This window comes from Paraburkholderia sp. Ac-20347 (assembly GCF_017104805.1).
In the GTDB taxonomy this organism is placed as follows: domain Bacteria; phylum Pseudomonadota; class Gammaproteobacteria; order Burkholderiales; family Burkholderiaceae; genus Paraburkholderia; species Paraburkholderia tropica.
Genome location: NZ_JAAGPN010000043.1, coordinates 1 through 45885, shown reverse-complemented (window position 1 = coordinate 45885; position 45885 = coordinate 1). Strand labels below are relative to the sequence as shown.

Genomic DNA, 45885 nt, shown 5'->3' with positions numbered 1-45885 from the left:
GCCGAGGCCCGCGCGCCGTCGTCACCGCGTTGGCCGATCAGGAACGCGGTCAGCACGGCGAGCGCCGCGAGGCTCCCGCACGCCACGAGCGGCACGCGCTTGCGCCGCGCGAAATCGGCTTCGTCGTGTGACTCGTATTCAAACGTTCGCGTCGGCGCTTCGACGCTCGACACGCGAGCGGGCGCAACACGCGCGCCAGGCGCGCCAGGCGGACGCGTGGGCGCGAGCCCGGTCGGCGCGGTCAATCCAACCGATGCAAACGTGTCCGCCGACCCCATCGCCGCCGACGACAACGTTTGCGCGCCGCTTTCGCGCGTCCGCGCGCCCGGCGCGACCAATCTATTCACGCCGCATCGCGGGCAGAAAATCAGTGGTGCATGAAAAGCGGCGCCGCAGTGCTCGCACTGCTCGCCTTGCTGAACGGCGGTGTCGCTTCGACCAGGTTCGTGGAACATGGGAAGTACTAAACGATGGAAGGAGGATCGTCGAAAATCGCCTGAACGCCCGTCGCCAAAAGGGCCGCCTCAATATGGGCCACTTCGTCGGCAAGATCAATCGGAGGATTCCGCCAGCGTGGCGGATCAAGACAGGGCGCTGGCGTCAGAAGCCGGGCGCGTAGCCACAGAGAAGCGCGTGTTGTCGCAATGCCGGACAAACCCAGTCGGGTATTTAGAGGCAAAGTCTCAAAAAACAGACGCTGATACGCCGCAAACCCCACCGCTACGAATGCGCGTCATTTTGCCGCCCGCGACGCATCAGTCCCTGGTGTGACAATGCTCGAAACGAACCAAGGAGTCATCCGATGCTGTCACCCGCCGCGGTATCCGACATCGTTGTACGTCGTATTGGACGTACCCCCACGGCACCCGCTGTTTCGGCATCCGCACGATGCTCGGGATGTGCGATGCGCCACCTTTGCGTGCCGCAAGGCATGGCATCGGACGACATGCCCAAACTCGAAGCGGTCATCTGCAGCGCGCGCCGTGTGCGCCGCGGCGAGTCGCTCTACCGTTCGGGCGAGCGTTTCGACAATCTCTACGCCGTGCGCTCCGGCTCGCTCAAGACCACCATCGTCCATCGCGACGGCCGCGAGCAGATCACCGGCCTGCGCCTCGCGGGCGAAGCGCTCGGTCTCGACGGCATCGCCACCGACGTGCATGCGTTCAGCGCCGTGGCGCTCGAAGACAGCTCCATCTGCATCATTCCCTACGACGCGCTCAAGACGCTGTGCCGCGAAGTCAGCACGATGCAGGATCGCATGAACCGCCTGATGGGCGATCAGTTCAACCGCGAAGCTTCGCAGATGATGGTGCTCGGTTCGCTGTCCGCCGAAGAGCGCGTGGCGGCTTTCCTGCTCGACGTCTCCGATCGCAACGCGCAGCGCGGCTACTCGCACGCCGAGTTCCATCTGCGCATGTCGCGTGAAGATATGGGCAGCTATCTCGGCATCACGCTCGAAACGGTGAGCCGGATTCTGTCGCGATTCCAGAAGCGCGGACTGATCGAAACGCAGGGCAAGTTCATCCGTATCGACGACCTCGAAGGTCTGCGCGCGCTTTAAGCGACCCAGCAGACTTCGAGCGCCAGGTTCACCCGTTGGCGGCGCGCCGCTGCCGGTAGTGAATCTGCGCGGGCACGCGCAGCGACTCGGGCGCGGCCTTGCCTTCGAGCAGCGAGAACACGCAGCGCAGGCTGTGCTCGGCGAGTTGCCCGCTGTCCTGCACGATCGCGTCGATCTGCAGCGGCAGGCAGTCGAGCAACTGATGATCGTCGAAGGTCATCAGGCGGCCCGGCGCCTGCGCGAGCCGGTGCGCTTCGTTAATAAACTCCAGCACGCCTTCCAGCAGCGTAATCGAGCCCGCGAACAGCGCCTCGGGATAGCGGCCGTGCGTCTCGAACCACGCCTTCATCAGCGCATAGCCCGACTCGCGCTGATAATCGCGCTGGAACACCCAGTCGTCCTGTTCGGCCACGCCTTGCGTCGCGAGCGCGTGCCGGTAGCCCGCCAGACGGTCGCGGCTCGCCGACAGTTCGGGCTGGCCGCCGAAATACACCACTTCGCGCGCGCCCTTCGCGAGCGCTTCGCCCACCAGCGTCGCCACGGTTTCGGCCGCGTCGGTCACCACGTAGGGAATCGTGCTGGTTTCCACGCGGCGGTCGGCGAACACCAGCGGCAGACGCTTGACCCATTGCTCGTAGCGCGGCGCATCGGCCGTGCACGGCACCACCACCACGCCGTCCACCTGATGCGAAACCAGATGCGCGATGCCTTCGGTCTCGCGCACGGGGTCTTCGTCGCTCGTCACGATCACGAGCTGATAGCGATACTGCTCGCGGCACTGCGATTCGAGCGCCTGGGCGAGCGCGGCGTGCGCGGAGTTGGTCAGGTCGGGGATCACGAGGCCGAGCGTTTTGCTGCGCCGCGAACGCAGCGCGCGCGCCGACTGCGACGGCGTGAAATGATGATCCCGCGCCACCTGGAGCACGCGCTCGACGGTGGCCGCCGAAATGCGGTAACGCTCGGCGTTGCCGTTCAGCACCATGCTGGCCGTGGTGCGCGAGACTTCCGCAAGGCGGGCGATGTCGTCGATGGTCAGACGCTCGAACTGGGACACGCGGGCTTCCTGCTGGATTGTGGGTGAAATCGATACGGCGGCGCGCTTTGCAATGTCTGCGTCGAAAGCACCGGCGCGGCGCGCGTGAGAGAACAGCGTGAAAGATGCGCCCCGATCGTGTCGGGGCGCATGAGACGCAACGGGCGCGGATCTTCGCGCCCGATGGTACTACGGAAATTTACTGCTTGTAGAGATTCAGCGGCACCGGAATGAACTTGTCGACCGGCTGGCCGTCGACGAGCTTCTTCGCGGTCTGCACGCCGTACTGGCCGATCAGTTCCGGCTGCTGCTGCACGGTCGCGGCCATCTGGCCGGCCTTCACGGCGGCGATCGCGTCGTCGGTGGCGTCGAAGCCCACCACGGCCACGTCCTTCAGGCCCGCTGCCTGCAGCGCCTTGACCGCGCCCAGCGCCATTTCGTCGTTCTGCGCGAACACGCCCTGAATATCCTTGTTGCTCTGGATGATGTTTTCCATCACCGAGAGACCCTTCGCGCGGTCGAAGTCGGCCGGCTGCTTCGTGGCGATCTTCACGCCGCCCTTCGCGGCGATCTCGTCGTCGAAGCCCGCGCCGCGCTCGTTGGCCGCCGAGGAACCCGGAATGCCTTGCAGCTCGACGATATTGCCCTTGCCGCCCAGTTTCTCGACGAGGAAGTCGGCCGCCATCTTGCCGCCGGCCTTGTTGTCCGAGGCGATATGCGAGCTGACTTCGGCGCCGTTCACGCTACGGTCGAGCGAGATCACCTTGATGCCCTTGCTCGTTGCTTCCTTCACCACGTTCGCCACCGCCGACGAATCGGTCGGGTTGATCAGGATGACGTTGACCTTCTTCTCGATCAGGTCTTCGACGCTCGCCTGCTGCTTCGCGGGGTCGTTCTGCGCGTCGACGGTGATGAGGTTCACGCCGTCTTTCTTCGCTTCGTCCTCGGCGCCCTTCTTGAGCGAAACGAAGAACGGATTGTTCAGCGTGGAGATCGACAGACCGATCGTGACCGCGCCGCCCGAAGCGGGCGCCGCCGCCGATGCGCCGCTCGCGCCCGCGTCGGACGAACCCGACGAGCCCGGACCTTCCTTCGAGCAGGCCGCGAGGCCCAGCGCGAGCGAACCGGCGACGAGCGCCGCAAAGAGTTTCGAGAACGTCGGCGATTTCATGGTGGTGTTCGATTGCTGCATAGTCATCCTCCTCGTATTTATGTGTGGAGTTGCATCGATGGTAATTCGGTTAATCAGGATTGCTTTTCAATTACAACGCTGCGCTTACGACTTCTTGTTGCCGCGATCGATCAGCACGGCGAGCAGGATCACGCCGCCCTTGATGACTTGCTGATAGAACGACGACACGTCGAGCAGATTCAGGCCGTTGTTCAGCACGCCGATCAGCAGCGCGCCCACGAGCGTGCCGAAGATCCAGCCGCGCCCGCCCGTGAGGCTCGTGCCGCCCAGCACCACCGCGGCGATCGCGTCGAGCTCGTAGCCCGTGCCCGCCGTCGGTTGCGCCGAGTTCAGGCGCGACGTGAGCACCACGCCCGCGAGCGCCGACATCACGCCCGAGATCGTGTACACCCACAGTTGAATGCGATCGACCTTCACGCCCGAGAGCTTGGCCGATTCCGCGTTGCCGCCGGTCGCGTAGACATGGCGGCCGAACACGGTCTTGCGCAGCAGCACCCAGAACACGCCGAACATCACGAGCATCAGCACGACGGGAATCGGAATCAGACGCGCGACATAACCGCCGCCGAGCAGCGAGAAGAAGTCGCTGTTGAAGCTGCTGATCGGGCTGCCGTTCGAGACCACCAGCGCGAGACCGCGCAACACCGTCATCGAGCCGAGCGTGGCGATGAACGGCGCCACCTTGCCCTTGCTGATGACGATGCCGTTGGCGAGGCCCATCAGGCCGCCCGCCGCGAGGCCCGCGACGGTCGCGACCAGCGCGTTGGTGCCCGAACTGAGCAGCGTCGCGATGATCACCGACGACAGCGCGAGCACCGAGCCCGCCGAAAGATCGATGCCGCCGAGCAGAATCACGAGCGTCATGCCGAACGCAATCAGCGCGTTGATCGACGCCTGCCGCATCACGTTGAGCAGGTTGTCGACCGTGAGGAAGTCGCGGCTCACGATCGACAATGCGACCGCTATGATCAGCAGCGCGATAAAAGGTCCGAGCTTTTGCAGCGTCGCCTTGCTGCTGGGAGTCATCGTCAGTTGCGCCATGTCGAATCTCGCGAATGTGCTGTAGAGGTGCTGTGTTTGAAGTGCGCGGCCTGGATTCAGGCCGCCGCTTGCGGCGCGTCGTGCTGCGCCGCATGGCCGCCTGCCGCGGCCGTCATGATCTGTTCCTGGGTGGCGCTCGCCGCCTCGAAAATGCCGGCCTGACGACCTTGGTGCATCACGAGAATGCGGTCGCTCATCGCCAGCACCTCGGGCAGTTCGGACGACACCATCACGATCGCCACGCCCTGCTCCGCGAGCTGGTTGACGATCGTGTAGATCTCGGCCTTGCCGCCCACGTCCACGCCGCGCGTGGGTTCGTCGAGCAGCAGCACCTTGGGCGGCTTCGCGAGCCACTTGGCGAACACCACCTTCTGCTGGTTGCCGCCGGAGAGCGACTTCACGTCGAGTTCCGCGTCGCGCGTGCGCACGCGCAACTGCTTGATGAGGCCGTCGACCGCGCTGCGTTCGGCCTTGTCGTTGACGAAGCCGAGCTTCGCGTAACGGTCCAGATGCACGAGCGTCGCGTTCTCGCGCACCGACATGCCGAGCACGAGGCCTTGCCGCTTGCGGTCCTCCGTGACGAAGCCGATGCCCGCCGCGATCGCACTCGAAGCGTCGCGCACGTCGAGCGGCTTGCCGTCGAGCTTCACGGTGCCCGCGCGCTTGCGGTTCGCGCCGAACAGCGTGCGCAGGATCTCGCTGCGGCCCGCGCCCATCAGCCCCGCGATGCCGAGCACTTCGCCCGCGCGCACCTCGAAGCTCACGCCTTCGATATGGCCGTCGTCGGCGAGATTCTCGACCTGCATGCGCACGTCGCCCGGCGTGTGACTGCGCTTCGGAAAACGCTCGCCGAGTTCGCGGCCCACCATCAGTCGCACAATCTCGTCGAAGTGAGTGTCGGGAATCGCGCGCTCGCCCACGAAGTGGCCGTCGCGCAGCACGCTGATCTTGTCGCAGATGCGGAAGATTTCTTCCATGCGGTGCGAGACGTAGACAATCGCCACGCCGCGCGCCTTCAGCTGCTGCATGATCTCGAACAGCGTGTCGATTTCGCGGTTCGTGAGCGCGGCAGTGGGCTCGTCCATGATCAGCACCTGCGCGTTCAGCGAGAGCGCCTTGGCGATTTCCACGAGCTGCTGCTGCCCGATCGACAGCGTGCCGGCCTCGGTTTGCGGATCGATGCGCTGCGCGCCGACCATGTCGAGCCACGTGCGCGCCTGCTTGCGCATCGCGGCGGTATCGACCATGCCGAAACGGCTCGGCTCGCGGCCGAGAAACAGGTTCTCCATCACCGTGAGCTGCGGAATCAGATTCAGCTCCTGGTGAATGATGGCGATGCCCGCGCGTTCGGCGTCCACGGTGCTGCGGATCTGCACGGCTCGACCGTCGATCAGCACGGCGCCCGCGTCGGCCTGATACACGCCGCTCAGGATCTTCATGAGCGTCGATTTACCGGCGCCGTTCTCGCCCATCAGCGCGTGAATCTCACCCGCCTCGATGTGGAAATCGACGCCTTCGAGCACCCGCACGGGACCGAACGCCTTGCCGATGCCCTGCATCTTCACTTGCATCATCGACCTCCTAGAAGATCACGCCCGAATGCAGGATCACATTCGCGTAAGGGCTGCATTCGCCGGTGCGGATCACCGCTTTCGCCTCGCGGCAGCGGCGCTTGAATTCTTCGTGCGGCACTTCTTCGATGACGACCTGCGCGCCGGCCAGCTCGCGCTCGCGCGCGACCACGGCGGCGTTATGCGTCTGCGCCTCGCTCGCGAACACCGCGCGCTCGGCCTTGAAGTCGGCGAGCACGCTGTCGAGCACGTCGAAGAAGCCCGGCACGCCGAGCGACATCGACAGGTCGATGCATTCGACGCCCTCGGGAATCGGCAGACCGCAATCGGCGATCACGAGGCTGTCGGTATGGCCCATGCCGGCCAGCACGCGCGCGATGTCGCGATTCAAATGTCCGTGTTTTTTCATCGCGTATTACGCCTGCTGTTTCAGAAGTGCTTCGAGTTCGGCGAGCGTGGGCATGCCGCCCTGCGCGCCCGCGCGCGTGACGGAGAGCGCGCCCGCCGCGTTCGCGCGGCGCACGGCTTCGCGCATGCCCAGATGCCAGAAGGCCGCCAGCGCGCCGTTGAAGGTGTCGCCCGCGCCGGTGCTGTCGACCGCTTCGACGGTGAAACCCGGCTGATGCGCGAGCGTGCCGTCGGCCTGCGTGAAGTACGCGCCTTCCTTGCCGTGCGTCATCGCAATGCGGCCCGGACGGCTCGCCAGCGTGCGCGCCCAGTCGGCTTCGGGCTGCTGCAGCGCGGTCGCGAGTTCGTGTTCGTTGGGCGTGAGCAGCGTGGCCAGTTCGACGAGTTCGTCGCTGAGCGCCACAGCGGGCGCGGGGTTCAGGAAGAACGGCTTGCCGTGCTCGCGCGCGCGGCGCGCGGCGTGGATCACGGTCGCCATCGGCACTTCGAGTTGCGCGAGCACGACGTCCGCCTGTGCGAAGGCGTCGCTCGCCGCGTCGATATGCGCGGGCGTCAGTTCGTGATTCGCGCCCGGCACGACGATGATCGCGTTGTCGCCGCCCGACACCGTGATCGAGGCGATGCCTGTGGCCTCGCGGCCCGTGCTCACGTGCCGGATGTCCACGCCTTCGCGCGCGAGCGTCGCCTTCATCTCGTTGCCGAATGCGTCGTCGCCCACGCAACCGATCATCGTCACGTCGGCGCCCAGACGCGCCGCAGCCACCGCCTGGTTCGCGCCCTTGCCACCCGGATGCGTCGAGAAACGCGTGCCGAACAGCGTCTCGCCCAGGCGGGGAAACGTCTCGGTCGCGACGACCATGTCCATGTTGATACTGCCCACCACTACGACGCGCGCCATGGCACTCCTTTCGACGGCTTTCGGCGCGTCATCCGCGCCTGCGATTTTTCACCGTGCTAAAACGTAATCAGCTTGGGAGCGCATTTATAGCAGAGTTCTGGCGAGCGAGAAATAGCCCTAGGGTAATACCGGATAGGTTGTCCGAAATGAGGGAACGGACGCGCGCAATATGGAGAAAAACTACATGATTTAAGTAGAAAAACTACGCGCGCTCGACATGATCGAACGCGCGCGAATAACGCTTTGATAATCCGGATTGCTGATTATTTTTCGATGCTGGCCGACACCCTTATTGCGGAATCAGGCGACCGAGCGGCGCGAGCGGACCCACCGGCGTGAGATCGAACTTCATCAACCCGTTTTCGACCAGCGGCAGCGTGTCGAGCGAGGCCTTGGCCTCTTCCACGGTCGCGGCGTTCATCAGGAAGATCACGCCGGGCGTGTCGTGACGAAACCAGAACTGGTCGATCTTGCCGTCGAGATAAAGCTGCAGCGTATGCGGCACTTCCTTCGGCATGATGCGTTGCTGCTCTTCATCGGTGAGCGGCTTGATGATCGTTCCGACTGCGAAAACCTTCATGGGAAATCTCCTGTATTCGAGCGTCGTTGCGACGTGCAACGGAGATCACTGTAGCCTTCCGCCCGGAAAAGCAGTATCGTCGCAAATGACAACTTTAGGGTCATTTACGCCATGCGCATCGCCGTGCTCGCCCTCGACGGGCTTTTCGATACCGGACTCGCCGTGGTGCTCGACACGCTGCGGGCCGCCAACAATCTCGGCGCGCGCGTGACAGGCGGCGCGCCGCGTTTCGACGTGAGCGTGGTGGGCGTGCGCAAGCGCGTGCGTTCGGGCCACGGCTTCACGATTCCGGTGCAGCCGATCACGGCCGACCTGAAGCCCGACTGGGTGGTCGTGCCCGCGCTCGCGGCTGTCACGCCCGAGACCCTGCTGCCCGCGCTCGCGCGCGCGGACGTGCGCGACGCTCAGTCGCAACTGCGTGCGTGGCGCGATCAAGGCGTGTTCGTGGCGGCGTCGTGCATCGGCACCTTCGTGCTGGCCGAAGCGGGTCTGCTCGACGATCGCGACGCCACCACCACCTGGTCGCTCGCGCCGCTGTTCCGGCAGCGCTATCCGCGCGTGCGGCTCGACGAAACGCGCATGCTCGTGGCCACCGACGCGGGCGCGACGGCGGGCGCGGCGATGGGCCATCTCGACCTCGCGCTGTGGCTGGTCCGCAAGCAGAGTCCCGAACTGGCGACGGTGGTGTCGCGCTATCTGCTCGCCGATATCCGCAGTTCGCAGGCGCCGTACATCATCCCCAATCATCTGGCGCAGGCCGACCCGCTGATTCAGCGCTTCGAGCAATGGTCGCGCACGCACCTCAAGCACGGCTTCTCGCTGCAGGAAGCCGCCGGCGCGCTGGCCACGAGCCCGCGCTCGCTGCAACGGCGTTGTCAGGAAGTGCTGGGGAAATCGCCGCTGGCGTACTTTCAGGATCTGCGCGTCGAACGCGCGCAATCGCTGTTGCACGGCAGCGGTCTGGACATCGACGCCATTGCCGCCGAAGTGGGATACGAAGATGGGGCGACGCTGCGCACGTTATTGCGTCAGCGTCTTGGGCGCGGCGTGCGCGATCTGCGCGCCGCGCTGCGTTGAATCGACGCGGATAAAGCGGATGCGTCGGTGATATCGCCGATAGCGAATCAGCCTTCGACGGTCGCCGCCGACGAAGCGAGCGGCACGATCGAAGGCAGCGCGCTCGCCATCACCTTGTCGCGGCCCGCGGCTTTCGCGCGATAGAGATTTTCGTCGGCAGCCCTAAGCGGATCGACGGCGAATTCATCGCCGAAATCGCTGGTGAACGCGCCGATCGACACCGTCACGCGCTTCGCCTGCGTGCGCGCGCGAATGTCGAGACTGCGCACGGCCACGCGCATCGCCTCGCCAATTGCAATGGCCGCGTCGCGCGCGCAACCGGGCAACAGCACCACGAATTCTTCGCCGCCGTAACGGCACACGGCGTCGTCCGTGCGTCGCAAACAGGCTTGCAGCGCATCGGCGATCAAACGCAGACAGACGTCGCCCGCGCCGTGTCCGTAGGCGTCGTTGTATTGCTTGAAGTGATCGACGTCGACCATCAGCACCGAAAGCGGACTCGCGCGATGACGCGCGGAAAGATGCTCGCGCGCATACGCGGCGTCGAACCAGCCGCGGTTGTAGAGACCCGTCAAGGCGTCGCGATTCGCCTTCTCTTCGAGATCTTCGTTCATCTTCGCGAGGCGCGAATACAGCATCGCGATCTCGACCAGCAACGCGGCCAGCAACGCCGACGACGCGATCATCGACGCCCCGCGCGCGCCATACCAGCCGAGCGTGTAGCGCGCCGAACCGGCGAGTGTGAGCACGACATCGGCGAAAAAGGCGAGCAGCGCAATCGTCAGCCAGATATCGAGCACCGTGCGCAAACGGCCCGACACGAGTTGCGCGATGAGGGCCGTCACGCTCACGAACACGACCAGCCCCGTGACGGGACTGTGCTGAAGCGCGGCATACGAGCCATCGCGAATCAGCGCGGGCAGCCAGTCGCTCGCGCGCACCGCGATGAGACAACCGAGCGCGCTGGCGCCGAGCGCGAGCCACACGAGCGAACGTGCGTGCGGAAGCCGCAGCGCCGCCTTCCTGCCCGCGAGACGGCGCAGCGTGAAGCCGATCAGCACGATCGAAGGAAAGCCGCCGTGCCAGAGCACCCAGATCCAGACCGCCGTCTGCTTGCCCGCACCGAGCAGGCCGGTGGGCGAGAACACGCCGGGGAAAATCAGCAACTGCACCGCGCAGGTCAGGCTGCTGAACGCGTAGGCCGCCGACAAGGCCGCGTCGAGCGGCGACTTGCCCATGCGATAACGCACCCACATCAGCAGCGCAGTAATCGATTCGGTCACCACGACCGCCGTGCAAAAAACCGGCACGAAAGGCAGACACGCCGGCAAAGGCGTGGCGGCGTGCGGCAGAATCGCCGCGACCAGCAGTCCGATGCACAGCGCGATGCCCACGGCAATCCAGCGATGCAGGCGCGTCGGACGCCGAGAAGTAATCAACTTATTCATTCTTTTTACAAACGGCTTGCGAAAGGAAGCGCGGCGCAGGTCTTGATTCGACACCTGGATAACGACCGCCGCACCGCGCACCTTTAACATGAATACGGCGCATTCGCGATCAGTTTCGCACCGGCTCCACGCTTTCTTCGATGAGCGGCCAGACCAGCGCCTCGAATTGCTCGCGCGGCACCGGTGCCGAATAATAAAAACCCTGCGCGAAATCGCAGCCCACGGCCTTGAGAAAATCGCGCTGCTCGGCGGTTTCCACGCCTTCTGCAATGACCTGCAACCCGAGTTTGTGCGCGAGCACGACCATGGCTTCGCAGAGCGCCTGATTGTCCTCGTTGACGCTGAGATCCTGAACGAACGAACGGTCGATTTTCAGGTAATCGATATCGAAACGCTGCAAATACGCGAGCGACGAATAACCGGTGCCGAAGTCGTCGATCGAAATGCCGATGCCCGCGCGCCGGAAACTCACGAGCTTCTCGTCGATTTTCGATTCGGCCTGCAACAGCAATCCTTCGGTGATCTCCACCACGACGCTCTGTCCCGGCACGCCTTCAATCGCGAGATATTCGGACCAGCGCGAGCACACGAGACTGTCCTGGCGCACCTGAACCGGCGACATGTTCACGCCAATCTGGAAACACGACTGATATTGATCGCGCCATTGGCGAACCTGCTGCACCGCCTGCCGGAATACCCAGTCGCCGATCGGCACGATCAGGCCGGTATCTTCGGCCAGCGGAATGAAATCGAGCGGACTGATCATGCCGCGCTCGGGATGCAGCCAGCGCAACAGCGCTTCCGCCTTGCAAATCTTCCCGGTCGCAAGATCGACAATCGGCTGATAAAACACCTGAAACTGATTGCCCGGCAGCGCGACGCGCAAATCATTGGTGAGCCGCAGACGCTTTTCGGCTTCCACCTGCATGTCGGGCGTGAAATAGCTGAAGCGATTGCGGCCTGCGCTCTTTGCGGCGTACATCGCCTGATCGGCGTTCTTGAACAGCACGTCGAGTTCGCGCGCGTCGTCCGGATAAAACGTGACGCCGATACTCGCGGAAATAAAGACTTCGTCGGCGCCCAGTTTGAACGGCTCGGCAAGCTGCGCAATGATGGCTTTCGCCATGCGCTCGATGCTGTCGGGATCGTCGAAATTCGGCAGAATGACGGTGAATTCGTCGCCGCCCAGACGCGCTACCGTGTCGATGTCGCGCACGCAATCGCCAATGCGCTTGCCCGCTTCGATCAGCAATACGTCGCCCCTGTCGTGGCCGAGCGAATCGTTCACTTCCTTGAAGCGGTCGAGGTCGATCAGCATGAGCGCGATGCGCTGCCCCGAATGGCGCGAATGCATCGCTTCGCGGTCGAGTCGATCGAGAAACATCTGACGATTGGGCAGGCCCGTCAACGCGTCGAAATTCGCCTGTTTCCAGATGGTGGCCTCGAAGGCCATACGGTCGGACAGATCGCGGCCCACGGCCAGCACGGAATTCACCACACCCGCACGATCGATTTCCGGCGTGATGCGAATATGCGTGCATTGCTCCTCGCCGTCCTTGCCGACCCAGCGCAGTTCGAATTGCGTGCTTTTACCGCTCGCAAACACTTCGCCGATTTTCTTTTCGTAGACCAGCGCGTTGGGGCCGCCTGGCAACTCCGAAGGCCGCTTGCCGAGCGAGTCGGTCAGCGTGCATCCGGCCGACGCGCAAAATGCCGGATTAGCGTAAATGCGTCGCGCCTCACGGTCGTAGCGCGTAATCGTATCGGGCGAATTCTCGATCAGCGTGCGCGACTCGCGTTCGCGCGTGACGAGCTCCGCCGTGCGATCCGCCACGGTCTGCTCAAGCGACGCGTTGATTTCGTTGATCTTCTGAATCTTCTGCTGAATCGCGTCGCGCATGCGTTCGAAGCGCAGCGCGAGGCGGCCGAGTTCGTCCTGACCGCTGGCTTCATCGCCCGCGTGCAGCGTATCGTCGACATTCGCGCCCGCGTCGTCGCCAGTGTCGTGCATCTTGCGCACCAGTTGACGCAACGGTGCGGAAATACTGTGCGAAATGAAATACGCCAGAAAAATCGACAGCAGGAAACCCGAAATACCGACGAGCACGATCTGGTTACGCACCGTCTGCGCCTCGACGGTCAGCTTCTTCTCCGCGATCGTGCTGACCACGTACCACGTCGTGCCGGGGACTTTGGAAAACGCCGCCAGATAGCGGCCGCCATGCTTCGTCGCCAGCATCACGACGCTGTTGGTCTCGCCCGATTGCGCGCTGTGCGCGATGGTTTCGGCCAGCGCGGCATCAGGCGCGGCGTCGGCATTCGCGGACGCGTTATCGGCGCGCAAAATGATCTTGTTGTCGCTGGCGTCGAAGATATCGATTTCGGTGCCGCTGCCGGTGGCCACGTCGTTGAAGATCGTCGAGAAATACTCGGGACGCACGATCAACACCAGATTGCCGATCTTCTGGTTATTGGTCTTGTCGAAAATGACGCGTACCATGCCCAGATTCTGCTGCCCGACACCGTTGTCGTAACTACCCCAGTATGTGCGCTCATTCACGCCCTGCGCCTGCACGACGAGATTCGTCACGCCTTGCGTGAGCTGCGCGAACGCCTGCGTATCCAGCACCTGGTTGTTGCGGTCGAGCAGATACTTTTGATTGATGTAGTCGACCGAACCGTAATGGTCCAGCAACAGCCGCGTCATATCCTGGCGCGCCTCGCTCTGCTCCTTGAGGCGGCCGCTCGAGGCGCGCGCCAGCGCACTCTGCACGCGATCGGACAGCACGAGCAGATTGCTTTCCGTTTCGATCTGCTGCATGCGAAGCTGGATATTGCGCGAGACCTGTTTGACCACTTCCTTCGAAAAGATCTCGGCATTCTCCTTGATGGCCGCAATCGATTTCACATAGGAAATGCAGCCCGACACGAAAATGGGCAGCAGCGACAACAGAATGAATGCCGCAATCAAGCGATAGCGAATCTCGACCCGTCGCAGCAAATCCTGAGAGAGATAGTCGAAAGCGCGTCGTAGCGAAACGGGGATGGCGTTCCTTTGTAGTGCATCTTCGCTTCGTTTTTTACCGACGCGTCGAGGCGCTGCGCGGCCTGCCCCGGCGTCATTTTCTTCAGCAGCACGTCCTGCATCAGCTCATGCAGCAATTCGATCGTATTCGACGGCAACGTCGAGTAATACGGGCTCGCCGTCACAGCGTAGCGGCTCACGGCCTGGGTGTAATCGACAACGTCCGGATCGCTCACCACTGTGCCCGCGCCGTGCTGAAACGGCGAAATGTTATGACGCTTCGCCTGCAGAATTGGAAAACCCTTCGTGGCGATGAATTCGAGGAAACGCATGGTGGCCGCCTTATTGCGCGTTTCGCAAACGGCGAAGCCCGTTTCGCTGCCGAGCACCGGCACGACTTCCTTGCCGCGCGCATTCCATGGCGGAATAAACAGGCCCACGGGAAATGCGTTCCCGTGCAGCATGGGACCGGCGGCCCAATTCCCCTGAAATGCCATGGCGACCTTGCCTTCCTTGAAAAGCCGCATGCCTTCGTCGTAACCCGTCGACATGTAATCCGGCTGCACATAACCGCGCGCGGGAATCAGCGCCATTTTCGCGAAGATATCGGCGACTTCAGGCGTATTCAGATCGAGCGAACCGTCGGCCATCTTGTTGCGCCAATCGGGCTCGCGCGCGACGACGTTATTCGCGAAGCCCGAACTGAACGGCCCATTTCCGAGCATGTTGGGAAAGCCGCCATTCCAGACGACAGGCGTCAGTCCCGCGCGCTTGAGTTTCGCACAGTCCTGCAGAAATTCGTCGAAATTCGCGGGCGGTAAAGTGATGCCCGCTTTGGCGAACATATCGCGGTTGTAGTAGATCATCGTTGTCGCGACGCCGCCGGAAATGCCGAAGCCTTTACCGCGATGACTCGTCCAGTCGCGCTTGAGCGGTTCGAGCATGCGCTGCCATGCCGCTGTCTGGCTGACGTCGGCGAGAATGCCCTGATCGGCCAGCTCGGCCGAGTACGCGTTGGGATTGACGCTCACGAGATCGGGCAAGGTGCCGGCCGCGATGCGCGGCTTGATGTTCTCCTCCACCGAATTGCCGACCATGAACTGAACGTCGACATGCACGTCGGGATTCTGTTTGCTGAAATCGGCGGCGATGCGCAGCATCTCTTCGGGCCAGTCCGGCGCCCAGACGAGCGCGGTGATGCTGGTGCGCGTTGGGGCCGACGTGGCGACCGACGCTGCATCGCGCGGATGGCAGGCGCCCAGAAACATCGTGCAGATCAAACCGGACAGCAGGCAGGCAAACTTGATTCGTCGCACGTCATGCTCGCTTTCGAGTTCGAATTGAACCGCCGTGGCGCGGCAAGCGTGTGGACGACACGGCCCGCCCCTCGATCGGCGCGCCAGACAGCGTTGCCTTCAAATGGCATACGGATTCAGCCGGACGCTGGATACCGTATCTGCATATCGGCAGGTTGGGTGAAAGCTTTAGGGAAGGCGGAGAGCGGGTGAGGGTGACCATTGCCGCCGGCTAAACAACGAAGGGCCGCGTTAGCGGCCCTTTTTTCTAAAGCAATCGTAAGTCGTACAGTGTACCGTGGCCCACTCCTGGACTAAGCTCCTCGACATAGATCTGAGCGGTCAGATCACTTCGGCCACGATCCGTCCACAAATCAAAGTCAATACGCCATTTTTTAGCACCACGAGTTTTATCAATTTCTAACTCGCTAAATGCGTCAGGCGGTGGCTCGCATAGAACCTCGCGACCACGGAGATACTGCTGCAACGCGCAAGCGTATTCTTCACGTGTACTTGGTCCCAGCATCTTCATGTGTTCGAGCTTTTCAAGCTCACCGTGGACCAGCATCGATACAATCTGCTTGACCATATTTTCTATCATCTGCCGATCCATAAATCACCTGTTTCCCGGTACACGTAAAGCCGTATTCGCACCAACTCCGAGACCAGAGAAGTAGTTGTCAGCCCTCATCATGTGACAGCGCGCCTCCTCCTGCGACAAACCTGCTCGCCTCATCGCCTTATAACCGATGCGGCGTTCAGCAGCATATGTGCCGCCTCCGGCTTGCCGCTGCACTTGCGTCGCAATGTAGTGCTCCGGCTTCGCCCGATTCCTTATACGTTCCTTCCTACACCACCTCGCCGGCTTCATCCGTCATCATCAACACCGTGCCGACCTGATCGCAGTAATAGAACATCACGCGCGCATCGCCGTTCGCTGCCGCCGCCGCTGTGCCGCCTTAGTTGGGTCCCAAGTCAGAGTACTTGGACGCCACTTCACCTGTGCGTCAAGAATATGCTGGTCAGCTTGCAGATAGCGATCAAACGGAAGGTCGATCTCGCAGTCGCATTGACAAGTTAAACCAAGCGGGTCTGTCCAGCGTATCGGATTCGGCGCGTACTGATAGACATTGATCCCACCCGCAAGCCCAATCGGATCCTTCGACACGCTGGCTTCATACCAAGGCAGCGCGTAAGAATCAACGTTGAACACGGATGGCTGATGATTGCCGCCGAGTAAAAGCATGAAAGGCCGCGCAAGCGGCGCCTCATTCACGCAGCAGGATTGGCACTCATCACAAGTGCATCACGTTTGGTGATTTCCGCATCCGCCTTGATGATCTCCGGTTGCAGGTGTGCATCAATAACGAAGCTGAGTCTGCACCAAGGTTTTTCACCTTTGACACCAAGCTCAAAAATCAACCGGTAGATGCCTGCATCGATTTCAATCTCACGTTCATCGCCAATACTTCCCACTACCAATGTCCCATGCCCTGGAACTGCGAATGGAACAGCGATCACTCTGAATGCAGCAGGATCTAACTCAACAGCGCGAACGACATCGATCACAACAGTAGTCTCATCATTTTCCGTGGCACCAAATGAAACACTTCCCGGTCGCCAAGCGAAGCCCTGATGTACATGGTCATCGGTCCAATCATTGAATGGTTCATCTAACGTCGAATCAAACACGCAAATCTGGTTGCAGGACACCAGAGTCGTCGTATCAGTCATAACTTGCCTCTATTTTTTGACGTTGATTTTTACCTTGCTTCCAGGCGCGAGCTTTCTGCACTTGTTACCGAGGAATGCACCGGCGCCACGATTATCTGATGGATCAATTGCCCGGATAATCGCTCCGGCCCCTCCCTCAGAAAGGGAAGCCGACGGATACTCATCCAAATCCTGATCGGGTCCTTCATCACTGACAAACGACAATCTAAAACGTTATAAAAGCATCGTTCTCAAAGTAGTACAGAAACGCCTCAAACAATTGTTCTATATTCGGGTTCACAATCTGAGCCTTTGCATTAGCAACAACATCCTCTATCGACGCTCCGTCGAGAATTTCTTTCCAACCCTCGCTTTTTGCAATTCCTGAACGAGGATCGGCGTCTGGATCTGCATCCTTATCGTCTTCGGCGAAGACCCCTTGCGTATCCAGACCCCACGTTGTTTCCGGCAAATATAGCCATCCCGAATGATGTTCTGGATTCAGCAATATCTGCTCGATCGTAACCAGTCTATTCACAAGACCTCTCTTTATTTGCACGGACATGGACAGTTAGGATTAGGAGCTTTGAATCCGCCGCCACCGTCTGGGCTCAACGTCCCTTGAACAGCACCAAGGGCCTGATGTTGGGCTCGTGGCATCAATTCAACTACTCTGGATCTTGTGCACTGCGATGCCACGTCAGACCGGGAGGACTTGTCCCATTGTATCCACCTCGCGCCCCGGGCAACACGTGATCCGTGACGGCTGAACCCAATGACTCCCCAAGCCCCGGATTTTCCTGGATCAGACCGCTGAGTTGTTCATTAGCGTAGCGGAAATGATCTCGACGCCCTTTCGATAACTGATCACACGGCAATTTTATTCGTGCCAAAACGTTGTACGCAGCACTAGACGAAGGTCGGCCGGACGCATCTGTCCCAGTTAGTCCGAGCGGGTCGACCCATATAATCGGATTTGGCGCGTGCTGATAGACGTTGATCCTCGCGGGACGGTGAATCGAGCACGCGGCGTTTGAAGCAGGGCAGCGCGTAAGGATCAGCGTTGAACACGGGCGCCTGACCGTTACCGCCGACTAAACTAACGAAGGGCCGCGTTAGCGGCCCTTCGTTCTTACTTCGGTCTATTCATACATCGTTGCGGCAATCAATATATCCGCAAGGACTCGCCAGTTCATCGTATCAAGCCTCACCTCATTGGCTATGCCCATATTCTCGTAGTAGCCATCCATGGCTTCAACCCAAGAGGCCACTGCATCAAGATAGGATTCAACCGTGTTGTTTTCGACCGGCCTTCCACTCTTTATTGATTTCACGAAGGCAGCCATGAATTCAACAAAATCTTCCCTTGTCTTTATCTCTGCAACTCTTCTTTCGTCAATTTTCATATCACTCAACGGTCATCGACTGACCGTCCCCCATCTTCAAGCGAAGAGCTTTTCTACCGTTCTCGGTGCTCATCTTCGACATTTGCTGATCAACCTCGTCTTTCGACGCCATCTGATAAGGCACACATTTGCGTGCCAATTTGAATGCCGCAAGTCGCCTATGATCAAGCGTCCACAGCTTCCCAGCGCTATTTTTCCAAATCTGGGCCTTCAGAGGCCGGCATCAAGTGATCCATTATGCAAAGCTTCTGCGTTTCCGAGAACTGTGTAGTCACCTGTAACGTTCTTTGCACTGCTTTGCATAAAATGCACTCTGGAAGTGTCTATCCTTCCCTCTGGGCAGTCGCATGGACAACGCTTCGATAACCCCAGAGGATCGATCCAGCCCGTGGGGTTTTCGGCATATACATATGGGGTTGAGCCACCCGCCAACCCAATCGGATCCTTGCTAACAAACCGCCCAGTGGCCGGATCATAATACCGATACCGATTGTAATGCAGCCCCGTCTCTTCATCGACGAACTGCCCCTGGAACCTCAGCGGATTCTTCACTGCCTCGCCGCCGCTCACAGCAGACGCACGCTCGATCACTTCCCGCGCTTCGCCCCAGGCCTTATACGTCGCTTCCCACACCACCTCGCCGGCTTCATCCGTCATCATCAACGGCGTGCCAATCTGATCGCAGTGATAGAACATCACGCGCGCTTCGCCATTCGCTACCGGCACACGCTGTAACGGATCATCCTCCGGTGTATACCGGTCGTCCTCACGACGCACCGGCGTCTCGATCCCGGCAACCGGCGCGGCCACATACTGCGCCATCGGCACGAAACTCCGCGCCTCGTACACATAATGCGTGCTTCGCTCGTCCGTTGATTCGTATGCCAGCGCTTCGCCGTCCCAACCGAACACCGTCTCCACACCGTCCACGACTTTCGCAATACGTCGCCCAAACGGATCGTAGAAATAACTCGACACGCTATGCCGCGACGGCGCATCGACACTCGCGCCACTCAAGCGGTCATACGCATCCCACTCGAACCGCTGCGTGCCAGCCGACGAACGCTTCTGCACAAGATTGCCCTGCGCGTCGTAATCGAAGTGCGTGCCCGCATATTCCCTGAGCAGATTGCCCAGCACCCTCGGCACCGAAGCCGGCAGCGTGCTTTCGCTACGCGCGGCAAACGAATAACCGGATGCACGATCGTGCTGTAGTGGGGGGCGAGCGGGTCAGATTGTGTAAGTATTTCTGGGGATGGGTGCGAGCTAATACTTGCCTCCTTTTGCGAGGGCTTCGCGGAGGTATGGCCGACGCGTTTGTCTGCGACGCGTAGCCTTGCGGCATCCCCGAAAAGAGAAGAGCCGCGTATGCGGCCCTGAACTTACTTCACAAACGTAATAATGTCCTCGACGGCACAATACGCCCTTTACGATGGAGCCTCGATCATTGATCTACCGCTCCGATACATGCTTCATCATGTGCAAATTGCGCGACAAGTTCCTCTTGGCCGCGCGCATGTACCGTTCCGACGACAAGTAAAGATTCACTACCGGAAAAATCAGTTCAATTTTCCCGCCACCAATTCAAAAGCGTCTCGTCCGTTGGATCTTCAAAGTTCTTGTAAACGTTCGAGTAATACCATTCGATTCCTGTTCGCCGCTTGAACTCATCGAAGAATTTGTTAATTGACGCGAGTCCATTGATCGACGGGACAGTCAATGCGAGATTACCGTTGTTGATGCCGTCCAGGCTACCACCTGACTCATTAGCAACGTCTCGCTCTAGCCTCGCGACCTCTGTGTCCGGGATCGCATCAGCATAAATTTGAATGCAGAAATTTCCGCCTCTCTTCAGCACAACAGCGGGACGACTCACATCGTCAATACAAACAAGATCACCCTTCGCAAGATTCAGCGCGAGACCTGGCGACGCAAGTAACTCGCAGGAACCGTCATCTAGCTGTACCGCTTGCAGTTCCTCGTAGACGGGTCCGAGCTCATTGTGCCCCGCATAGACCCGGATCACACGATTGTCTTTATCAACGCCCATACGGTGCTCCGCAACATTCACGCTCGACCCACTACAGATCCTTTTTCACATTGCCGCTACCACCGACGCTCAGATCAAACCACAGGACACGCCTTTAAATACGGCATTCTTTCCGATAAATTCACTTTTTTGCGGTGGCCGACGACACACGGCTTGACTTGACCGACTTCCTCCACTGATTCTGCTCGCGACAATCTCTTCATCAGCAGCATACTTGCAAACCACTCAAAAATTGCTCAAATGAATTACAGACGAAAAATTTCTCTCTGGTATCCGCAGTAATTTGAAGCACTGCTCCGTTAGCATTTCCGGTCGTTGTAATATAAAAAATATTGCCCCCTTGATCATATGCAAACGGGATAGCATCCGACAATCCGAAATCTTCGACCAAATCCTTTTTCACCATCTCGATCGTCAATTCGCCATATTTCAGTGGAAAGAAACCGTGAAATGGGAATATATGATCCCGACCTACAATCCTCTCAACATCTACCGGATACCCTCCGTTGTAGTCAAGATAATGACGCTTGAAAGCTTCCGGCAAATGAACCTTGGTGGCGTGTTCGAAAGCATCGAGGTCGCGTTCCGACAAGGTCTGCTCCGTGTCTTCATATCGCATTGCGTTCCTTGCACTGAGGTGACGATTTTGAAAGCGCCTATAGCTACAACGCAACAATCGAATGCACCAGTAGCGATGTTCTCGGCGTGGGCTGAAAAATGAACGTAGACACTTCTTTAGCGCCAGAATTCATTGACAGTCTTAGACATTCGTTTGAATCAAAAGTGTCGACGGCATCAAATATAACCAAATGCTCGTCAACCAAGTTGAGATTCAATCTTTTGATGATCTTCACTGCCTGGAGGTCAATTTTCTCAATGGCAACTCGTACGTCGGCGTCGCTATCCGCCCACTTCCATCGAACGATCAACTGCAATTTGTCCGATGTAGCAACCGAGGTTTGCAACGCCTCATCGCCCAGCACAAGCACGTCTGCGCCACGCGGCACCAGCTTGCTGGCATAGTCATCTGATTGACAGGCGAGGTCGTAATCCGACGGGCTCCCATTCGATCCGCTCCATAACAATGCCGCCGCCTCCTCCATCATTACCAACGGGCCGCCTGAGCTATTAATCCAGTCTGAAATAGCGTATTTGCTCATTGAGCGATCCTCCTTTTTGCTTGCGTGACTTGACCAGCCAGTTTGAGACTACACCGCTTACAGTGAGGATAAACACGTTGGGGCTTTCCGTCCTCGTTCAGCGAGTTTGGATTTTGCTGACAGGAAAGAAGGTTACAGCCCTGGCACCCCGGTCGGTAGAACCACAATCACGATAATCGATCGTGTTATCTACTGCCGCTCCTCCACAGTGAAATGATGTACGGGTCATACGCCAGTATGGAATCTTTCGCAAAACGATCCAACTTCAACGCGTCATCGCTCGCGATATTTCTCAATTAGCTCCAAGCAATGGTATTCGGCGCATACCAATAAACACTAACCTATCCAATCAATTCAATTTGATCTCCCGACAGAAATCATTCGGGGGCAGGAACCAAATTACTAACACCAACTACAGCCCAACCAGTTCACGCAATCAAAGCACCACTCTCGCATGAGCAAAGAGTATCGCAAACAGCAAGCATTTCCTCGAATTACTCAGGAATGATATTATTATTTAAATTTGAAATATGAATCAAAAATATCCAAAGATTTTTTATCATCACCGACCAACTTGTCACAGCACAACATAGCCCACTCGACATGCTCCCCAACATCGACTTTTTCCTGCATCGCTGAAACTGACATGCCTAGCGCCAGCAAAGCAAATCTCGCCTTCAAAGCATTTGGCGACTTAAAGTCCTGCATATAGCCATTTTTTTCCATATAGCTTCGCCACTCATTGGCCGCTCGTCGCGTATCTTCTTCTGAATTATCACCTGCGAGATAGCCTCGCATTACAGGCAAAGGACTCGAAAATAAATTAGAGTAATCAATTGGGATATTCTCCAAAAGCTTGATCATGAATCCAATATAGTGCTTTAGCGCCTGCACATCATTCTCAGGCCAGTGAATATTCGCTATTACATTCATACTATTCGCTCAATTGTGTTTAACGTTGTAGTGTTTCATCGTGAAAGCACAGGTGCAACATGCGGACTTAGGTGTGCCATGGCCGGTTCCTGACCTTCCAATATTTACAGTTTCCATCGACGAACCGTCAAGATGCTCACCTGCATTCAACGCTTTACTCATAGCTGCGATCTCTGCACATCCGCCATGCCATTTAGCCTGCTGGTCCACAGGAGTTCCCATCAATACTCCGAGCATGTCCTTATTAGCCGGAGTAACAGTCTCTCCGCTTACTCCGGTGTATATATTGCCATTCGCAGTCGTAAGTACAGACGCGGCTCCCTTCGATTGGCCATTAGCAAGTGCCTGATCCGCAACATCTGTAGCGCTTTGAACGGGGGAAGTACCGGACAATCCTAACGGATCAATCCACTGCGAAGGATTACGCACATATCCATAAACATTAACCCCACCCGCCAACCCAATCGGATCCTTGCTAACAAACCGCCCAGTGCCCGGATCGTAATACCGATACCGATTGTAATGCAGCCCTGTCTCTTCATCGACGAACTGCCCCTGGAACCTCAGCGGATTCTTCACTGCCTCGCCGCCACTCACAGCAGACGCACGCTCGATCACTTCCCGCGCTTCGCCCCAGGCCTTATACGTCGCTTCCCACACCACCTCGCCGGCTTCATCCGTCATCATCAACGGCGTGCCAATCTGATCGCAGTGATAGAACATCACGCGCGCTTCGCCATTCGCTACCGGCACACGCTGTAACGGATCATCCTCCGGCGTATACCGGTCGTCCTCACGACGCACCGGCGTCTCGATCCCGGCAACCGGCGCGGCCACATACTGCGCCATCGGCACGAAACTCCGCGCCTCGTACACATAATGCGTGCTTCGCTCGTCGGTTGATTCGTATGCCAGCGCTTCGCCGTCCCAACCGAACACCGTCTCCACACCGTCCACGACTTTCGCAATACGTCGCCCAAACGGATCGTAGAAGTAACTCGACACGCTATGCCGCGACGGCGCATCGACACTCGCACCACTCAAGCGGTCATACGCATCCCACTCGAACCGCTGCGTGCCAGCCGACGAACGCTTCTGCACAAGATTGCCCTGCGCGTCGTAATCGAAGTGCGTGCCCGCATATTCCCTGAGCAGATTGCCCAGCACCCTCGGCACCGAAGCCGGCAGCGTGCTTTCGCTACGCGCGGCAAACGAATAACCGGATGCACGATCGGGCTGCACAGGATCGACGATATTGCTCGCAGGATCGAACGCAAAGCGCTCCTTGCCGCCCGGCCCGATCGCTTCCAGCAAACGCCCCACCGGATCGTAACGATAATCCGTCACGCCCTTGCGGCTGTCCTCGATCTGCGTGAGTTGTCCCGCCGTGTCATAGCGATAGCGCCGTGCGCTCAACGGCGCAGGCGCTTTCTCGCGTTGCACCGTTTGCCTTTCGATACGTCCCGCCGGGTCATAAAGCGTGCTCTGACCAATACGGCTCGACAGCGTACGGCGAATCTCGCGATGCAAGTCGTCGCGCTCGATTTCCAGGCGCTCTTCGCCATCCACGAGCAGTCCGTGCACGTGTCCCGAGCCATACATCAGCCAGTCGATCGCATGACCATCCGGGCGCACCGTGCGCGTGCGATTTCCCAGTTCGTCGTAGCTGTGATGCCAGACGTAACTGCGCGACACGCCGAACACGTCGTACGCGTGATGCTCGCGCACGAGATTGCCCACCGGATCGAAGAAACGTTGAATGCGGCTATAACGATTGCTCGCGTCGATCAAGCGGCCATTCGCATCGTAGGCGAAGCGCTCAGTCTGCCCTTGTGCTTCGCGGCTTGCCATACGCCCGCCGCGATCGAACGCGTACTGCGTGACGCGTTCGGCGCTTTCGGTCGAAAGCAATCGTCCGCTCGCTTCGTCGTACGTGTAACGGGTGGCCTTGCCGTCGAATCCCACCTCTTCGAGTTGGCGGCCAACGGAGTCGTATTGAAACGAGTACGTCGCATCGTTTGCGTCGGTAAGGCGCACCAGCCGGCCGAGACGGTCGTAACCATAGCTGAGCCGTTGTCCGAGTGCATCCACGCGCTGCGAAATGCGGCCCGCGCCGTCGTACGCGTAGTGCGTGGCGCGTTCCATCGGATCGATGGCCGCCAGCAGTCGCCCTTCCGCATCGTATTGCACGCGCTCGACGCCGCCCGGCGACACAATCTCGCTCAACTCGCCATTCGCGCCATAGCGATACGTTTTCGTGCCACCCGCCGCGTCCTTCGCGGCAATCAGTCGGCCCGCTGCATCGTAGGTCCACTGCGTCGTTTTCCCCGAGCAATCGCGATACGACAGCAAATGGCCCGCCGCGTCATAGGTCAGTTTTTTCGTGCCGCCTTTGGCATCCGTCACCTCGACGGGCAAGCCTTGTTCGTCATACTGATATTTCGTTTCGTGGCCCAGCGGATCCTTCGCGGATACGACATTGCCTGCGTCGTCGTACGCCTGCTCCCAGACATGCCCTTCGGCATCGGTCGTGCGAACGAGTTGATCCTTTGCGTCGTACGCCATCGTGACGACGCTGCCGTCCACACGCTGGTGGCGCACGAAATTACCGCGCTCGTCGTAGTCGAGATATTCCGCGCCGCCGTCGCGATGAATGTATTGCACGAGTTTGTCGTGCTGATTGCGGTAAAGCCATTCTTCGCTGCCGTCCGGGTGAATCACGCGGAACGTATAGCCCTTGATGTCGTAATAGTGCTGCGTGACGTTGCCGAGCGCATCGGTCACGCTCACCTTGCGAAAATCCGGATGCCACGCGAGCGTCACTTCATCGCTGCCGTCATCGCGATACTCGCGGAAGCAGCGCGCTTTCGCGTGCGTACCTTGCCATTCGAGATTCACGCCGCGTCCCGTGCGATCCGTATAACGCGTCACGAGGTGATAGCGATAGCGATATTCGCGTCGATTACCGTAGCGATCGACCGCGCCCACCAGATCGCCGTGCTCGTCGTATTCATAGGCTGCGAGTCGCGCGACGCGCACGCCATCCGCATCGTGCTCAAATGCTTCGAGTATGCGTCCGCGTGTATCGAGTTTGAACGCCACCTGCACATGCGGTGCAATCAGCCGATAAAGTCGCCCTTGCGCGTCGTAATCGAGCGTGATCTGATTACCCGCGCGATCCTTCAGGAACGCGAGGCGGAAGCGCTCACCCTGCTTTTCGTATGCTTCGAGCGAATCGTGGCCACGCGTGAGCGTGAGCCAGCGATCGTCCACGCGCAGCAGCGTGACGTTCTCGGTCAGATCGTCGTGTGCGGCGCCTGCATCGAGCAGCGGATAATCGACGCTACGGCCTTCCGCATCGTGATAGACGAGTTTCGACGCGTGAATATCGAAACGCGTCGTATAAGGCGTGATCCAGCGCGCGCCGAGTTCGCCCGTCGTATCGTTTGCATCGAAAAACGAACGGTAGGTGCGACCCCACGCAATCGGCAGCGGACCGTCGACAACGAAATCGTCGTGATCGATACGTTCGTCGCCGAGCGCGAAGCCGATGGAGTTCGCCGTCGCGACGGCCGGCGTTTTAGCGGCGCTGCAATTGTTGCAACTCGAGCCGCCCGGATGGTGTGCTTGCGCCGTGTGCGCGAGCGTTTCGTTCGCGCCTTGCGGGCGCTTCTCGACCGCTTTGGCGCGGCCGCGTTGCGGAATGCCAATGCGTTGCGATTGCGGATGCACATGGCGCCAGCGCTTGATGCCGTCTTCACCCACCGTAATCAGCCAGCCGATCTTGCCGAAATCGTTGCCGTCGAGTTCGCGCACGGCTTTCTGCACGGCCGGCACGCGCTGGCGAATATCGTGCGAAACCGCCATCAAATGCGCGCTCGCATGCGAGTCGACCATCTTCGCCACGGCGGTCGTAGTATTCACGCCTTGCTTCGCGACGATCTTGACCGCGTCGTGCAGCAGCAAACCAATACTCGAAAACGTTTCGCCGGGCTTATAAAGCAGATTGTGACCGGCCTGCTTCAAATGCGCATTCGCTGCATCGAGATCCTTGCTCACGCTTAGCGGCTTGCCCGCTGCGTGCGCGAAGAGATCGGCGAGCCCGTTCATCAATTCGCCGATATACGAAGCCGCATGCGCGAGCGCAGCAGTCAAGTCCTTGCGCAATTCCGTGAGGAAAGTTTCGATCTCGCCCGCGTAGCGCGCCTGCACGCCGGAAATCATCGCGGTGATAATGCCGTCGCGCAGCATGTTCGCCGCCGCTTCGCCGACCGCGCGGCCATTCCTCGCGACTTCCTCGCGCAACAGTTTGAGCATCGGCCGCGCGCCCATGCGGATTTGCGCGGTGCCCGCCGGAATCGGAATGATGCCGATGAGGTCGAGCCCGAGATTGAGCCAGTCGAACAGATCGAGCGGCCGGTTGCCGTGCTCGATCATCGCCTTGATATCGACGATCAAATCCACCGCCGCGAAAATATTCGCGATCACCGGCATGTTTTGCGCGACGGTTTCCACGCGCTCGAGCGTGACGACACCGCCGCTCATATCCATCAGCCACTTGTTCAGAAGCGCGACGTTGGCGTTGATGTCGTCGGGATGCAGTTTGGCAAGTGGACCGACGAAAGCATCGGTCGGCTTGGCTTGCGTAGCGGCCGGTGTAGTCATGATCTTGTTTGTGTGCGCAACGCGCTTGCGAAATTTGAATAGCGAGCGTCAGACGACTTTCAGCGCGGCGGCCGCGCTGCGTGCACTCTGCGCGAGTCCGCCGAGCTTTTGCGCGGTGCCCTGCAATGCGCTCGCTTGCGACAACGCGGTTTGCGCGCCCGAGGGCAACGCGCTGGTCAGCGTCTGTTTGGCTGCGCCCAGCGCCTGCGCAGTGAGCGCGCTGCCCGATCCCGAGAGCGCGCTCGACGCCATCGAACTGGCCGAACTGGCGACGCTGCTCACGCTGCCGAGACTGCTTGATCCACTCGCGCTACTCAAGCTAGTCAAGCCACTCAAGCCACTCGTGCTCGCAAGCGTGCTGGTCAGTCCGCCAGCTGCACCACTCGCAGCCGTGCTGGCAGCCGCCGACGCGCCCGGCAGCAACGAACCCAATTGCGATTGCGCGGTGCTCGTCGCGCCTGTGCTCGCCAGATCGTCCGGCGAAGGCCAGGTCGGCACGGTGAACTCGCTCGCGACATCGGACTGCACGCGCGGGTCCTTGCCGAACTTCACTTCGGCGGCGCCGGCGGGCAATCCGCTCACGATCGTGTGGCCGCTCGCGTCGAGCGCGCCCTGGCGCAGCACGCCGCCGTTCGCATCGAGCACGGTGTACTGGCCCGTCTTCACGCCCGCGCCATTTGCATAGGTGTGCAGCAGTTCGAGTTGCCCCGGCTGGTCCGGTCGCGGGCTCGGCAGCGGATACCCCATGCTCGCCGGCCCCGCGAGCACGTGCGAAGCGCCCTTGATATCGACGAGGCCCGGCGCGTGAATTTCGACGTTGCCGCTCGCGATTCGAATGTACGCGCCGCCGCTCGTCAGCAGCATGCCCTGATCGGCGGCAATCTCGATGCGATCGGTCGCGGACACCAGCTTGAGCGTCTTCTGCGCCGTCACCTCGATATTGTCCGACTGCGCCTGAATCTCGAACTTGCCTTTGCCCGCGAACAGTTTCATACCCGCCGTTTGCGCGAAGAGACTCAGCTTTTCGCCGATACTCGCGAGCAACGACTTGCCCGTCGCCACATGCGTGCTTTGCTTGCTGACGAACGTGATCTGCTCTTTGGCCGCAACATGCGCCGAATCCTGCGTCGACAACGCAATCCCCGACGGACTCGCCATCAGCATCACCGGCTCGGTGAACGCATTCGCGCTGCCCGTTCCGCCGCCCGCGGTATTGCCGCCCGACGCGCTGCCGCTCGCGCCTTGTTGCGTCGATTGCGTCGCGCTCGCAAACGTCTTGAGCGCCTGCGTGCCGTCCTGCAGCGATTCGGCCTGATGCTTCTCGCTCGCCTGCGACTGCGCATCGATGGTTTCCTGCGCGCCTTCCAGCTGCGTTTTCGCTTCGCTCACGTCGAGCTGCTGACTCGTTGCGCTCTTCGCGTAGGTGCTCACATAGAGCCCCTGGCCCGCATTCACCGCGCCGAACGCATCCGATTTCAGATCGAAGCCGCTGCCCAGATACGCGCCGCGCGAATTGGCGCTCTGCGCAATCAGATGGCCGAGCTGCAATTGCGAATTCGCGCTCGTGCTGTAAAGCTGCGCGCGATTCTGGCCCGTTGCATCGTCCATCACCATCTGGTTGTAGCCGCTGCCGCCGAATTCCTTCGACTTGTAGCCCGAGAGAATGCCGTTCGAATGCCAGTTCGGATTCGTGTCGCCGTTATAGACGCGCGCCGTCACGATCGGTCGATCGCAATCGCCGTCGAGCCAGCTCACGACCACTTCTTCGCCGATACGCGGCACGTGCACGCTGCCGTAACTGCCGCCCGAATCGGACATCGCCACGCGTATCCAGCACGACGCCGCTTCGTCGCCCGCATTCAGACGATCCCAGTGAAAATGGACCTTGATGCGGTTTTGCGTATCGGTATAGACCTCTTCGTTTTCCGGGCCGACCACCAGCGCCGTCTGCATGTTCATCTTCGGCTTGCGATGCTCGAGCGGGCTGCGATACGGCACGGCCTTGCGCTGCGCCTCGATCTGCACGAGCAGAAAACCTGCGCTGCCGTCCGTGGCTTTCACCGCGAGCGCGTCGCTGCCGCTCGCATTCGCGGCCTTGATCGCCGCCAGCTCGCCTTGCAGGCTGTGCGGGAACGATTGCGTCTGCGTGGCCGAAACGGGCAGATTGTTGTCGATGAACCAGCGCGCCTCGATCACGGCAAATTGCCGGTCCTGCTGGCTGTCCGTGTCGTGCGCCGGATGGCCGTCGAGTTCGAACCAGCGCCCCGCGTCGAGATTACGCACGGCGCCCGCGCCTTCGAATCGCTTCGAGCGCGATTCCCACTCTTCCATGCGCGTTTCGCTGAGCGAGTCGCCGCGCGACTGATCGCCGTACGTGTACGCGCCCGTGTACTCGTACACCTCGGCCTGCTGCGGAAGATCGCCCTGATTCGCGTGCGTGGGCACCGAGGTGCCCTTCGGATTCGCGACCGTGCCCGGCGATTTGTAGTCGAACGTGCGCGTCGTGAGCGTCACGCTTTGCAAAGTGCGCGTGCCGCTCCATTGCACTAGCGCATTGGTTTCGCTATTCACGCCAGATCGGTAAAAATTAACCGATTGCGGATTTAAAGCGGGCAATGCGTCGATATTGTCGGTAATTACGACCGTGTGCGATTTCCCATCGGCGGCCTGTTCGAAATAACTGAAGAGGCCTTCGGATTCCATAATCCGCTGGCAGAAATTCCAGTCGCTCTCGTATTGCACGCAAAACGAACGCGTGGGCAAGGCATTCTGAATGGCGAAACGGAAAGCGCCGCGCGCCTGAGGATGCGCATTGAATACGTCGGTGAGGATGGCGTCGGCGGTTTTATCCTGCCAGATGCGGGCGTCCGAGCGATAGCGCAGGAAGTGCTGCCAGGAGGCGAATTCGAGCTGATAGCTGGTCAAACCGCCGTCCGCGCCCAGCCGGCGGGCCGTATGGACGTAGCCGTGATGCGGCAGATAGGTCTGATCGGCTTGTTGCAGCCACAACGTCACGGGCTGCGCGATCAGCTGCTTCAACTCGACGTTTTCGTTCGTGGAAACGACATCGAGCGTAAAGCCGAAATCGCGGCCCATACGCGCGTGACCCACCGCGCGTTGCGGTAGAAGCACATTATCGCCGAGTGGGGTATCGAGCTTGATTAGCCGATCGGTTTGCGCCACGCCCCCGGTAATGGCTGCAATGAGATCCTGCGCCCCCATTCCTGTCCTTTTCTGGTCGCCATTTAAACGCCCAGCATTATCTTACAAAATTTTTCCGGAAATACATTCAGCCCTTTATTATTTTCGCTTTTAACGTCATTGATGCGCATTGAATAGAGGCCGAGTGCCGATCCACGTACCTGGTTGTGTCATAAACCACGCCTGGCTTTCACGACAAAACCCGCCGCCCCGAAGTATGGCCTGCGTAGAATGTCCGCTCTCCCTTCCCGCGAGTGCGCCATGAAAGTCACGATCGCGTATATCGAAGAACCGCCATTCGGTTGGACCGATGTCGCCAGCGGCCACGCCACGGGCGCCGACATCGAACTCGCCGAACGCGTGCTCACGGCGATCGGTGTCACGCAGATCGCGTATCGGGCGACCACTTTCAGCGCGTTGTTGCCCGGCGTTCAGGCGGGCGACTGGGACATGAACGTGCCGCTCTTCGTCACGCCGCAACGTGCGCAAACGGTGGCGTTCAGCACGCCGGTCTGGGCGATCGGCGACGGGTTTTTGCTGCGCGCGGGCAATCCGAAATCGCTCGTGGATTACGCAGCCGTCGCGCGACGCGACGATGCGCGGCTCGGCATCATCGCGGGACAGGTGCAGCACGATTCGGCGCTTGCGGCTGGCGTGCACGATCAGCAGATCACCTTATTCGATCAACAGTCCGAAGCAATTTCTGCGCTGCGAGAAGGACATATCGACGCTTATGCGAGCACCGCGCTCGGCAATCGCATCCTTGCGTCGCGTATTGGCGATGCGAACCTCGAAGCGGTGGATCATGCGAATGCAGGCGCCAACTCAAGCGCAAGCGCTGGCACGAACACAAAATGCGCGCCGCTCGGCGCATTCTCGTTCAACCGGAATAACACGCCGTTGCTCGCCGCGGTGAACGCGCAGTTACGCGCGTATCTCGGCAGCGACGATCATCGCGCGCGCATGGCGGCGTATGGCTTGTCGAGCCAGGAAATCGACCCGGTGCTGGCCTGAGCGTTCCTGCCCGATATCGCCTTAACGCCACGCCTGCGTAAACTCGCCAATCACCCGCGTCAGATGCGCCTGCATCGCCGCGCGCGCGCCCGCGGCATCGCGCGTCATGATCGCCGTGAAGATGCGCTGATGCTCCTCCTGCGACGCCGCGCGCAAGGCGGTGGTGTGAAAGTGCTCTTCGATCTTGCGCCATAGCGGATCGGCGCGCGAACTGTCCCACATCGCCGCCACCATGTGCCGAAGCACGGCATTGCCGGACGCCTCGGCGATCGCCAGATGGAAGTCGCGATCCGCCGCTTCGTTCGCGGCCTTGTCGTCCATGTTCTCGCGCATCGCGCGCAACGCGGCGAACAGCCGGTCGAGATCGGCGTCCTTGCGCTCGGTGGCGGCCAGCGCCGCGATCTCCGCTTCGATCAGCGCCCGCGCGCGCAGCGTCTCGATCGGTCCGGGTCCGCGCGGCAATTCGAACGCCGCCGGCAGCGGCGCGACCTGCTCCGCCACGTAGATGCCCGAACCCACGCGCACTTCCACCGCGCCGCGCACTTCCAGCGCGATGATCGCCTCGCGCACCTGCGTGCGACTCACGCCGAAGCGTTCCGCCAGCGTGCGCTCGGACGGCAGGCGCGCGCCGGGGCCGAAATCGCCCGCAGCAATGAGTTCGTAGATCTGTTTCGCCAGGCCGACATAGGACCGGTCGGCCGCTTCGGCGTCTGCCACGCGAAGCGCGGGCGTGAGGGAGACGTCGGTCATCCAGTGTTCTCGAAAAACGGCTGGCCGCCCGTCGCGGCCACGCTGGCCGAAATGGTACACCACTTTACACGACCATCGGCTCGCGCTCCGGAATCGGCGGTGCTGCGCAGCGGCGGCTGGCGCGCCGCAGTGGTAAACCACTATCCCGCCTCATTGGTTGACCAATTATATTTCTGGTGAACCAAGGCGGGCGGACCACGCGTTCGCCGTCGCCGCATCCCGCAGGAGTCCGCTTTGAAAATGTCGTTCCGTTGGTATGGCGAGTCCGATCCGGTCCCGCTTCAGTACATCCGCCAGATTCCGGGCGTGACGCAGATCGTGTCGGCCATTTACGACGAGCCGGTCGGCGAGGTCTGGCCGCCGCACAAGATCGCCGCGCTCAAGGCGACGATCGAAGCTGCGGGCCTGCGTTTCGAGGTGGTCGAGTCGGTGCCCGTGCACGAAGACATCAAGCTCGGCAAACCCGGCCGCGACCGCCTGATCGCCAATTATCAGCAGACCATCCGCCATCTGGCCGCGGCCGGCGTGCAGGTGATCTGCTACAACTTCATGCCGGTGTTCGACTGGACCCGCACCGAACTGGCGAAGACGCTCGAAGACGGTTCGACCTGTCTCGCGTTCAGCACGGCGGAAGTCGAGCGCATCGATCCGAGCCAGGGCATTTCGCTACCGGGCTGGGATGCGAGTTATCGCCCGGAGCAATTGCAGGCGCTGCTCGCGGACTATCGCGAGATCGACGAAGCGCGGCTGTGGGAGCACCTCGAATACTTTCTCAAGGCGATCGTGCCGGTGGCCGCCGAATGCGGCATCAAGATGGCGATCCATCCCGACGATCCGCCGCGCCCGATCTTCGGTCTGCCGCGCATCGTGAAGAATCGCGACGACCTCGCGCGCATCGTGAAGATCGTCGATCACCCGGCCAACGGCCTGACGCTCTGCTCGGGTTCGCTCGGCGCGGGCCCGCAGAACAACGTCGAAGCGCTGGTGCGCGAGTTCGGCGCGATGGGCCGCATTCACTTCGCGCACATCCGCAACGTGAAGATCACGCCCGAGGGCGATTTCGAGGAGTCCGCGCATCTGTCGAGCTGCGGCTCGCTCGACATCGCGGCCATCGTGAAGGCCTATCACGACACCGGCTTCACGGGCTACGTGCGCCCCGACCACGGCCGCATGATCTGGGGCGAAACCGGCAAGCCCGGCTACGGACTCTACGATCGCGCGCTCGGCGCCGTGTATCTGAACGGCCTCTGGGAAGCGATGGACAAGGCGTCCTGACGTCACGAACAACAACGCCGCGCCCACGCAGGCGCGGCCGCCAGCCACGACCAACGAAGCGGAGACCTTCGATGCCAAGAATCCGATGGGCGATGATCCTCATGTGTTTCCTCGCCAACGTCATCAACTTCGTCGATCGCGCCAATCTCGCGATCGCGGCGCCCAGCATCCGCGCGGACCTCGGGCTCGACGCCGTCGGCATGGGCCTCGTGCTGAGCGCGTTTTTCTGGACCTACGCGTTGCTGCAATTGCCCGCGGGCTGGTTCATCGACAAGGTGGGCGTGCGGCTCGCGCTCGCCTTCGCGGTGGGCTGGTGGTCGGTGTTCACGGTGGCGACGGGCGCGGCACGCGGACTCGCGCAGCTCGTCGGCATGCGCCTGATGCTGGGCGTGGGCGAAGCCGCCGCGATACCGTCGTTTGCGAAGGTCGCGTTCAACTGGTTTCCGCGTCGCGAACGCGGGCTCGCGAGCAGCATCTTCGATAGCGGCTCGCGCGTGGGCTCGGCGCTGTCGCTGCCGTTCGTCGCGTGGCTGATCTCCGTCGTGGGCTGGCGCGGTTCGTTCGCGGTCACGGGCGCGCTCGGCGTGATCTGGGCGCTCGCGTGGTGGTTCATCTATCGCGACCCGGAGCGCTTTCGCGGCATCGCGCCCGCGCAGGTCGCCGCCTTGCTGGCCGAACGCGGCGTCCCCAACGCAGCCGATGCATCGGACGCGCCGCGCGTACGCTGGGTCGATCTGTTCCGCTACCGCACGGTGTGGGGCATGATGATCGGCCTGTTCTGCCTGAACTTCGCGATCTACTTCTTCATCACCTGGTTTCCGAGCTATCTGCTGCAGTCGCGCGGTTTCTCGCTCGCGTCGCTGGGGACGCTCGGCATGCTGCCCGCGCTGCTCGCGATTCCCGGCGGCTGGCTCGGCGGCTGGGTCTCCGACACGCTGTTCAAACGCGGCTGGAGCGCCACGGCCGCGCGCAAGACCTGTCTGGTGGGCGGCATGATCGCGTCGTCGGCGATTGCGTTTTCGGCGCTCGTGCAGGACGTGTGGCTCTGTCTCGCGCTGTTCGCGCTGTCGTATGCGGCGCTGTCGTTCGCAGGCGCGAATGTCTGGACGCTCGTCGGCGAAGTCGCACCCACGCCCGCACATGTCGCCTCGCTCGGCGGCATCCAGAACTTCGCGGGCAATCTCGCGGGCATCTTCATCACCACGTTCACCGGCGTGATGCTGACGATCACCAAGGGCTCGTTCGTGGTGCCGCTCGTCGCGGCGGGCGTGTTGTGCCTCGTCGGCGCGCTGTCGTATCTCTTTCTGGTGGGCAAGGTCGAGCCGCTGCCGCCGCTCGCGCCGACGCGCAACCGTCACGCAGTGAGCCACGTGGCGCATTGAAGCGCATCGCAGTCGTACGCGCCGATCAACCTCGTTGCGCTCGCCTCTTTTCCACGCGAGCGCAAGCCCTCGTTCTATTTGTCTAAAGAATTCCCGCGCGATGCCGATATTCCATGCGGTTCGCCGTGCAAGCGCTACTCAAAAAGCGCGCACGGCGTGGATTCCGCATGACGGTGGTGTGCATTGAACAAAACAAAAAAACGGGTAGTGGGGATCTTGCTGTCGCTGGGGATATCGACGGGGACGTCGGCGGCATTCGCCATCAATACGCAAAACGATACGCAGAGCGCGCCTTGCGCGCCCGCTGCGGCATCGGCCATTGCCACGCAAACTGACGTGGCGGACAAGTTGGCGCCTGCCGCGCCGATCACCACGCGAGCGCCGATCGCGCCAACGTACGGCCACTTCGCCTCGCTATCCGACGACGACGTCCGCATGACGCTCGCCGCAACGGACACGCGCCACGCCGCGCGGCTGCCCGACTATGGCATGCTCTGGACCGATACGATCGACGACGCCGACGGCCGCACCGTCGCCGTGATCCACGCCATCACGATCGAACGCGCACCGCAATGATGTCGGCGGGCCACGCCGCCCGCGAGATTTCCCTCACGTTCCATTAACGGGCGCCCGCTATACTGGGCGCCACATTCGTCTGACAAGTCGCCGGAGCGCGCGCCATGTGGTCATCCGTATTTCCCTTGCCGGTTGCACCCATCGAACGGAAGCGCTTCCATCTGCGCTCGCTTCAGCTTCAGCGACCGCTTTCGTTCGTGACGATGGCGCTGTCGATCGGCGCTTACGTGCTGTTCGCGGTCGCGCGGCTGCTGCTCGTCGATGGGCGCTATCCGTTCTGGATCACCGTGCTCGCAACCATCGGTCTCGTGCTGCTCGTGCTCGCGATTCCGCGCACGCGCACGACCGCCGAGTTCGGTTTCATCGGCGTGGCCTATGTGGTCATCATGCAGTGCGCGGCCAATACGCTCGTGCGCGGCACCGGCGCGCCGCTCGCGTGGATGCTGCCCGCCGTGGTGGCGATCACGCTGTGCGCCGCGCCGCTGTGGCTCACGCCGCGCCATTTCGTGGTCGGCAACGTGCTCTATTACGTCGCGACGCTGCCGTTCGTGCTCACGCTCTCGCCCGAGCAGCTCGCGATCTTCGGCGTCTGGGTGACGATCTCGCTGAGCACCGCCGTGGTGTTTCATTTCGGCTTCTATCACTTCCGCTTCCGCCACTTCCGGCTCGAAGAAGAACTGACGACGCTCGCGGCCACCGACCCGCTCACGGGCGTGCAGAACCGCCGCGCGTTTCTCGACGCGGCGGCGCAGACCATCGAGCAACGCACGGCCGACAGCCCGCCCATCGCCCTCCTCTTCGTCGACATCGACCAGTTCAAGTCGATCAACGATCAGTTCGGCCACGGCGCGGGCGACAAGGCGCTCATGAACGTCGCGCAGACAATCGTCGCGCTCGCGCCCGCCGGCACGCTGATCGCGCGCATCGGCGGCGAGGAGTTCGTCGCGCTGATGCCCGAACAGGCCGACTGCCCGATTGAGCGCTTCGCAGAATCGCTGCGTGCCGAGATCGCCCGCCTGCCGCGCCCGGAAGGCTTCGTGACCGCGAGCATCGGCGTGGCGCGGCTCGCGCATGGCGACACCGTCGCCTCGCTGCTCGAACGCGCCGACGAAGCGCTGTTCCGCGCCAAGCAGGCCGGCCGCAATCAGGTTGCGTTCGAGCGCGGCGTGCTGCGCGTGCCGGTGCGCAATACCGCGAGCGACGCGCCCGCGCCGCTGCGCGCGCGCGACCTCGCGAGCCATGCGATGCCGCGTCTGCGCTGGCGCAACGTCACGCTGGTCTCGCATTTTCAACCGCTCTGGAGCCTGCCGCGCGAGCAGTTGATCGGCGTGGAAGCGCTGCTGCGCGGCGAGGACGACGACCATCAACTGGTCGCGCCCGTCGTGCTGTTCGGCGGCCTCACGCCCGACGAGCTGATGGCGCTCGACGTGCTCGCGCACGAATGCCATCTGCGCAGCGTCGGCGCGCAATTGCCCGAGGGCGCGCGCCTGTTCCTGAACGTGCTGCCCTCCACCTTCGTGCGGCCCGGCTACGAACTGGAACTCGCGAGCCTCGTGCACGACGCGGGCCTCGACACCGGCGACATCGTGCTCGAACTGCTCGAAACCGACGACGCCGATCCGAACGAACTCTCGCTCGCCGCGAACCGCTATCGCGATTGCGGTTTCCTGATCGCCGTCGACGACTTCGGCGCGCGCTATTCGAACCTCGACCGCCTGCTGCGCATCCAGCCCGATCTCGTGAAGCTCGACGGCGAACTGATCCGCGCGCGCAACCGGCGCTCGGGCCGTCCGCTGCTGCGCGACCTCGTCACGCTGCTGCATCAGGCGGACATCGTCGTCGTGGTCGAAGGCGTGGAAACCACCGAAGAGCTGGTGCTCGCCGTGGAAGCCAAGGTGGATATCGCGCAGGGCTATCTGCTCGGACGGCCGAGCGCGTCGCTCGCGCCAGGCGGCGCCGCGCCCACGCGCATCGATCATGCGTTCGACGTGGTCGCGCTCGCGCGCTCGACGCGCATGGGCCAGTTCGATTCGACGATCCGCCCGTATCTCGACGCGCTCACCGACGCGGGCAAGCAGGTCGAATCGGGCGTGCCCTATCCGGTTTCGCTGGCCGCGCTGCTCGCGCGTCCGCTGTGTCTGCGTGTGTTCGCGCTCGGTCCGACCGGACGCGCGACGCTGTTCGAAGCGCGCGGTGCCGCCGACGCGCCGCCCGTCAATCATCTCTATGTCGACAAGCGCGCGAGCGCCGTCGTGAACGGCCGCTGGGACCATCGCGCGTTCTTCTGGAAGGCCGTGCGCCAGCGCGGCAGCGCCGTCTACTCGGGGCCGATGCTGTCGCCGATCACGAGCAACCTGTGCATCATCGTGTCGATCGCGCTGCGCGTCGACGACATGCAGGTGCTGCTCGCCGTCGAACTCGACTGGGCCACGCCGGGTTTGCCGTGGCCCGAGGCGGCTTGAAGCGGCTCCAGGCGTCTCGAACGCGCGCTGAAATAAAAACGGCCCGATGCGCATCACGCATCGGGCCGTTTTTTTCGGCCTGGCGAATCGTCCGCGTCAGTCGGACGTCGTGAGGAACGGCGACGAGAACGCGCGCGGCGGGAACGGCTGCGAGCCCGACTGCGGCGAGAAGCTGTAGCGCAGATACACGGCGGCCAGCCACTCGCGATACTGATACGCGTTGCCGAGCGAAGCCATCGCGCCGACCGCGAGCTGCGGCCCGAGCTGATACTCGCCGCTCGCGTAGACCGAGTACGCGAAGCCGGTCTTGCTCTGCCCCGGATAGGTCGCGTTCGGGTCGAGCGTGGCCGTGGCGGAGCTCACGCTGTTCATGTTGCTGCTGGCCGCGCCTTGCAGATTGGCGTCGAGCGGGAAGTACGGCACCGCATCCTCGCGATAATGCTGCACGCCGATCGAGCCCTTCAGATCGAACGAGAACGGCCCGTTGCGGCCCGCGTATTCCACCGGCAGGTTCAGGATCACGTACTGCTGCGGGCTGAAGTAGCCGCCCTGACCGTAGGTGTAGTACGACTGGTTCTTGTCGAACATCATCCACGTGGTGTTCACGCCCACAGTGAAGGTCTGGTCGGTGTCCTTGTAGACGCGCGTGTAGAAACCACCGCCCGCCTTGCCGCCGACGTTGTCCTCCACATGGTGGCCGTTGTAGAACATGGCTTCGCCGTTCACGTAGAGGCCGTTCGTGCCGTCGTCCCACGACAGCGCGGCGCGGCCGCCCGATTTCATCACGCCGCCCCATTCGAGGTTCGCGCCCGCGTCGCGTGCGCCAGCGTAAGACAGCAGACTGTCGGTGACCGCGCGGCGCGTGATCGCGAGCGAATACGAGACCTTGTCGGTGATGCCGCCGTCGTATTCCGCGCCCGCCGTCACGTTCTGATAGCGGAAACCGACCGGCGTCGCGCCGATGTCGGCCTTCACCGACTTCGTCTCATAGCCGACCGAAAGGCCCACGCCGCTCGCCGTCTGCGAGCCGAAGCCGGTGCTGCCGGTCTTGCTCCCGCTGAGACCCGAGCCGAAGCGCGCGAGCGTCGGCAGGTCGGTGGCCGCCGTGCCGGCGTCGAGCGTCACGGGCGTCGCCGTCACGACGATATGGCCGTTGCCGGCCTTGATGCGGCCTTCGATCGGCGCTTCGATATCGGTGAGATTCGAGAGGCCGTCCTCGCCCGTGCGGTTGCGGAAGATCACGCCGCCCGAGATCGTGCTCGACTGCTCGCGGTTGATCTGCGCGAGTTCGTCGGCGACACCGAGCGTCTGCGAATTCGCGACCTGTTGCGGCGTGGGCGTGGCGTTCGCCGCGGCGGCGGCAGGCGGCGCATACGGCTGCGAGTAGCCCGCGGGCGGCTGCGGAATGTAGGCCGGCGCGGCGTATTGCTGCTGCGCGTACGGCGGTTGCGGCATGTAGCCGCCTTGCTGCGGGTAGCCTTGCTGCGGATAACCGCCCTGCGCGTACGGCTGCGGCGCGTAACCCTGTTGCGGATACGGCTGCTGCGGATACCCGCCCTGCGCGTAACCCTGCTGCGGATATTGCGGATAGCCGCCCTGCGGGTAGCCGCCCTGCGGATACGGCTGCGCGTAGCCCTGCTGCTGGGCGTAAGCGGCGCGGTTATTCGCCTGCTTGTTCTTCGACGAGCGCTTCGACGTACGCGACGACGGCGCGGCGGGCTGCGCATAACCGCCTTGCGCGGCCTGAGCGGCGGGCGACATCGGCCAGGGCGTCGCGGCATACGGTTGCTGCGGATAACCCTGCGGATACGCCTGTTGCTGCGGATAGCCGCCCTGCGGATAAGGCTGCTGCGGATAAGGCTGCTGCGGATACGCCTGCTGCTGCTGCGGATAGCCACCCGGCGCGTACTGCGCATACGGCTGCAACGGCTGCGCCGTCGCGGGGCCGCCCGACGCGCTGGAGCCGTACGTATCCGGCCCATAGCCGTCCGTCGATGCGGCGGGCGCCTGGTAGCCCGAGGTGGAGCCGGCGGGCGGCGCCACATTAGGTGCAACATACGGCGCGGGCTGCGCCGGGGGCAGGGAAATAGGCACGGTCGGTACAGGAGACGAAAGTTTGGACCACGACGGCGAACTCGGCGCGGGCGTCGCAAAAGCGCTCGTTCCGCTCGTCGCGGCGGCCGTGTTCGCGTCGCTGGCGGAATCGACCGCCGTCTTGCCCTCGAAGGGATTGGTGCCCGGCAGCGGATTCGCGCCCAGCGGACGGCTAAGCGCTTCCCAGCCGCGCGGCACGTTGGCGGCGCGTCCGGTCGCGGCCGGTCGCGTGCCGACAGGCGTCGTGCTCGCGACGAGCGACTGCTTGAGATACTGCGCGGCGAGCGTGAGCTTGCCCTGCGCGCGATACATGCGGCCCACGGCGGCCAGCGTTTCGGGATCGTCGGGCGCGCTGCGCAGGGCCGTATCGGCGAGTTGCTCGGCGTAGCGCCACGACTTCGTGCCTGCGGCCGCGTAGAGCGCCGCCAGTTGCAGACCGTGATCGTCGGGACGGCGCGCCAGCGCGATGCGATAGCACTTGAGCGCGTTGGCCGGATCGCCCGCCGACGAATAGAGCCGCGCGAGCGACGCCTGCAGGTCGGGGTTGTCGGGCATCGCCGCGAGCCAAGGCGCGATCACCGAATACGCGCCGGCAAGATCGCCGCTCGTGCGCACGGCGTCGGCGCGGCGCACCACGATCGCGAGATTGAGGTTGTCAAAATCGGTGCGCTGGTCGGGCGTGAGCTGCATCGTCTGCAGGCGCTGCATGACCTGGCCGAGCATCGCGTCCTGATGGCTCGCGAGCAGAATGCCCGCGTACTGCAGTTGCAGGCCCGCATCGCCGGGCGCCGCCGACATCGCGCCTTGCACGAGCCACAGCGCGCGATCCGGCGCGCCCGCGGCGACGTAGCCGCCCGCCAGTTCGCCGATCAGCGCCGGATTCGCCTGCGCGACCGGCTCCGCGCCGCTCAGGAGCGCGAGCGCCTGCTGACGCTGACCGCGCTTCGCCATCTGCGTCGCGAGATCGACTTGCTGACCGAGCCACAGCCGATGCTGCAACTCGGCCATCGCCGTCGTGCGCTTGTCGGCGGGAATGCGGTCGAGCATCTGCAGGCCGTTGCCGTAGTCGCGCGTCTGCTCGGCGAGCAGCGCGCTCGCGTAGAGCGCGTCGACCATGTCGGGATGCGCGGCGATCAAGCCGTCCATCATGCTGCGCGCGGTGCCCACCGCGCCCTGGCGCACGTAGATGCGCGCGAGGTCGAGACGCAGCCACGGATCGTCAGGATTGCTGACGAGCGCGCTTTCGAACAGGCTGCGCGCGCGGCCCAGATCGCCCTGCGCTTCGGCGGCGCGCGCCTGGGCCGCTTCGGCCGTGCCGCGCAGACGGTCGAGACCGCCCGCCTTGCCCTGCTGCTCGGTCGTGAGCTGGTTCGCGAACTGCAGCGCTTCGTCGCCGCGTCCTTGCGCCGCGAGCGCGCCGACGAGGCCGCGAATCGCGTCGGGATTGTCGGCCTGACGACGCAGCGCCATGCGATACGACTGCTCCGCGCCCTGCGGATCGTGATTGGCCAGCAGCAGCTCGCCGAGCATCACCTGGGCCGTCACATCCGAAGGATTGAGCGCGATCGCGCGCTCGAACAGCGACTTCGCCTTCGCGACTTCGCCGTTGCTCTGCGCGCCCAGCGCCTCGCTCGTGTAGGTCCAGTACGACGCGCTCGCGAGCGCCTCGCGCCAGCGCGCCGGATTGCCCGCGCGCGACGCGCGTTCGAGGTAATTGCGCGCCTCGGGAAAGTGTTCCTGCTTCAGTTCGACCACGCCCATGCCGCCGAGCGCGTCGGCGTCGTTGGGCGAGTTCGCGAGAATCGCCGAGAAACGCGCGCGCGCCGTGACCAGATCGTTGCGGTCGAGCGCGGCGAAACCGTCGGCGACCGCGCGGCCGCGCGCATCGTTCGCCTGATCCTGAGCGGCGCGCTCGCGCGTGGCCTGATCCTGCACGACCATGCTTTCGTAGCGCGCCTTCACGGCGGGATCGTCGGGCGAGAGCTTCAGATAGGCGTCGAAACTCGCCTGATCCGAGGGTCGCGCCGCCAGCCACAACAGCGCCTGACGCCAGCTCTGACGCGCCTGCGGCCCGACCTTGCTGTCGTTGGCGAGCACCTGCAGACGCGCGATGCCGTCGCGGCGCGTGGTGTCGCGATACGTGAGGTGCTGCGCGTAGGCGAGCGCGTAGCGCGGATCGTCGGGATTGTCGCGCGCGAGCTGGTCGAGGCCCTTGCGCGCCTCGTCCCAGCCGTTGGGCGTGGCCGCGAGCGCCTGGTAGTACTCGAGCCGCAGCTGCGGTGTGGCGGGCACGCCGTTGAGCGCCTTCTGATACTGCTCGACCGCCGACGCGCTCTTGCCCATCTGCGCGAGACGCCGCGCGTCGTTCACGGTCTGGTCGCGCGGGCTCGATTGCCCGAGGCGGCGGCCCAGATCGTCGATACCGGGATAGTTCGGCGCGACCTGGCGCAGTTGTTCGAGATAGGACTCGGCGCGGCCGCCGTCCTTGCGGTCGGCCATCACCATGCCCATGCCGAGCAGCGCGTCGGGCTGCTTCGCGTCGAGGCGCAGCACCTTCTCCCACGCCTGCTCGGCGAGGTCGCCGCGGCCATGCGCCTGCCAGTATTTGCCCTGATCGATGAGCGCCTTGAGCGCGTCGTCGGCGGCGTGCGCGAGCGGCGCGTGCGAGAACGCAACCACGCCCGCCAGTGCGAGCGTGAGCGCCAAAGCGCCGAACGGCTTGCGCGGCGTGTGCTTCTTCTGCATCGGTTCTGTCGTTTTACTTGTATTCAGCAACGCGCCGCGTGAGCGGATCGAGCGCGGGGTCATCGGCATGCGCCCTCCCACGCGGGCACGAGCCGCCCGTTCGCGTCGAAGCGATAGCGGCCTTCCACCGCGCCCGCGCCGAACAGGCCGAGCACGCGGTCGTAGTACACCGGTTCGCGGCCCGGCGTCGCGCCGTCGAGCGCGGCGAGGCGCGAGCGGGCGAGCGCGAGGCTCTTGGTGTCGCCGAGCGCCGCGAAATACGGCGCGAGCGCGCCCCAGTAGCTGAGCGGCCCTTCGCCGCTGCCGGTGCCCGTTGCGGCCGCCACCTTCTCGGGCGGCACGCCGGTTTGCGCGACGCGATCGGCCATGCCGCGCACGGCGTTCAGCCAGGGCTTCGCGAGCGGGTCAGCGGCATTCGCGAGACCGGCCCAGAGATAGACGCGGATGGCGTCGTAGCTGCCCACGTCGCCCGTTTTCGGATCGACGACGAACTGCCCCGCGTGCCACGCCGCCCAGTCGGGCGCGAAGCCGCGCGGCGCGGTACCGGAAACGAGCTTGTAGCCGTTTTGCGCGAGCGCGCTCCACGGGCCGCCCTTGAGCGCGCTCGCGAGACCGCGCAGCACGGGTAGCGGCGAATAGCTCGGATTCAGGCGCGTGACGTCGCCGTTGACGAAACCTTGCGGCCCCGGCAGCAGCATCGGGCCGAGGCCCGCGAAATCGCTCACTTCGCGTTTGGCGATCTGCGCCGCGAGCGCGGTGCCGAGCGCCGTGTATTCGGGCGCGCGCCACAGACGTCCCGCTTCGAGCAGGTCGTAGGCGATCCACACGTCGGAATCGGAAGCCGGATTCGGATCGATCACGCCCCAGCTGCCGTCGGGTTTATGGCCCCACTGCCACGCGGGCAGACGCACGTTGTCGGCGTCGAACTGGCCGCCCGCGAGATTGGCGCGCAGCCAGCCGAGCATGCGGTCGAAGCTCGCGCGGTCGTTGGCGACGAGCGCGAAGAACATGCCGTAGGACTGGCCTTCCGAGGTGGTCTGCTGGACCGGCGTGGTGGCGTCGAGCACGCGTCCGTCGGCTTGCACCGTGCGCGTCAAGAAGGCGCGATACGCGGGCCAGTCGCCGCACGCCGAGGCCTGCCCCGACTGCGCGCGGGCCGCGCCCGCCGCCGTGGCGCACAGCAGCGCGACGGCCAGCGCCGACGCCGCCAGCGGCGAACGCGCGCGGCGCGCGGTGCCTCGTGGGCTCGCTTGGGTCGGCATCATGTCAGTCCTTGAGGCGGCGCGCGGCGATGCCGCGCAGCACGCGATAGAACAGCGCCGCGATCACGATCGCCGCGAGCACGCCCGCGAGCAGCAGCAACAGCGGATGCGACGACAGCACCCAGCGCGCGTATTCGAGCGGCGAGAGCTTGCCGACGTAGTAGGTGTCGCCGTTCGACGTCACCGTGACCGAGCGGCCGTGCACGACGGCCATCGCGCCCTGAAGCTGCGGCAGCACGTCGGCGTCGAGCAGCGCCGAGGTCATGTCGGCTTCCGACTCGCCCGGCGAGCTGATCAGCGCAACCACGCTGCGGCCCGACTTGAGCGGCGACTCGAAGCCCGCGATCAGCGCGCTGCTGCCGTTGCTCACGAGCGAGAGGTCGGCGCGCGCGGGCGCGCGTTCCGCGCCGTGCGAGCCGTGCCACCAGTCCTCGACCTTGAAGCCGATGTCGGAGAGCGTGAAGGTGCTGGTGTCGCCATCGCTCGAAAACGGCATCGACTTCGCCCAGCGTTGCAGCAGCGGCTGACGGCCGGGGCCGCCGAGCAGCAGCAGGTCTTTATCGGCGAGACGATCGATGTCGCCGGGACCGGCCACCGTCACGCCCGTGACCGGATAACCCGTCGACTCGCCCATGCGGCCCATCGCCAGCAGGAACAGGCTGTAGTCGCCCGAGGTGGGATCGTCGGGCAGGATCGCGGCCGTCTGCGAGAGGTCGGCCATGCGCGTGAACGGGAAGCCGCTGTTCGCGAACGCGGCCAGATCGGGCAGCGCCATGTAGTGCGGGAACGACGACAGGTCGATGGTCGAATCGGGATCGATCGCGCCTTCCACGTTCGGCATCAGGCGACCCGAGCATTCGCCCGTGTTCGGGATGTCGTAGAAGTAATGCATGCGCAGTTGCGAGCGCGGCGTGAGCAGCAGCGGCGGCACGTAGACGATACGGCGCGTCACGCCCGTGGTGTACGCCTGCGCGCCGAAGCGGCCGAGGAAACGGCCGAGGCTGAAGCGCGACGGATCGACGGCCGGAATTTCCAGCGCCTGCACGAAGCTGTTGTTGACGCTGATGTTCAGCGACGAGCGGTCCGGACGCGGACGCACCGTGTAGCGATAGCGCAGGTCGAGCGGCGCGCCCTTCGTGTTCCACATGAACATGTCGGGCGGCACGTGCAGATTGATCGCGATCGCACCGGCGTCGTAGCCCGTCACCGACAGCGCGCGCTCGTCGGCCAGTTCGCCGAAGCGCACCGGACGATTCGACGGCAGCCAGTTCGGCGCGTCGTACGGCGTGCGCGGCTTGAGCGTCACCAGCTGGCCGATCGTCACGCTGGTGCCGGAGAGCGTGTTCTGGCCGAGCGCGAGCGCGCTGGCCGCCGTCTTCAGTTCCTCGCCGTTGCGGCCGAGCACGAGCAGCAGCTCGCCGCGCGCGGGCGCGGCGCGCTCGGCCACCGCGATCGTCGGGCCGCTGATGGCGGGCAGCGTCACGCCGTCGAGATGCGAGTCGGCGAGCGCGAACACCACCGCGTTGCCCGAGAGCGGCGCGTTGCCCACTTGCGCCGGGAAGACCGCGCCGCGATAACCCGCCAGCGAGCCGAACCACGAAGCCAGCGTGCCCGCGGCTTCGAGCGTGGCCGCGTCGGGCTTCGCCGCGAACACCATCGGCAATTCGAGCCGGCGCACGTCGCGGCGGTCGAAGAACGGCTGCGGCAGCGCGCCCAGATCGGGCTTCGTCGGCAGCGAGGCGTAGGTCAGATCGAGCGAACTCGCGTTGCTGACCGTGGCCCAGAGCGCGGAATTCGCGGGATCTTCGCAGCTGCGCGTGTAATGGCCGATCAACTGCACGTTCAGGTGATTGAACTCGGTGATGAAGCGCGGATCGAGCGGCACGTCGCGCGCGACCGTGGTGCCGCCCTGCGATTGCGGCACCGGCAGCGTAGCGGCCACTTCGCCATTGATCAGCACCTTGAGCTGCGAAAGCTCGGGCAGCAGCGCGGGCGAATAGCTGTAGATCAGATGCAGCGTGGCGCCGGTCACGACTTCGTCGTTACGCACCGAGAACGGCACGCCGTA

At 62.7% G+C, this 45885-nt stretch carries 35 protein-coding genes and 1 pseudogene; 7 read left to right on the top strand and 29 right to left on the bottom strand.

What is annotated here, in order from left to right:
• A partial coding sequence (locus G3N97_RS11345) for a hypothetical protein (RefSeq protein ID WP_205993291.1) occupies positions 1-347 on the bottom strand: 347 nt, incomplete at its 3' end.
• Between the two features lie 557 nt (positions 348-904).
• On the opposite strand from G3N97_RS11345, the gene G3N97_RS11340 reads away from it, so the two are divergent.
• A complete protein-coding gene (locus G3N97_RS11340; RefSeq protein WP_205993290.1) occupies positions 905-1561 on the top strand; it encodes a helix-turn-helix domain-containing protein in 657 nt (218 codons plus the stop codon).
• A 28-nt stretch (positions 1562-1589) separates the two neighbouring features.
• Here the strand turns inward: G3N97_RS11340 and G3N97_RS11335 are convergent, their stop codons facing one another.
• The 7 genes from G3N97_RS11335 to G3N97_RS11305 all read right to left on the bottom strand — a co-directional run bounded on the left by G3N97_RS11335 (position 1590) and on the right by G3N97_RS11305 (position 8284).
• Entirely contained in the window at positions 1590-2615 is a 1026-nt protein-coding gene (locus tag G3N97_RS11335; protein WP_205993289.1) for a substrate-binding domain-containing protein, read from the bottom strand.
• 178 nt (positions 2616-2793) lie between these two features.
• The gene (gene rbsB, locus G3N97_RS11330; RefSeq protein WP_065060870.1) at positions 2794-3786 is read right to left on the bottom strand and encodes a ribose ABC transporter substrate-binding protein RbsB; all 993 of its coding nucleotides are present in this window, start codon (positions 3784-3786) and stop codon (positions 2794-2796) included.
• An 84-nt stretch (positions 3787-3870) separates the two neighbouring features.
• Positions 3871-4812: a ribose ABC transporter permease gene (gene rbsC, locus G3N97_RS11325; RefSeq protein WP_346778053.1), complete on the bottom strand. Its 942-nt coding sequence runs from the start codon at positions 4810-4812 to the stop codon at positions 3871-3873.
• A gap of 71 nt (positions 4813-4883) precedes the next feature.
• A complete protein-coding gene (locus tag G3N97_RS11320; RefSeq protein ID WP_346778052.1) occupies positions 4884-6401 on the bottom strand; it encodes a sugar ABC transporter ATP-binding protein in 1518 nt (505 codons plus the stop codon).
• 7 nt (positions 6402-6408) lie between these two features.
• Positions 6409-6807 carry a D-ribose pyranase gene (gene rbsD, locus G3N97_RS11315; protein WP_205993287.1) on the bottom strand — a complete coding sequence of 133 codons (399 nt, stop codon included), beginning with the start codon at positions 6805-6807 and terminating at the stop codon, positions 6409-6411.
• 6 nt (positions 6808-6813) lie between these two features.
• Entirely contained in the window at positions 6814-7704 is an 891-nt protein-coding gene (gene rbsK / locus G3N97_RS11310; protein ID WP_205993286.1) for a ribokinase, read from the bottom strand.
• 289 nt (positions 7705-7993) lie between these two features.
• On the bottom strand, positions 7994-8284 hold the full coding sequence (locus G3N97_RS11305; RefSeq protein WP_205993285.1) for a hypothetical protein: 291 nt from the start codon (positions 8282-8284) through the stop codon (positions 7994-7996).
• Between the two features lie 111 nt (positions 8285-8395).
• Here G3N97_RS11305 and G3N97_RS11300 point away from each other — a divergent pair, with 111 nt between their 5' ends.
• The gene (locus G3N97_RS11300; RefSeq protein ID WP_205993284.1) at positions 8396-9361 is read left to right on the top strand and encodes a helix-turn-helix domain-containing protein; all 966 of its coding nucleotides are present in this window, start codon (positions 8396-8398) and stop codon (positions 9359-9361) included.
• Positions 9362-9408: 47 nt separating this feature from the next.
• Here the strand turns inward: G3N97_RS11300 and G3N97_RS11295 are convergent, their stop codons facing one another.
• The 16 genes and pseudogenes from G3N97_RS11295 to G3N97_RS11220 form a co-directional block, all read right to left on the bottom strand.
• Complete coding sequence (locus tag G3N97_RS11295; protein WP_205993283.1) at positions 9409-10809, bottom strand: sensor domain-containing diguanylate cyclase; 1401 nt, start codon at positions 10807-10809, stop codon at positions 9409-9411.
• Positions 10810-10918: 109 nt separating this feature from the next.
• Positions 10919-13855, bottom strand: a complete 2937-nt coding sequence (locus tag G3N97_RS11290) for an EAL domain-containing protein (RefSeq protein ID WP_205993294.1) — start codon at positions 13853-13855, stop codon at positions 10919-10921.
• Complete coding sequence (locus tag G3N97_RS11285) at positions 13777-15150, bottom strand: extracellular solute-binding protein (RefSeq protein WP_346778051.1); 1374 nt, start codon at positions 15148-15150, stop codon at positions 13777-13779. Before G3N97_RS11285 ends, G3N97_RS11290 begins: the two co-directional genes overlap by 79 nt.
• Before the next feature lie 247 nt (positions 15151-15397).
• Complete coding sequence (locus G3N97_RS11280) at positions 15398-15742, bottom strand: hypothetical protein (protein ID WP_205993282.1); 345 nt, start codon at positions 15740-15742, stop codon at positions 15398-15400.
• Between the two features lie 303 nt (positions 15743-16045).
• On the bottom strand, positions 16046-16375 hold the full coding sequence (locus G3N97_RS11275) for an RHS repeat-associated core domain-containing protein (protein WP_241030521.1): 330 nt from the start codon (positions 16373-16375) through the stop codon (positions 16046-16048).
• Positions 16376-16401: 26 nt separating this feature from the next.
• Positions 16402-16863, bottom strand: a complete 462-nt coding sequence (gene comJ, locus G3N97_RS11270) for a competence protein ComJ (protein WP_205993281.1) — start codon at positions 16861-16863, stop codon at positions 16402-16404.
• Positions 16864-16872: 9 nt separating this feature from the next.
• A complete protein-coding gene (locus tag G3N97_RS11265) occupies positions 16873-17031 on the bottom strand; it encodes a NucA/NucB deoxyribonuclease domain-containing protein (protein WP_241030524.1) in 159 nt (52 codons plus the stop codon).
• A 37-nt stretch (positions 17032-17068) separates the two neighbouring features.
• Positions 17069-17380: a hypothetical protein gene (locus G3N97_RS11260; RefSeq protein WP_346778050.1), complete on the bottom strand. Its 312-nt coding sequence runs from the start codon at positions 17378-17380 to the stop codon at positions 17069-17071.
• A 604-nt stretch (positions 17381-17984) separates the two neighbouring features.
• Positions 17985-18248 carry a hypothetical protein gene (locus G3N97_RS11255; protein ID WP_205993278.1) on the bottom strand — a complete coding sequence of 88 codons (264 nt, stop codon included), beginning with the start codon at positions 18246-18248 and terminating at the stop codon, positions 17985-17987.
• 354 nt (positions 18249-18602) lie between these two features.
• Positions 18603-19424: pseudogene (locus tag G3N97_RS11250) on the bottom strand (RHS repeat-associated core domain-containing protein); the annotation flags it as partial.
• Positions 19425-19812: 388 nt separating this feature from the next.
• Positions 19813-20298, bottom strand: coding sequence for a DUF4265 domain-containing protein (locus tag G3N97_RS11245; protein ID WP_205993277.1), 486 nt, complete (start codon positions 20296-20298; stop codon positions 19813-19815).
• Positions 20299-20500: 202 nt separating this feature from the next.
• Positions 20501-20917, bottom strand: coding sequence for an SMI1/KNR4 family protein (locus G3N97_RS11240; RefSeq protein WP_205993276.1), 417 nt, complete (start codon positions 20915-20917; stop codon positions 20501-20503).
• 43 nt (positions 20918-20960) lie between these two features.
• Positions 20961-21458: an Imm21 family immunity protein gene (locus tag G3N97_RS11235; protein WP_205993275.1), complete on the bottom strand. Its 498-nt coding sequence runs from the start codon at positions 21456-21458 to the stop codon at positions 20961-20963.
• 513 nt (positions 21459-21971) lie between these two features.
• Positions 21972-22391, bottom strand: a complete 420-nt coding sequence (locus G3N97_RS11230; RefSeq protein WP_205993274.1) for a hypothetical protein — start codon at positions 22389-22391, stop codon at positions 21972-21974.
• Between the two features lie 9 nt (positions 22392-22400).
• Positions 22401-27056, bottom strand: coding sequence for an RHS repeat-associated core domain-containing protein (locus G3N97_RS11225; RefSeq protein ID WP_205993273.1), 4656 nt, complete (start codon positions 27054-27056; stop codon positions 22401-22403).
• A 48-nt stretch (positions 27057-27104) separates the two neighbouring features.
• A complete protein-coding gene (locus G3N97_RS11220; RefSeq protein ID WP_205993272.1) occupies positions 27105-30278 on the bottom strand; it encodes a type VI secretion system Vgr family protein in 3174 nt (1057 codons plus the stop codon).
• A gap of 240 nt (positions 30279-30518) precedes the next feature.
• Here G3N97_RS11220 and G3N97_RS11215 point away from each other — a divergent pair, with 240 nt between their 5' ends.
• A complete protein-coding gene (locus tag G3N97_RS11215) occupies positions 30519-31271 on the top strand; it encodes a transporter substrate-binding domain-containing protein (RefSeq protein WP_205993271.1) in 753 nt (250 codons plus the stop codon).
• A gap of 21 nt (positions 31272-31292) precedes the next feature.
• Here G3N97_RS11215 and G3N97_RS11210 read toward each other — a convergent pair whose 3' ends face one another.
• Entirely contained in the window at positions 31293-32021 is a 729-nt protein-coding gene (locus G3N97_RS11210; RefSeq protein WP_205993270.1) for an FCD domain-containing protein, read from the bottom strand.
• Positions 32022-32255: 234 nt separating this feature from the next.
• On the opposite strand from G3N97_RS11210, the gene uxuA reads away from it, so the two are divergent.
• A complete protein-coding gene (uxuA, locus tag G3N97_RS11205) occupies positions 32256-33296 on the top strand; it encodes a mannonate dehydratase (RefSeq protein WP_181440975.1) in 1041 nt (346 codons plus the stop codon).
• 71 nt (positions 33297-33367) lie between these two features.
• Complete coding sequence (locus G3N97_RS11200; RefSeq protein ID WP_205993269.1) at positions 33368-34678, top strand: MFS transporter; 1311 nt, start codon at positions 33368-33370, stop codon at positions 34676-34678.
• Positions 34679-34812: 134 nt separating this feature from the next.
• On the opposite strand, the gene G3N97_RS11195 is transcribed toward G3N97_RS11200, so the two are convergent.
• On the bottom strand, positions 34813-35115 hold the full coding sequence (locus G3N97_RS11195) for a hypothetical protein (RefSeq protein WP_205993268.1): 303 nt from the start codon (positions 35113-35115) through the stop codon (positions 34813-34815).
• Between G3N97_RS11195 and G3N97_RS11190 the strand changes: the two genes are divergently transcribed.
• Complete coding sequence (locus tag G3N97_RS11190; RefSeq protein WP_205993267.1) at positions 35114-35254, top strand: hypothetical protein; 141 nt, start codon at positions 35114-35116, stop codon at positions 35252-35254. The genes G3N97_RS11195 and G3N97_RS11190 overlap by 2 nt on opposite strands.
• Positions 35255-35358: 104 nt before the next feature.
• Positions 35359-37716 (top strand): diguanylate cyclase, encoded by a 2358-nt coding sequence (locus tag G3N97_RS11185; protein ID WP_205993266.1) that lies wholly within the window; start codon positions 35359-35361, stop codon positions 37714-37716.
• A 96-nt stretch (positions 37717-37812) separates the two neighbouring features.
• Here the strand turns inward: G3N97_RS11185 and G3N97_RS11180 are convergent, their stop codons facing one another.
• From G3N97_RS11180 to bcsB, 3 genes are all read right to left on the bottom strand, one after another.
• Entirely contained in the window at positions 37813-42555 is a 4743-nt protein-coding gene (locus tag G3N97_RS11180) for a cellulose biosynthesis protein BcsC (RefSeq protein WP_205993265.1), read from the bottom strand.
• A 59-nt stretch (positions 42556-42614) separates the two neighbouring features.
• The gene (gene bcsZ / locus G3N97_RS11175; RefSeq protein WP_205993264.1) at positions 42615-43820 is read right to left on the bottom strand and encodes a cellulose synthase complex periplasmic endoglucanase BcsZ; all 1206 of its coding nucleotides are present in this window, start codon (positions 43818-43820) and stop codon (positions 42615-42617) included.
• Position 43821: 1 nt separating this feature from the next.
• Positions 43822-45885: cellulose biosynthesis cyclic di-GMP-binding regulatory protein BcsB (gene bcsB / locus G3N97_RS11170; protein WP_205993263.1), on the bottom strand; the 2064-nt coding region annotated here is incomplete at its 5' end.

What these genes read in the sequence shown, in the direction of transcription:
- G3N97_RS11340 (WP_205993290.1), top strand. Translation starts at nt 905, where the DNA reads ATGCGCCACCTTTGCGTGCCGCAAGGCATGGCATCGGACGACATGCCC.
- rbsB (WP_065060870.1), bottom strand. Translation starts at nt 3,786, where the DNA reads ATGCAGCAATCGAACACCACCATGAAATCGCCGACGTTCTCGAAACTC.
- rbsC (WP_346778053.1), bottom strand. Translation starts at nt 4,812, where the DNA reads ATGACTCCCAGCAGCAAGGCGACGCTGCAAAAGCTCGGACCTTTTATC.
- G3N97_RS11320 (WP_346778052.1), bottom strand. Translation starts at nt 6,401, where the DNA reads ATGATGCAAGTGAAGATGCAGGGCATCGGCAAGGCGTTCGGTCCCGTG.
- rbsD (WP_205993287.1), bottom strand. Translation starts at nt 6,807, where the DNA reads ATGAAAAAACACGGACATTTGAATCGCGACATCGCGCGCGTGCTGGCC.
- rbsK (WP_205993286.1), bottom strand. Translation starts at nt 7,704, where the DNA reads ATGGCGCGCGTCGTAGTGGTGGGCAGTATCAACATGGACATGGTCGTC.
- G3N97_RS11305 (WP_205993285.1), bottom strand. Translation starts at nt 8,284, where the DNA reads ATGAAGGTTTTCGCAGTCGGAACGATCATCAAGCCGCTCACCGATGAA.
- G3N97_RS11300 (WP_205993284.1), top strand. Translation starts at nt 8,396, where the DNA reads ATGCGCATCGCCGTGCTCGCCCTCGACGGGCTTTTCGATACCGGACTC.
- G3N97_RS11295 (WP_205993283.1), bottom strand. Translation starts at nt 10,809, where the DNA reads ATGAATAAGTTGATTACTTCTCGGCGTCCGACGCGCCTGCATCGCTGG.
- G3N97_RS11280 (WP_205993282.1), bottom strand. Translation starts at nt 15,742, where the DNA reads ATGGATCGGCAGATGATAGAAAATATGGTCAAGCAGATTGTATCGATG.
- G3N97_RS11275 (WP_241030521.1), bottom strand. Translation starts at nt 16,375, where the DNA reads ATGCTTTTACTCGGCGGCAATCATCAGCCATCCGTGTTCAACGTTGAT.
- comJ (WP_205993281.1), bottom strand. Translation starts at nt 16,863, where the DNA reads ATGACTGATACGACGACTCTGGTGTCCTGCAACCAGATTTGCGTGTTT.
- G3N97_RS11255 (WP_205993278.1), bottom strand. Translation starts at nt 18,248, where the DNA reads ATGAAAATTGACGAAAGAAGAGTTGCAGAGATAAAGACAAGGGAAGAT.
- G3N97_RS11245 (WP_205993277.1), bottom strand. Translation starts at nt 20,298, where the DNA reads ATGGGCGTTGATAAAGACAATCGTGTGATCCGGGTCTATGCGGGGCAC.
- G3N97_RS11240 (WP_205993276.1), bottom strand. Translation starts at nt 20,917, where the DNA reads ATGCGATATGAAGACACGGAGCAGACCTTGTCGGAACGCGACCTCGAT.
- G3N97_RS11235 (WP_205993275.1), bottom strand. Translation starts at nt 21,458, where the DNA reads ATGAGCAAATACGCTATTTCAGACTGGATTAATAGCTCAGGCGGCCCG.
- G3N97_RS11230 (WP_205993274.1), bottom strand. Translation starts at nt 22,391, where the DNA reads ATGAATGTAATAGCGAATATTCACTGGCCTGAGAATGATGTGCAGGCG.
- G3N97_RS11225 (WP_205993273.1), bottom strand. Translation starts at nt 27,056, where the DNA reads ATGACTACACCGGCCGCTACGCAAGCCAAGCCGACCGATGCTTTCGTC.
- G3N97_RS11220 (WP_205993272.1), bottom strand. Translation starts at nt 30,278, where the DNA reads ATGGGGGCGCAGGATCTCATTGCAGCCATTACCGGGGGCGTGGCGCAA.
- G3N97_RS11215 (WP_205993271.1), top strand. Translation starts at nt 30,519, where the DNA reads ATGAAAGTCACGATCGCGTATATCGAAGAACCGCCATTCGGTTGGACC.
- G3N97_RS11210 (WP_205993270.1), bottom strand. Translation starts at nt 32,021, where the DNA reads ATGACCGACGTCTCCCTCACGCCCGCGCTTCGCGTGGCAGACGCCGAA.
- G3N97_RS11200 (WP_205993269.1), top strand. Translation starts at nt 33,368, where the DNA reads ATGCCAAGAATCCGATGGGCGATGATCCTCATGTGTTTCCTCGCCAAC.
- G3N97_RS11190 (WP_205993267.1), top strand. Translation starts at nt 35,114, where the DNA reads ATGACGCTCGCCGCAACGGACACGCGCCACGCCGCGCGGCTGCCCGAC.
- G3N97_RS11195 (WP_205993268.1), bottom strand. Translation starts at nt 35,115, where the DNA reads ATGCGGACGTCGTCGTCGGATAGCGAGGCGAAGTGGCCGTACGTTGGC.
- G3N97_RS11185 (WP_205993266.1), top strand. Translation starts at nt 35,359, where the DNA reads ATGTGGTCATCCGTATTTCCCTTGCCGGTTGCACCCATCGAACGGAAG.
- G3N97_RS11180 (WP_205993265.1), bottom strand. Translation starts at nt 42,555, where the DNA reads ATGCAGAAGAAGCACACGCCGCGCAAGCCGTTCGGCGCTTTGGCGCTC.
- bcsZ (WP_205993264.1), bottom strand. Translation starts at nt 43,820, where the DNA reads ATGATGCCGACCCAAGCGAGCCCACGAGGCACCGCGCGCCGCGCGCGT.